The organism is Pseudomonas sp. S2_C11 (genome assembly GCF_054668395.1).
Map to the genome: position 1 here is coordinate 2,106,948 of NZ_CP162765.1, position 56,778 is coordinate 2,163,725.

Genomic DNA, 56,778 nt, shown 5'->3' on the forward strand with positions numbered 1-56,778 from the left:
TGTCCCAAGGATTGGCGCGCAACGTCGCGGCGACTTCCAGCGGGCGGGTGCCGATTGCCGAGAAAGCGTTTTGCAGCGGTTGCACCACGAACGGCAGGGAATAGATCACCGAGCCGATCACCAGCCCGGTGAAACTGAACGTCAGCGTGCCCAGCCCCAGCCATTGAGTGAACTGGCCGAGAAAACCGTGCGGCCCCAGCGCCAGCAACAGATAAAAACCGATTACCGTCGGCGGCAGCACCAGCGGCAGGGCGACGATGGCGCCAATCGGGCCACGCAACCACGACGAGGTGCGCGACAGCCATAACGCGATCGGTGTGCCGATCACCAGCAGGATCACGGTGGTCAGCGACGCCAGTTTCAGCGTCAGCCAGATCGCGGCGAAGTCGGCACTGGTCAGCGACATTTACAGTTCATATCCGAAGGACTTGATCACCGCAGCGGCTTTCGGCCCTTTGAGATAATCGACCAGGGCCTTGGCAGCAGCGCTGTCCTTGCCTTTGTTCAAGATCACCGCGTCCTGTTTGATCGGATCATGCAGGGTGGCCGGAACAATCCATGCCGAGCCGCTGCTGATTTTGCCGTTCTTGAAGATTTGCGACAGGGCCACGAAGCCCAGTTCGGCGTTGCCGGTGGAGACGAACTGGTAGGCCTGAGTAATGTTCTGGCCTTCGACGATTTTGCTTTTCGTGGCTTCGCTCAACTGGAGTTTTTCCAGCACCTGGGTGGCGGCGAGACCGTATGGCGCGGTTTTGGGGTTGGCGATGGACAAGTGCTGGTATTGGTTGGTTTTCAGCACGTCACCCTGTGCATCTACGTAGCCTTCCTTCGCTGACCACAATGCCAGGGTGCCAATGGCGTAGGTGAAGCGCGAGCCTTTGACGGCTTCGCCTTCCTGCTCGAGCTTTGCCGGGGTGCTGTCGTCAGCGGCGAGGAACACTTGGAAGGGCGCGCCGTTTTTGATCTGGGTGTAGAACTGGCCGGTTGCGCCGTAAGCAGCAACCAATTTGTGCCCGGTGTCTTTTTCGAAGTCGGCAGCGATGGCCTGGATTGGCGCGGTGAAATTGGCGGCGACCGCCACTTGCACTTCGTCAGCCTGCGCGGCACTGATGCTGAAAAATGCGAGGAATGAGGCGAGACAGGCAGGGGCGAGGCGTGTGGCAGCAGGTGTCATGTAAAGGCTCCGTGATCGGCATTGAATGCTTTGCTTTGGATAACGCCGATACACGGGCGCAATCGCTGTATACGGAAATATATAGCGATATGCCGCCAAGTGGCGAGGGAATAAATCCGCTCGCCGCGTAGATTCAATGACGGTTGAGTTTCGCCAATGCGCCCTCGGCGAGTTGCCGGGTCAGTTCAGCGCTGCCGATATCCTTGCCCAACGTCAGCGCCTGACCGGCCCACAGATTGGCAAAATCGGCGTCATCCTTGGCCCGCAGCGGCATCAGCGCACCGCCGGCCAACGGGAAGGCTGGCGCTTGCGCTGACATCGGGCCGAGTTCACGCATCGCCCGATTGACAATGCCCCGCGCCGGACGTCCGGTGAAAATGTTGGTGATGGCGGTCTGGCTTTCCTTGGCGGTGCGCAGGGCCTTGTGGTGCGAGGCGCTGACCTTCGCCTCCGGGGTAAACAGAAACGCCGTGCCGACTTGCACCGCCGAGGCTCCGAGCATCAACGCGGCTGCAACGCCTCGGGCATCGCTAATCGCACCCGCCGCAATCACCGGCACTTTCACCGCGTCGACCACCTGCGGCACCAGTGCAAAGGTGCCGACCTGGCTGCTCAGATCATCGCTGAGAAACATCCCGCGATGCCCGCCCGCCTCATAACCCATGGCGATGATCGCATCGCAGCCGTGTTGCTCCAGCCAGATCGCTTCTTCGACCGTGGTGGCAGACGAAAGGATTTTCGCCCCGGTTGCCTTGACCCGATCGAGCAGATTTTTCTCCGGCAGCCCGAAATGAAAACTCACCACTTCGGGGCGGAATTCTTCGAGCACGGCACACGCAGTCTCGTCGAAAGGAGCACGGTTGGACACCGGCGTCGGCGCCTCAAAATCGGCACCGAGTTCGCGGTAGTAAGGTTCGAGCAGATTTTTCCAGTCCCGGGCTCGCTGCTCATCAGGCGCCGGTGGCTGATGGCAGAAGAAATTGACGTTGAACGGCTTGGTGGTGTGCTGGCGAATCGTCTTCAGTTCTTCGCGCAGTTGCTCGATGCTCAGCATCGCTGCCGGCATTGAACCGAGGCCGCCGGCATTGCATACGGCAATCACCATCGAAGAATTGGTCGCACCGGCCATCGGGCCTTGGATGATCGGCAGTTCGATACCGAGAAGATCAAGGATACGGGTGTCTGGCCACTGGCTCATAAAGCAATTCTCCGAACGATGAAACGGGCAGGGACGGCAAGCGGTTTTAGCAGCAAAACCGGCTGCGGGGCCAGTCTGAAATTCTGAACATTACGTGCAGTTTTTCAGCGTCGGTGCGGGTGGCTTAGCGAAAGTCGAGTGTGGCAATGTGTTGCGATGTGTTATTTCAGGGCACGCTTTCTTCCCATTATTTTCGAGGGGCCGTCATGTTCAATGCCATTCTGATCGACAAAGACGACAGCGGTTATCGCGCCAATCTGCAGCAAATCGATGAGCAGCAACTGCCCGAAGGCAACGTCAGCGTGAGCGTCGCGTACAGCACCCTGAATTTCAAAGACGGCCTGGCGATCACCGGCAGCAGCCCGGTGGTACGCAAGTTTCCCATGGTGCCGGGGATCGATCTGACGGGGACTGTAGAGTCGAGTTCGCATGCCGATTTCAAGCCGGGCGATCAGGTGCTGCTCAACGGTTGGGGCGTCGGTGAAAGCCACTGGGGCGGACTGGCGCAAAAGGCCCGGCTCAATGGTGACTGGCTTATTCAGTTGCCCGAAGCTTTCACGCCGGCGCAAGCCATGGCCATCGGCACCGCAGGCTACACGGCAATGCTGTGCATTCTGGCGCTGGAGCGCCATGGCCTGACACCGGATCACGGCGAAGTGCTGGTCACCGGCGCCAATGGCGGGGTCGGCAGCTTTGCCATCGCCTTGCTCAGCAATTTGGGCTATCGGGTGGTGGCGTCCACGGGGCGGGTGTCCGAGCATGAATACCTGCAGCAATTGGGTGCTGCCGAAATCATCGATCGAGCCACCTTGTCCGAACCGGGCAAGCCGTTGGCGAAAGAGCGCTGGGCGGCGGTGGTCGATTCGGTCGGTAGTCATACGCTGGCGAATGCTTGCGCCAGCACACGCTCGGAAGGCGTGGTCGCGGCATGCGGGTTGGCGCAAGGCATGGATTTCCCGGCCTCGGTAGCACCGTTCATTCTGCGCGGCGTAACGCTGGCCGGGATCAACAGCGTGACCCAGCCCAAGGCGCGCCGTATCGAGGCCTGGGGCCGACTGGCCAAGGATCTGGATTTCTCGTTATTGCAATTGATCAGTCGCGAAATCAGCTTGAGCGAAGCCCTTGAGGCCGCGCCCAGACTACTCGCCGGGCAACTGCGGGGCAGGGTGGTGGTCGACGTCAATCGTTGAGTTCGCGCTCAAGCAGTTGGCGTTTGCGCTCGACGCCCCAGCGGTAGCCGGAAAGATTGCCGTCACTGCGCACCACGCGGTGGCAGGGAATCGCCACCGCCAAACGGTTGGCCCCGCAAGCCTGGGCCACCGCACGCATCGAAGTCGGCGCGCCGATGCGTTGCGCGATCTCGGCGTAACTGGCCGTGCTGCCTGGCGGGATCTCGCGCAGCGCCTGCCAGACGCGCTCCTGAAACGCTGTGCCGCGTATATCCAGCGGCAAGTTCAGGCCCGTCGCGGGCGCTTCGACAAAGCCGACGACGCTGGCGATCAACTGTTCAAATTCGCGGTCGGCGCCGATCAGGTTGGCCTTGCGAAACTGATCCTGCAGGTTGCAGACCAGCTGATGCGGATCGTCGCCGAGCAGAATCGCGCAGATCCCACGTTCGCTTTGCGCCACCAGAATCGCCCCCAGCGAGCATTGGCCAACGGCAAAGCGAATGTCGTTGTTCTGCCCGGCAGCGCGATAGTCGGTGGGCTTCATGCCCAGCAGTTGATCGGCTGATTCGTAAAAGCGGCTGTTGGAATTGAAGCCAGCGTCATACAGCGCGTCGGTCACCGAGCCGCCGTCCGCCAGGCGCGCACGCAGTTTGCGTGAGCGATGCGCCGTGGCGTAAGCCTTGGGCGTCAGGCCGGTCGCGGCTTTGAATACTCGATGAAAATGGAAAGGGCTAAGGCCGGCGCTGGCGGCGAGGCTGTCGAGCGCGGGCAATGTCTCGCACGCTTCGATTTGCCGGCATGCCGCTGCGATGATCGCCGCGTGCTGCGCATCATTCTGGTCCTTGCTGGCGCGTTTGCTCGGCCGGTATCCGGCAGCTTCGGCCAGTTCGGCGGTGTCGAAAAACTCGACGTTCTGCGGTTTCGGCAGGCGCGCCAGACTGCTCGGTCTGCAGTAGATGCCAGTGGTTTTGACCGCATAGACAAATTGCCCGTCGGCACGCGGATCGCGCGCCACCACAGCGGCCCAGCGGGGATCGTGTTCAATGCTGATTGTCTTCGAAAGCTTGTCCATGAGAGGGGATCCGTTGACCTGTTTGAGTCAGGTTAACCAGCATCGTAACCCGCAACACTCCGCGCCTTGCGGTCAAACTTTCATTGATCGCCAGCAACGCGGAAGGTGATGTTGATGCGCCGTTCGCCCAAGAGCGGGTGATGGCCAGGTTTGATTGGCAGCACGCCGTGATAGCGCAGGCGGTCCACGCCGCCCCAGACCACCATGTCGCCATGCAACAGCGGAATGCGCTGGGTTTTATCGCTGCGTTCGAAGCCGCCGAACAGAAACATTGCCGGCAAACCTAGCGACAGCGAAACGATGGGCGCGGCATAACCTTTTTCGTCTTTGTCCTGATGCAGCGACATCTTGGCGCCGGGGACGTACTGGTTGATCAGGCAGGAGTCGGCCTGAAAATCCGGGAAACCGGCGCGCTCAGCCGCTTGGTGTGCCAGTTCGGCAAACACCGCCGGCATCGACGGCCACGGCAAGCCGCTGAGTGGATCGACGCTGGAATAACGGTAACCGCTGCGATCGGTGATCCAGCCCAGCTGTCCGCAACTGCTGGTGCCGACCGACATGCTGAAACCGCCGGGCGTGACCATGTTGCGTAGCGGGGCGGCGGCAAGAATGGCGTCGAGCCCGTTCAGCAGTTGCTCGACCTGCGGCAAGGCGAACCCGCGCAGCACCCACGATTGTTCGCCGATCTGCTCGGCGCGGGCTTGCTGTACGGGTTCGTTGTCGGCGAACAGGTCAAACGTGGTCGGTTGCATGGTGTTGGTTACAGCGCTTTGCTGACCTTGATGTCACTGAGCTCTTCGTCAGCGTGCATTTTCTTCAGCGCCGCCTTCGCTTCCTCGTCAGTGCCGGTTTCCAGTTCAGCGAATTCGAAACGCTGTTCACCGTCCAGTTTGTACTTGATCACGTATTTGGTTTTTTGCGCCACGGTCATGTTTCCCTTTCAGAATAGGCTGCGCGTCTCAGCTCAGTTTAGTGCTGGAGCGACGGATGATCTTGATCGAGTGGGTCAGCGTCGGCTTGCGCGTCACGCTGATTGCGCGGCGGTTGACGGTGTCGATGGTGATGTTCCAGAAGCCGGTGCTCGGTGCGGTGATGCGTGCCGGGAACGTGTCGAACGCGCCGCCGTGGTAGGTGTGACGGCCGCCGTTTTTGAAGCTGCGGAAGTTGGCGTCGTTCATCAAACGGATGTTGCACATCTGCGAGCATTGAATGACGACGATGTCGTCTTCGTTGAGGTGCTCGCGCTGGTGAATGAATTTCATGGGCGCCTCCAGAAGGGCTTTTTCTACTAAATCAAAACGATAGCTTGTCGATGGGCGCAGTTTATCAGCCCGCACGGGTTATTATCTGGCCGTCGGGCGTTGCTTTGACAAATTTTGAACAGAACTTCGCCATGGCGGGCGGGTTAAATGCACAAGGCCCCGGAGAAAAGCGGCATTTGTGCTGTCGGACGGTCTTTAACGGAGGATTTATATGAAGTGGGGTGTGGTGTGTGTGCCGTTGATTCTGGCGATGGCCGGTTGTGCAAATGTTTCCGAAATCAATGAAACGCTGCCAACCATGAGCGTGATCTCCGGCAAAAAGCCCCAGGAGTATGCGCAGTGTCTGACCGACAAGCTCGCTGACAGTCGTGGTGCGTTGCAAGTCCAGCCGCAGAAAGACGGTGTACGAGTCATCGTTCCCGGCAAACTTTCGTCAGGCCCGGCAGCCGTGTTTGATATCGAAGATCGCGCCGGCGGCAGCAGCATCAAGCTGCATGAGCGCATGTCCAACGTGCCGGTTCGCCCTCGCGATGTACAGAAAGCTGCGAACGCCTGTATTTCCGGCTGATAGACTATCGAACATCAGCACCCGATGCCGTCACAGTCCTGCTGTGGCGGCATTGTCATTTATGGAGTCGCAATGAAGCGAGAGCACGTGCGGGAGCGCCACGCAGAGGGCCTTATCTCTGCCACTCATGTCATCCAGAACCCGGCGAATCCGGGTGAATGGATCGTGTTTTTCAAGAAGAGTGCAGGGCGCAGCTACTTTTTGGTGGATGACAATGACGAGGTCGAGTCCTTCAATCGGCTCGACGACCTGATCGAGGTCGTCCGTGGCCTCGGGATCAAATTCGCCGAAATCCACATGTAAGGCTTACTTGCAGACGACCACGACGTTGCGCGTCTTGTAGTTGCCAACGTCAACGCCCAGGGTTTTGTCATCTTCCTTGGGCGCCGGTGTGCCATCAGTGCCGACGATGCGATAGCCGGTGCCGGCGCAGGAGGCATCGGCCTTTTCGTAGCACATGGCCCATGAGTTGGCTTCGCCGGAACAGTCGATGCTCAGACCCTGTTCGCCATTGTTCAGATAGGTGGGCTGCGAAGTGGCACAGCCGCTCAGTACCAATACCGCGAAAAGCGGCTGCAGTTTGTTCAGGTTCATGGTTGCGAGGTCTTCAAGTGGGGGACTGGTTGCTCTGACAGCGCCGCGATGAAAAGGTTATAGCGATTGGCCACTTGTTTGCCAACAAAGCACAAAAAAGCCCTGCATGCTGGCAGGGCTTGGCGCAAGTGCTAAAAGGATCAGTCCTGATCTTTGCCTCGGCGCTTGGAAGAAGCAGGCGTATCAGTGAACACCGAGGCCACATCTGTCGCCATCTGCTCGCTGTCGAAAGGCCCGGCGATATGTTCGCCATTGGTAGTGGTCAGCGTCCACTTGCCGTCTTTCTTGTCGATCACATACCCGTTGATGATTTTTACCGCAGCCATCTAGTCTGTCTCATTCGCTGGTTCAAAGGCGCCATGATAGCGGCAAATGCTCGCAATGGGGGCTGATAAGCGTATGGTGATCATGTTTGCCCGGATCTTGAGCTACGCTGACTCCGCCGCTGAAATACCCGGATGGAACTATCCGCGCGAATATTTCTCTATGTTGGCATCGGTTAGCCAGCGCGGGGCATTGTAAGGCGCACGCCGCCTGATTAGACTGCCCCGAAACTCGTACACACAGCCTTTTCAAGGACTTATATGATCAAGAAATGCTTGTTTCCAGCAGCCGGTTACGGCACTCGCTTCCTCCCAGCGACCAAAGCCATGCCTAAAGAAATGCTGCCGGTGGTAAACAAGCCACTGATCCAGTACGGCGTTGAAGAAGCACTGGACGCGGGCCTGACTGAGATTTCCATCGTCACCGGCCGTGGCAAGCGTGCTCTGGAAGACCACTTCGACATCAGTTACGAGCTGGAAAACCAGATCAAGGGCACCGACAAGGAAAAATACCTGGTCGGTATCCGCAAGCTGTTGGACGAGTGCTCGTTCTCCTACACCCGTCAGACCGAAATGAAAGGTCTGGGCCACGCGATCCTGACTGGCCGCCCGCTGATCGGTGACGAACCGTTCGCCGTGGTTCTGGCGGACGACCTGTGCGTGAACATCGATGGCGACGGCGTGCTGACCCAGATGGTCAAGCTGTACAAGCAGTTCCGTTGCTCGATCGTCGCCATTCAGGAAGTCGATCCGCAGGAAACCAACAAGTACGGTGTCATCGCTGGCGAAATGATCCGCGACGACATCTACCGCGTGCACAGCATGGTCGAGAAGCCAAAGCCGGAAGACGCGCCGTCGAACCTGGCGATCATCGGTCGTTACATCCTGACCCCGGACATCTTCGACCTGATCGAACAGACCGAGCCAGGCAAGGGCGGCGAAATCCAGATCACCGACGCCCTGATGAAGCAGGCCCAGAACGGCTGCGTCATGGCCTACAAGTTCAAGGGCAAGCGTTTCGACTGCGGTGGTGCTGAAGGCTACATCGACGCGACCAACTTCTGCTTCGAAAACTTCTACAAGACTGGCAAAGCTTACTAATAGCATCTGCCTCGTCTGCAAAAGAAAGCCACCTTCGGGTGGCTTTTTCATTTTCCGCCCTTATATGGATGGCAGTGCTTGCCCAATGAATGGCTGCGGGTATGCTGATGGCCTGCCGAGGAGATAGAAATGGCCTACGATTTTGACCTTTATGTGATTGGTGCCGGTTCCGGCGGTGTGCGGGCTGCGCGGTTTGCCGCAGGCTTCGGGGCGAAAGTGGCGGTGGCCGAAAGCCGTTACCTGGGCGGCACCTGCGTCAACGTCGGCTGCGTGCCGAAAAAGCTGCTGGTCTACGGCGCGCACTTTGCCGAGGACTTCGAGCAGGCGTCCGGTTTCGGCTGGAACCTGGGCGAAGCCAACTTCGACTGGGCCACGCTGATCGCCAACAAGGATCGCGAGATCAATCGCCTTAACGGCATTTATCGCAATCTGCTGGTCAACAGCGGCGTGACCCTGCACGAGGCGCACGCGAAAATCGTCGGGCCGCACGAGGTCGAGGTTAATGGCGAGCGCTTCACCGCAAAGCACATTCTGATCGCCACCGGCGGCTGGCCGCAGATCCCTGAAATTCCGGGGCATGAGCATGCGATCGGTTCGAATGAAGCGTTCTTCCTCAAAGAGCTGCCCAAGCGTGTGCTGGTGGTCGGCGGCGGTTATATTGCCGTCGAGTTCGCCGGAATTTTCCATGGCCTCGGCGCCAACACCACGCTGCTGTATCGCGGCGATCTGTTCCTGCGCGGCTTCGACGGTGCGGTGCGCAAGCATCTGCAAGAGGAGTTGACCAAGCGTGGCCTCGATCTGCAATTCAATGCCGACATTGCGCGCATCGACAAGCAGGCCGACGGTAGCTTGAAGGCGACGCTCAAGGATGGTCGCGTACTCGAAGCCGATTGCGTGTTCTACGCCACCGGCCGGCGTCCGATGCTGGACAATCTGGGCCTGGAAAACACCGATGTTCAGCTCGACGACAAGGGCTTCATCAAGGTCGACGACGAGTATCAAACCACCGAGCCGTCGATTCTGGCGCTGGGCGACGTCATTGGTCGCGTGCAACTGACCCCGGTCGCTCTGGCCGAAGGTATGGCCGTGGCGCGGCGTCTGTTCAAGCCGGAGCAATACCGTCCGGTGGACTACAAGATGATTCCGACCGCCGTGTTCAGCCTGCCGAACATCGGTACGGTCGGTTTGAGCGAAGAAGAAGCGCGCGAATGCGGCCACGAGGTGGTTATTTTCGAGAGCCGCTTCCGGCCGATGAAGCTGACCCTGACTGACTGTCAGGAGAAAACCCTGATGAAGTTGGTGGTCGACGCCAAAACCGACAGGGTGCTTGGCTGCCACATGGTCGGCCCGGACGCTGGCGAGATCGTGCAAGGTCTGGCGATCGCCTTGAAGGCTGGCGCAACCAAGCGCGACTTCGACGACACCATCGGGGTGCACCCGACGGCCGCCGAAGAGTTCGTCACCATGCGTACGCCGGTCAGCGCTTAAGCGTCTGTCGCTTTGGCCGAGTCTGGCGCTGCCGCAACGGCAGACGCCAGACGCTGGCTGTCTTCAAGGCTTGCCTGAACCTTGAGCAATTCCTTCTCCAGTGACTGATTGAGCTGCGTCTGCTCGTCGACGCTCTGTTTGAGCGCCTGGCTTTCCAGTGCCGCCACGCGCAGACGTTCCTGGAGGAGGGTGCGCTCGCTGTCCATGCGCGTGGCCTGCTCGAGCAACTGATCCTGACGCTGATTGCTGTGCTTGAGCTGATCCTGCACCAGGTTCAGCTCGCGCTGGGTACCACGGTTTTCGGTGAGCAGGCGTTCATTGTCACGGTGCAACTGTGTGATCTCATCCTGCCGCACCAACGCGCTCTGCTGGGCTTGACGCAATTCTGCCTGTATCTGCTGAAGTTGCCCTTCATGGCGGGCCTGCTCCTGCTCGCGCTGTTCCTTGGTTGCGTTTCGGTAATGCTCAAGCGCATCGCGGGCGTGCAGGTGTTTTTCTTCCAGTGAGCGGATCTGTTCGTCCTTGTCCTGCAAGCGCAATTCAAAGTCGGCCAATGCCTGGTTGAGGCCGGCGTTGCGCGTCTGTTCGGTTTGCAGCATCGAGCGGGTGTTGCTCAGCGCCTCGGATTCGCGTTGCAGTGCGGCGCCTTGAATGTCGTGATCGTGCTCGAGTTTTTCCAGCGCCTGGCGAACCTGTTTCAGCTCGGTTTCCAGTGCTTCGCGTTGCTCCTCGAACTGTTCGCGGGCTTGCTCAATGGGCTCCTGCGCCTGTTCTTTCAGACGCTGGGCGAGTCGAGAGACGAGGGCGGTGAGCTCATCATCGATCGGTTCTGCCGACGCCTCATTCGGCTGGGCACCGTCGTCCAGTTCTTTCAGATAGCGATGGATCGTGGTTTTCGAGCCGGTGTTGCCCATTTCAATGCGTACTGCATCGATGCTTGGGTGTTCGCCACGGGCGAGGATCGCTGTGCGTGCGATTTGCACCAATGCTTTGGTAATGCCGCCACGGGCCATGTGAACTCCTACGTTTACGTACTGTGGTACATGCCACTTAAGTACGCAGTGTACCATGCTGAAAATATAGGTAAATCTTTGAGATAAAACAGGCGGGATATACTGGTATTACCCAATGTCAGGGGGCAAAATGCGCACCTGCATGCCTGAACCCGTACGCCAGCGAGAAAACTGCCCATGAGCGACATTGATCGATATCTGCAAGCCGCCACCCGGGACAACACTCGCCGCAGCTATCGCATGGCCATCGAGCACTTCGAGGTGACGTGGGGCGGATTTCTGCCGGCTACTGCCGACAGCGTTGCGCGCTATCTGGTGGCGCACGCTGGCGTGCTGTCGATCAACACGCTGAAGCTGCGTCTGTCGGCGCTGGCGCAGTGGCACAACAGTCAGGGGTTTGCCGATCCCACCAAGGCGCCAGTGGTGCGCAAGGTGTTCAAGGGCATTCGTGCTTTGCACCCGGCGCAGGAAAAACAGGCTGAGCCGCTGCAATTGCAGGATCTGCAGCGCGTGATCGATTGGCTTGAGCAGGAGGTGCAGACGGCCCGGGAAGAACAGGACCGCCCGACTTTGCTCAAGGCGTATCGGGATCGCGCGCTGATTCTGTTGGGCTTCTGGCGCGGCTTTCGCAGCGACGAGTTGTGCCGCTTGCAGATCGAGCATGTGCAGGCGAGTGCTGGCAAAGGAATCACTTTGTATTTGCCGCGCAGCAAGGGCGACCGGGAAAACCTCGGGCAGACTTATCAGGCCCCGGCGCTGCTGAAGCTGTGCCCGGTGCAGGCCTATATCGATTGGATTACAGAGGCTGCGCTGGTGCGCGGCGCGGTGTTCCGCAGCATTGATCGCTGGGGCAATCTGAGCGAGGAGGGCCTGCACGCCAACAGCATCATTCCGCTTCTGCGCCAGGCGTTGCAGCGCGCCGGGATTGCCGCCGCCAACTACACCAGCCATTCACTGCGGCGTGGCTTTGCCACATGGGCGCATCAAAGCGGCTGGGACCTGAAATCGTTGATGAGTTATGTTGGCTGGAAGGACATGAAATCCGCCATGCGCTATGTTGAGGTCAGCCCATTCCAGGGAATGGCTCGGATTATGGATAAGCCGGATCAGCCGTAGAGATCGTTTTCTTCTATTAATACAGTCAGCTAATAGCGAAAACAAATCAGCAGTATCAGGTTTGCCAATGAGTCTTCCGTCGAGTGAGTGGGTAGGATTCACCCATCAACTTCATAACCCCTGACGGAGAGTCATCGATGCCTATCATCAACAGCCAAGTAAAACCGTTCAAAGCTACCGCGTTCAAAAACGGCGACTTCGTTCAAGTCTCGGATGCTGACTTGAAAGGCAAGTGGTCCGTAGTGTTCTTCTACCCAGCCGACTTCACCTTCGTGTGCCCAACCGAGCTGGAAGACCTGGCTGACAACTACGCTGAGTTCAAGAAGCTGGGCGTGGAAATCTACAGCGTTTCGACCGACACCCACTTTGCTCACGCTGCCTGGCACAACACTTCGCCAGCCATCGGCAAAATCGAATACACCATGATCGGCGACCCTACCCACGTCATCTCCCGCAACTTCGACGTGCTGATCGAAGAAGCTGGTCTGGCTGACCGTGGCACCTTCGTGATCAACCCTGAAGGCCAGATCAAAATCGTTGAACTGAACGATGGCGGCGTTGGCCGTGACGCTTCCGAGCTGCTGCGCAAGATCAAGGCTGCTCAGTACGTCGCTGCACACCCAGGCGAAGTTTGCCCGGCCAAGTGGAAAGAAGGCGAGGCCACTCTGGCTCCGTCGCTGGACCTGGTCGGCAAGATCTAAGTCTGTGACATGCAACGCAGGGCGGCACGCCGCACCTTCTTAAGTTAGCTGCACCGCCCAATAAAAATGCCCGGGCGAGATTCGCTCGGGCTTTTTTTCGCCTCAAATAAAGGAAATCGCCCGTATGTTGGACGCCAATCTTAAAGCCCAGTTGAAATCGTACCTGGAACGGGTCACCCAACCGATCGAGATCGTTGCATCCCTCGACGACGGTGCGAAATCCCGTGAAATGCTGGACCTGCTGAAAGACGTTGCCAGTCTTTCGAGCCTAATTACCCTGATCGACAGCGGTGACGATGCCCGCAAGCCATCGTTCTCGATCAATCGCCCTGGAGCCGACATCAGTCTGCGTTTCGCCGGCATTCCAATGGGCCACGAATTCACCTCGCTGGTGTTGGCTCTGCTGCAAGTCGGTGGCCACCCGTCGAAGGCCAGCGTTGAAGTGATCGAGCAGATCCGCTCGCTCAAAGGCGAGTTCAGCTTCGAGACTTACTTCTCGCTGTCTTGCCAGAATTGCCCGGACGTCGTTCAGGCGCTGAACCTGATGGCCGTGCTCAACCCGAACATCCGCCACGTCGCCATTGACGGCGCGCTGTTCCAGGACGAAGTCAACGATCGCAAGATCATGGCTGTGCCGAGCATCTACCTCAATGGCGAAAACTTCGGCCAGGGCCGCATGGGCCTGGAGGAAATCCTTGCCAAACTCGACACCGGCGCGATTGAGCGTCAGGCCGAGAAGATCAGCGCCAAAGAAGCCTTTGACGTGCTGGTCGTCGGCGGTGGCCCGGCGGGTGCTTCGGCCGCTATCTACGCCGCACGTAAAGGCATCCGCACCGGTGTCGCGGCTGAGCGCTTCGGCGGTCAGGTGCTGGATACCATGGCCATCGAGAACTTCATTTCCGTGCAGGAAACCGAAGGGCCGAAACTGGCCACGGCGCTGGAAGAACACGTCAAGCAGTACGACGTCGACATCATGAATCTGCAACGCGCTGACAAGCTGATCCCGGGCAAGAATGGCGAGCTGCATGAAGTCCACTTCGCCAGCGGTGCAACCCTGAAAGCCAGGAGCGTGATTCTCGCGACCGGCGCACGCTGGCGCGAAATGAACGTTCCGGGCGAGCAGGAATACCGCAACAAAGGCGTGGCGTACTGCCCGCACTGCGACGGCCCGCTGTTCAAGGGCAAGCGCGTAGCGGTGATCGGCGGCGGTAACTCCGGCGTTGAAGCGGCGATCGATCTGGCGGGTATCGTGGCGCACGTAACGCTGCTGGAATTCGACGTGCAACTGCGTGCCGACGCCGTGCTGCAACGCAAGCTGCACAGCCTGTCGAACGTTACCGTGATCACCAGTGCGCAAACCACTGAAGTCACCGGCAATGGCGAGAAGGTCAACGGCCTGCGCTACAAGGACCGCACTACCGATGAACTGCGCACGGTTGAGCTGGAAGGCATTTTCGTGCAAATCGGTCTGCTGCCGAACACCGATTGGCTGAAGGGCACCATCGAGCTGTCGCCGCGTGGCGAGATCATTGTCGATAATCGTGGCGAGACTTCCATTGCGGGGATCTTTGCAGCGGGTGACGTGACGACTGTGCCGTACAAGCAGATCGTGATTGCAGTGGGCGAGGGCGCCAAGGCTTCGCTGAGTGCGTTCGATCACCTGATCCGGACTTCGGCCCCGGCGTAACTGCCAGGTCGAAAACGAAAAAACCCATGAGCGATCATGGGTTTTTTATTGCGCGTGGAAAGCCAACCCTCACCCCAGCCCTCTCCCGAGGGAGAGGGCTGGGGTGAGGTGTCTGAAGTCATCCATCGACCTGAGAGAGCCGGTCGATCATGGATTCACCGCCAATCGTTCAAGTCGGCGTAATTCTCCAACATCCCGCAATCAGTCCCCTCTCCTTCTGGGAGAGGGCTAGGGTGAGGGGCTTTCAGCTTTTACAGCGGCGCAGGCTGAATGATCTCGACCCAGTAGCCATCCGGGTCCTTGATGAACGCCAGGCTCTTCATCCGGCCGTCGGTCAGGCGCTTCTGGAAATCGCAACCCAGCTCTTCAAAGCGTGCACACGCTGCGACGATGTCCGGCACCGAAATGCAGATGTGACCAAAGCCACGCGGATCGGTGTTGCCATTGTGATAGGCGAAGTCGGCATCGTTTTCGGTACCGTGGTTGTGGGTCAATTCGAGAATGCCTGGAATCGATTTCATCCATTCGGTACGCGCAGCAGCATCGGCCGGGATCTGCGCTTTATCGACCAGCGCAAGGAAGTACAGGCTGAATTCGGCTTCCGGAAAATCACGCTTCTCGACCAGCGAGAAACCCAGGACGCGGGTGTAGAAATCCAGCGACTTGGTGATGTCCTTCACGCGCAGCATGGTGTGGTTGAACACGAAGTTGCGGGTTGCGCTGTCTGGCGTGGCTGTCACACCGGGGAAAGTGTTCAGTTCGTTGAGGCTCATGGGCCCTCCAATAACAATGGGCGAGTGAATGGGCGCAATGATACGCATGCCGGCCGGCATCGCCAAATGCAAGGCGGGCTTGCCCTGCGCGAGGGCGGGGCTCAGACTTTGCTCTCTACCTTCGAGTGCGTCCGGCAATGATCCGACTGTTCAAATCCGTGTTTGTTTTTTTTGCTTTGTCATTGGCCGTGGTTTTCCCGGCCATGGCCGAACCGAGCATCACCTGGCCGGCGGGCTGGAAGGTTGAAATGTTGCCGGATACCGCGCCGCCAGTCTCGCGGCAAAGGGCGGTGAAGCTCGATGCCGACGGCAATCAGGTGATGGTGATGGAGTTGACCATGACGCAAGTGGAGGCGGGGCATCAGGTCAATTTGCAAGGCGTGTTGCTGGAGATGCGCAAGTCCATCCAGAAGGATTTCTTCCGCAGTGGTTATCAGAGCGTCTGCAACCGAATCCATCCGGCTGCGCTCGGATCATTGACCGGGCTGGAGACGACCTGCACGATCACCGAGAACGGCCGGCACGTATTATCACAAACGCTGGTGGCTGCCGTGGAAACAGACAAGGCTTATGTACTTTCATATGCCGGTCAGGCTGAGGTTTATAAGGCGAGCGCCGACGACATAGAGGCGGCACGTAACAGCCTGAAATTATAAACGTCCGTACTAACTCGCGGTGTTTTGAATGCCGGAAAGGATTAAGCACAAAGTTTGATTCATCGTTTGCAGCAACATCGCGCAGCAAAATGTTTAGCGTGATGACTCAGTAACGTTACACAATTTTCCAACTTGTTCGATGAAAATCATTTCATTTGTTAGATATTGTCAATAAAAAAGCCCTGCATCGCGCAGGGCTTTTTGTTGGCGTCAGATTAACCGCGCAACCATGAATCCACGGTGGCCGCACCGTACTGTTCTTTCCAGGCTTTCAGGCCGCGATGGTTGCCGCCCTTGGTTTCGATCAGCTCGCCAGTGTGCGGGTTCTGGTAAACCTTGACGACGCGGGCGCGGCGGGTCTTCGGCGCTGGGGCGGCCTGCAGACCGGACTTCGCCGGGTTCGGGTCGAGGATGGCGATGATGTCTTTCAGGCCTTTGCCATAGGTTTTCATCAGTCCCTGGAGCTTTTCTTCGAATTCGATTTCTTTCTTGAGCCCGGCGTCATTCTTCAGTGACTCCAGCTGTTTGAGCTGTTCCTGAAGGGCCTTTTCAGCTGCGCGAAATTCAGCGAGTCTGGACAATATCTTTACTCCAATAGTGTGTTTGGCTGATACCAACCGCAAACAAAGCTATAAGCCAAGAGCCTGGAAGCGACTCGGTGATACTTGGCTCACCTGTCAGTCTGGCTCAGGTTGAAAAAATTGTAGTAGTTAATGCGACAAGAGTAAATCCTGATGTTGTCGCCATGTAACAACAATGACTTTTTGTATCAATTTGGTGCGGTTGTTGGACGGGCTATGCTAATGAGTTAACGATCACTTAATGCGCTGATGAAATCTGCTGCCGGCATCGGTTTGGCAAACAAATAACCTTGCATGAAATCCACCTGATGCTCCGTCAGGTAATCGGCTTGGGCCTGTGTCTCGACACCTTCGGCAACAATGGCCAGATCCAGCTTTGTCGACAGTTCAATGATGGAGTCGAGAATATGCCGTGATAGCGCATCGATGCCGATCATGGCGACAAAGCTCTGATCGATCTTGAGAAAGTCGACCTTGAAGGCGCGCAAGTAGCCGAGGCTTGAGTGGCCTGTACCAAAATCGTCGATCGCGATTTTCACTCCAAGTGCGTGCAATTGCTCAAACAGTTGCAGGGTCATGTCGTTCGGTTCGATCAGCTCGCGCTCCGTCAATTCCAGCACCAGCTCGACGCTGCCGGGCGCAAACGCCGCCAGGAGGTCGCGACAGTCTTCGACCAGTTCCAGATCCTTGCAATGGCTGGCAGTGATGTTGATGCCGATATGGAAAGGTTTGGCGACGGCCGCAGAATGCGGTCCCAGCAGGGCGGCAGTCTGTTGCATCAGCGCGCGGGTCATCGGCACGATCAAGCCTGAATGCTCGGCAAATGGAATGAACAGATCCGGGCGTACGAGGCCCTCTTTCGGGTGATTCCAGCGCATCAGCACTTCAGCGCCGGACCACTGCTTGCTGTCACCGTTAACCACCGGCTGGAAATAAGGAATGAATTCCCCGGCCTCGAGTGCGCGAAGCATTTCGTGACTGGGCGAGTTCGAGCGTTTCTGCACGACATGGCCGATGGCGCCCGAGATCACGCCGAAAAATATCAGCAGGCTGAACAACGGCGGATAATTGGCCGCCATGTAACGCCAGGTCTCTCCCTCGGGAAAACCCGCCGACACGTTGAAACCGTATCGTTCGGATTCGAGCATGCTGTGCGCGACCGGCAAAGCGGGCAGGGGCCCTTGATGCACTCTGCCGTCGGCGGACAGCCAGTTATCGCCCACTTGCAACATCAGTAATGTCTGGCGGCCGATCAGGCGCAGGATGTTGCTCAGGTGATAACCATCAAGCGTGGTCAGCGCGCCGCCACGACCGTCGCTGAGGCGGTAGATCAACAATGCCGTGTCGGGAGTGACGGGATTGCCGTTCATCAACCACAGTTTGCCTTGATGATAGTCCCCGGCATTGACCGCTTCCTTGAACTGCCCGAACAGTGAGCTGCAGTAGAGCGTGTTGTCCCAGACCAGATTGGTCGAGCGCACGAAGGGGCGGCGGGTCACTTGTTCGCGCAGGGCCAGTTTCACGTCTTCGCAATTTTTCCCGGCCAGAGGCAGCAGAACCCGGGCGGCTTCTGCCGTGTTGTCGAGCATCAGATCGAACTGTTGCAACGCTTGTTCGGCCGTTTCCCCGGCACTTTGCTCCAGCGTTCGTTTTGCCTGCATATAAAGAATCCCACTGCCCAGCACGATTGGCAGCAGACCGGTGAGCAAAGTCACGGCGATTCGGGTGCTGCGTTTGCGGCGGGATCGGTGGGTCAGTGGCATGGACACATCCTGTGGTTTAAAAATCCGACCCGATAAACAATTGAGCCAGAGAGGAGAATAGATGGCAGATGGCGCTTGCGCCGTAGGTAAAAAAGCGGATTTTATACAGAGGGCAGACAGGCCTGGTTACGCTGTGTAGAATCGGGTTACGCATACAATAATAATCGTCTTCTGGCAGCAGAAGCCTCGCCCGCAAGAGCCTTGGGTCGACAATGAAGATATTCGGGTTTCAACTGATCTACGGAGACTTCCTCGCGCGCAGCGTGCGTGGCATCTCCTGCGCGCCGCCCTCCACATCACTTTCCTGACAAATAACCCTGGTTAATTGATAAGAAATGATGAGGCGTCACCATGGCAGATTTATACGAAAACCCAATGGGCCTGATGGGCTTTGAATTCATCGAGTTCGCAGCGCCGACCCCTGGCACACTGGAGCCGATCTTCGAGATTATGGGCTTCACCAAAGTCGCGACCCACCGTTCCAAGAACGTGCACCTCTACCGTCAGGGCGCGATCAACCTGATCCTCAATAACGAACCCAACAGCGTCGCCTCGTACTTCGCCGCCGAACACGGCCCGTCCGTTTGCGGCATGGCGTTTCGCGTGAAGGATTCGCAGAAGGCCTACTCGCGCGCGCTGGAGCTCGGCGCCCAGCCGATTCACATCGAGACCGGTCCGATGGAGCTGAACCTGCCGGCAATCAAGGGTATTGGCGGTGCGCCGCTGTACCTGATCGACCGTTTCGGTGAAGGCAGCTCGATCTACGACATCGACTTCGTGTTCATCGAAGGTGTTGATCGCAACCCGGTTGGCGCTGGCCTGAAGATCATCGACCACCTGACCCACAACGTCTATCGCGGTCGCATGGCCTATTGGGCGAACTTCTACGAGAAGCTGTTCAACTTCCGTGAAATCCGTTACTTCGACATCAAAGGCGAGTACACCGGCCTGACCTCGAAGGCCATGACCGCACCGGATGGCATGATCCGCATTCCGCTCAACGAAGAGTCGTCCAAGGGCGCCGGGCAGATCGAAGAGTTCCTGATGCAGTTCAACGGCGAGGGCATCCAGCACGTTGCGTTCCTCACCGACGACCTGATCAAGACCTGGGATCAACTGAAGAAAATCGGCATGCGCTTCATGACCGCGCCGCCGGATACCTACTACGAAATGCTCGAAGGTCGCCTGCCGAATCACGGCGAGCCGGTCGATCAGCTGCAATCGCGCGGCATCCTGCTCGATGGCGCATCGGAGCAGGGCGACAAGCGTCTGCTGCTGCAGATTTTCTCGGAAACCCTGATGGGGCCGGTGTTCTTCGAATTCATCCAGCGCAAGGGCGACGATGGCTTCGGCGAGGGCAACTTCAAGGCCCTGTTCGAATCGATCGAGCGTGACCAGGTGCGTCGTGGTGTGTTGACCACCGAGTAATCTGAAATGAAAAAATCCCGGCCTGCAGAAATGCAGGGCCGGGATTTTTTTGCTTCATACAAAACCTGTGGGAGCGAGCCTGCTCGCGAATGCGGACTTTCATTCAACACTCATGTTGACTGGTCTGACGACTTCGCGAGCAGGCTCGCTCCCACATTTGTCTTGTGTTGCATTCAAGAGCGGCGTTGGCGCGTCAAGTGTTTGAAACCCTCGAAAACCAGCACCACAACCGCCAGCCAGATCGGGATGTAAGTCAGCCACTCGCCCGACTTGATGCTCTCTCCCAGCAATAATGCCACCGCGAGCAACAGCACCGGTTCGACATAACTCAACAACCCAAACAGACTGAACGGTAGCAAGCGGCTGGCGATGATATACACCACCAGCGCAGACGCACTGATCAGGCCGAGCAGTGGAATCAGCCACATCAGTCCCGGATATTGATCGAACACGGCCAGGCCCTGTTCGCCGCCCTGCACAAACCAGTAGGCGACCGGCAGCATCAGGGTCATGTCGACCCACAGGCCACCGAGGTTGTCGGTTTTCAGGTATTTGCGCAGCACGAAATACAGCGGATAACCGACCACGACCACCAGCGTCGCCCAGGAAAATCCGCCAACCTGATACAGCTCGTTCAACACGCCAAGACTGGCGAAAAATACCGCGATTTTCTGCAGGTAAGACAGGCTCTCGCCATAGGCAATCCGCCCGGTCAGCACCATCGCCAGTGGCAACAGGAAATAGCCCAGTGATACATCCAGGCTGTAGTCATTGAGCGGTGCCCACATGAACAGCCACAGCTGAACCCCGAGCAGGGCGGAAGAAACCAGCAGCCCGGCGATCAGCTTCGGCCTGGCGGCCATCAATCGGAACAGCTCCAGCACCCGCCGCCATTCCCCGGAAACCAGCATGAACACCGTCATGCACGGCACGGTCAGGAGCATGCGCCAGCCGAAGATTTCCACGCCGCTCAGAGGGGTCAGCAGCGACGTGTAGTAATACATGACGGCAAACAGCACGGAGGCTGAAACCGATAGAGCGATACCTTTAGACAAACTGTCCTCGCGACGTGATGGTTGAACGGGGCGCGCAGGATACGTGGTTTTTGTGCTGAATATTGAGCGGATGCTCATTATTTCCCACATCCAGGAGCCACAAATCCTGTGGAAGCGAGCCTGCTCGCGAAGAGGCCGGCAGATTCAGCATAGATGTTGCGTCGACTGGCGCTATGCATGGTTGCACCGCTTAAACGCAAAAAGATCGCAACCTTCGGCAGCTCCTACAGGGAACGCATTCCAGAGTAGGAGCTGCCGAAGGCTGCGATCTTTTGATCTGCGCGTCTGATTAGGCCCGCAACGTCCGAGTCATCCGCAACGCCAGCAGACTCCCGCCGACGATCACCGCCGCCAGCACGTACAACGCTGCATCCGTCGAACCCGTGCTGTCCTTGACCCAACCCACCAGGTACGGGCTGAGGAACCCGGCCATCTGCCCCATCGAGTTGATCAGCGCCAGCCCACCAGCCGCTGCGCCCGCGCTCAGCATGGCGGTCGGCACCGGCCAGAACATCGGCAGGCCGGTCAGTGCGCCCATGGTCGCGATGGTCAGGCCGAGAATCGCAATCGCCGGATTGGCCGCGAAATTCACTGCGATCACCAGCCCGACAGCGCCCATCAGCATCGGCACCACCAAGTGCCAGCGGCGCTCCTTGCGCAAGTCCGCCGAACGCCCGACGACCAGCATGAACACCGCTGCGAGCAGATACGGAATCGCACTCAGCCAGCCGATCACCAGGTTATCGCTGAAGCCGAGGTTCTTGATGATCGACGGCAGCCAGAAGTTGATCGCATACACGCCGCTCTGGATGCAGAAATAGATCAGGCCGAAGGCCCAGATCGCTGGGTTCTTGAACACCGCAAGCAGCGAGTCGGTGGCGGTTTTCGGTTTGTTGGCGAGGTCTTCGGCGTGGTCGGCTTCGAGCACGGAACGTTCATGGGCGGTCAGCCATTTGGCATTGGCGAAGCTGTCGCTCAACAGGAAATACGCCAGCGCACCGAGGATCACCGTCGGAATGCCTTGCAGGAGGAACATCCACTGCCAGCCGGCCAGGCCACCCTGGCCGGCGGCGAAGTGGTTGAGAATCCAGCCGGAAAACGGGCTGCCGAGCAAACCGGAGACCGGGATTGCCGACATGAACAACGCCATGATCCGGCCACGGCGGAAGGTCGGGAACCACTGCGAGAGATACAGCACGACGCCCGGGAAGAAACCGGCTTCAGCGGCACCGGTGAAAAAGCGCAGGGTGTAGAACTCGGTCGGGGTGGTGACGAACAACAGGCAGGTCGACAGCGTGCCCCAGGTGATCATCATCAAGGCAATCCAGCGCCGAGGACCGAAGCGGGTCAGTGCCAGGTTGCTCGGCACGCCGCACAGCACATAACCGATGAAGAAGATGCCGGCGCCGAGGCCGTACACCGTTTCGCTGAATTTCAGTGCGTCGAGCATCTGCAGTTTGGCGAAGCCGACGTTGACCCGGTCGAGGTAGTTGAACAGATAGCAGATGAAAATGAAGGGAATCAAACGCAGGGTGATGCGTTTGTAGACGGCGTTTTTACCGTCGTCGATGGTCTGGGTAGCTGCGGCGCTCTGCGACATAGCGGCTCTCTCTTTATTATGATTTTTTGCGATGCAAAGGGTAACGTTGATCGCCCTGAGAGTCTCGGCCACCTTTGGCCGGATTGTCTTTGTGCCTGAGCACAGGGTTTGCCGCCAGACCCTGTGCGGCTGAACAACCGTTCGTGCCTGAACTGAAGGATTGCCGCCGCTATGTTCGAACTCGATCACGACCTTGCCCAGGACATCGTCGACCGGGCCATGGCCATTTTGCCGTACAACGTCAACGTCATGGACAGTCAGGGCCTGATCCTCGGCAGCGGCGAACCGGAGCGCATCAACACCCGTCATGAAGGCGCGCAACTGGTGCTGGCCAACGGGCGTGTGGTGGAAATCGACGCGCAGACGGCGGTGCATCTCAAAGGTGTGCAACCGGGGATCAATCTGCCGCTGCTGCTCGATCAGCGCTTGATCGGCGTGCTCGGCATCACCGGCGAGCCGGAGCAATTGCGCACCTACGCCGAGCTGGTGCGCATGACCGCTGAAATGCTGGTCGGCCAGCGCAACCAGCAGGCCGAGCAACAATGGCGACGGCAGCGTTGCGATGATCTGCTGGCGTTGCTGCTGAGCGAAGCGGGGGATTCGCCGCGTCTGATCGATGAGGCGCAGCAGCTTGGGCTCAAGCCGCAATTGACCCGGGTGCCGTATCTGTTTGAACTGGGGCTCGAGCACGGCCCGGGGCAAACCGTCGAGGCACTGAGTGCGTGGCTGACCTCGCGTTATCCGGACAGTTGGTGCGTGAGTTCGGCGAAGTCTTCGTTGTTGTGGTGTCGCCCGGCGAGCCAGAACGTCGAGCATGATCGCCTGCTGGAAAAACTCGATGGCCTCGGCTGGAAGATTTTGCGCATCGCCGTCGGCGGGCAGGCGGATGGTCTGGCAGGGTTGCGTCGCTGTTACCGACGAGTCGGCGATTTGCTTGCTTATGGTCGTGACGTGCTGCCGAATTCGAGGCTGCTGACGCTCAATCGTTATCGCTTGCCGGTCATGCTGTGGCGTCATCGCAACGATGATGCGCTGGACGAACTGCTCAAGCCGCTGCGCCAGGTCATCGCCAAGGACAGCAACGGCCAGTTGCTGGCGACCCTGCGCAGTTGGTGCGAGCACGACGGGCAGAGCCAGGCCTGCGCCGAGGCGTTGGGCATTCATCGCAATAGTCTGCGTTATCGCATGGAGCGGATTGCCGAGTTGAGCGGGGTTGATCCGTTGAAGCTGGACGGGATGCTGGCGTTGTATCTGGGGGTGCAGTTGCTGCCGCAGACTGATCCATTGCCATGAGTTGTCCTTGAGGCCGCCATCGCTGGCAAGCCAGCGATGAGGCCGGTACGACCAACACATATCTTTTGTGGAAATGAACAATAAACGTCGACGCCACTTGTGCACCCGACTGGCGTCAACGCTCACGACCGCTGGCAGCATGAACGCCACTGCAACCGGAGAATTCCCATGAAAATCGTCATCGCCCCCGACTCGTTCAAGGACAGCCTGAGTGCCCAAGGCGTTGCCGAAGCCATTGCCCTCGGACTGGCCCAGGTCTGGCCGCAGGCGACGCTGATCAAATGCCCGATGGCCGATGGCGGCGAAGGTACGGTCGAGTCGATTCTCGCAGCCTGCGAAGGTGAGTTACGCCGCACCCGCGTGCGCGGTCCACTGGGCGCGCCGGTCGAAGCCGCATGGGGCTGGCTGCCGCACAACCACACCGCGATCATCGAAATGGCCGAGGCCAGCGGTCTGCAACTGGTCCCGCCGGGACAGCGCGATGCCTGCATCAGCAGCACGTTTGGCACAGGTGAATTGATTCGTGCAGCGCTGGATGCCGGCGCGCAACGGGTGATTCTGGCGATTGGCGGCAGCGCGACCAATGACGCCGGCGCCGGGGCGATGCAGGCGCTGGGGGTGAAGTTGCTGGATGCGCAGAATCAGTCGCTGGTGCCCGGCGGCCTCGCCTTGGCGCAACTGGCGCGACTGGATCTGAGTGGACTTGATCGACGTCTGGCCGATGTGCGTTTCGACATCGCCGCTGATGTCAACAATCCGCTCTGCGGCCCTCACGGCGCCTCGGCCATTTTCGGCCCGCAGAAAGGCGCATCGCCTGCGCAGGTTGAGCAGCTCGATCAGGCGCTGGGGCACTTCGCCGAGCTTTGCGCGCAAGCATTGGGCAGGGACGTGCGCGATGAACCGGGCAGCGGCGCGGCGGGTGGTCTGGGGTTTGCCGCCAAGGCTTTTCTCGGTGCGCAGTTTCAGGCGGGCGTCGAGGTGGTAGCGGAACTGGTCGGGCTCGCTGACGCGGTCAAGGGTGCGGATCTGGTGATTACCGGAGAAGGCCGCTTCGATGCGCAAACCCTTCGCGGCAAAACGCCGTTCGGTGTTGCGCGAGTTGCCAAACGACACGCTGTGCCGGTGATCGTGATTGCCGGGACCTTGGGCGAGGGCTATCAGGAGCTCTATCAACACGGCATCGACGCCGCTTTCGCCGTGACCAGCGGACCGATGACGCTCGAACAAGCCTGCGCCGAAGCTCCGCGCCTGCTGCGTGAACGCGCCACCGATATTGCTCGGGTCTGGCAACTCGCCGCCCAACGCTGATCGGCTTGCCTATGTAGGAGCTGTCGAGTGCAACGAGGCTGCGATCTTTTGACTTTTAAAAGCAGGATCAAAAGATCGCAGCCTCGTTGCACTCGACAGCTCCTACCAAGGGCAGCGGAGCAGTTTTTGATTGTTGCCACGTCCTGAAAAATATTTACCGCAGACCCGAAACCTTCCTCAAGCCTGGCCGATACAACGGTCAGGCGCACACAAAACCACAATTCAGTGCCGCCGGACTGTCGCCCGCTATGGGCCAGTGCTCACGGCATGGACGCTCGTAGTTTCTTTCTTTCGAGAGTCCGACCATGTCCCTGCGTAACCTGAATATCGCGCCACGTGCTTTCCTCGGTTTTGCCTTTATCGCCTTGTTGGTGATTGTCCTCGGCGTGTTCGCGGTCAGCCGCATGACGGTCATTCGTCAGGCGTCGGTCGACATGGACACCAACCAATTGCCAAGCGTGACCCACCTCAGCGTGGTCACGGAAAACGTCCTGCGCATGCGCATTCTCTCGTTCCGTGTGCTGGTCAATCGCGAACCGGCCAGCCTGCAAGAGGCAGAAACCCGCATCGCGGTGCTCGTCGACAAGGTGCGCAAAGCGCAGGCCAGCTACGCTGCGTTGCCGGCAGGCCCTGAAGAGCGCGCGGTCTTCCAGACGTTTTCGACGACGCTCGATAATTACCTGCAAGCGCAGAATCAGATGATTGAGCTGTCGCGCAAAGGCGATCTGGAAGCGATGCGCGCGTTGATCAACACGCGCATCAAGGAAGGCACCGATCAGATGGGCGAGCAGCTCAACAAGCTGATCGGCATGAATACCGCCGGGGCCAGAGCGGCGGCCATTAAGGCCGGTGAAAACTATGACAGCGCCATCACCGGGATCATCATCGTCGCCGTGATTGCGGCGCTGGCCACCGTGTTGCTCGCCTGGTTGCTGACCCGCAGTATCGTCACGCCGCTCAACCGCGCCGTGCTCGCTGCGCAAACCATTGCTGGCGGTGACCTCAGTAAAGCCATCGAAGTCGACGGCAAGGACGAACCGGCGCGCTTGCTTGAAGCCTTGGCGGCGATGCAGACCAACCTGCGCAAAACCATCGAGCAGATCGCCGGTTCCGCCACGCAACTGGGCGCCGCTGCCGAAGAACTCAGCGCTGTTACAGAAGAGGCTTCGCGCGGCCTGCAACAACAGAACAACGAAATTGAACAGGCCGCCACTGCTGTCAACGAAATGACCGCTGCGGTGGAAGAAGTGGCGCGCAACGCCGTCTCGACCTCCGAAGCCTCGAACCAGTCGACCCACGCCGCCCGTGAAGGTCGCGATCAAGTGGTGAAAACCGTCGACGCGATCCAGACCATGACCCACGACGTGCAGAACACTGCGCAGATGATCGAAGGCCTCGCCGCGCAGGGCCGTGACATCGGCAAGGTGCTGGACGTGATTCGTGCCATCGCCGAGCAGACCAACTTGCTGGCGCTCAACGCTGCGATTGAAGCCGCGCGTGCCGGCGAGGCTGGCCGTGGCTTTGCCGTGGTGGCTGATGAAGTGCGAGCCTTGGCCCATCGCACCGCGCAGTCGACCCAGGAAATCGAGAAAATGGTTGCCGGCATCCAGAACGGCACCGGTGAAGCGGTCTCCTCGATGCAGCAAAGCAACCAGCGTACCCAGTCCACTCTGGAAATGGCCCGCGCGGCTGGCGTGGCACTGGAGCAGATCACGCAATCGATTCACCAGATCAACGAACGCAACCTGGTCATCGCCAGCGCGTCGGAAGAGCAGGCGCAAGTCTCGCGCGAGGTCGATCGCAACCTGGTCAATATTCGCGACCTCGCCACGCAATCGGCCGCCGGGGCCAACCAGACCAGCGCCGCGACCCACGAGCTGTCGCGACTGGCAGTGGATTTGAACGCGATGGTGGCGCGTTTCGTGATTTGAGATACGGTGAAGGCTGGAAACCGCGCTAACAGGAGACGTACATGCGCTATTCAGCCTTGACCCAACGAATCGCCGGGGAGGGTGCCGCTGCCTGGCAGATTCACGACCGAGCGCTGGAACTGCGCGCCGAGGGCGTTGATGTTTTGTTGTTGAGCGTCGGCGATCCGGATTTCGATACGCCGTTGCCGATCGTCCATGGCGCGATCGATAGCCTGTTGGCCGGCGATACCCATTACGCCGACGTGCGTGGGCGGTTCGAGCTGCGCAGGCTGATTGCCGAGCGTCATCGCCAGCGCAGTGGTCAACGGGTTGATCCTGATCAGGTGATTGTCCTGCCCGGCGCACAATGCGCGGTGTACTCGGTGGCGCAGTGTCTGCTCGATCCGGGCGATGAAGTGATCGTCGCTGAGCCGATGTACGTCACTTACGAAGGTGTGTTTGGCGCCTGCGGTGCCAAGGTGATTGCGGTGCCGGTACGCCCCGACAACGGTTTCCGTGTCGACCCGGCCGATGTTGCCGCGCGCATTACCCCGCGAACGCGCGCCATGCTGCTCAACAGTCCGAACAACCCCAGCGGCGCGAGTTTGCCCTTGCTGATCTGGCAGGAGCTGGCAGCGCTGTGCATTCGTCATGATCTGTGGCTGATCAGCGATGAGGTGTACAGCGAGCTGTTATATGAAGGCGAGCACATCAGCCCGGCGAGCCTGCCGGGCATGGCCGAGCGCACCGCAACGATCAACAGTCTGTCGAAATCCCATGCGATGACCGGTTGGCGTATCGGCTGGATGATCGGCCCGAAACCCTTGGCCGAGCATCTGGTGAATCTGTCGCTGAGCATGCTCTTCGGTCTGCCGGATTTTGTACAGAAGGCCGCGCAAGTGGCGCTGCAAAGTGATCTGCCGGAAGTCTCTCAGATGCGCGAGGAATACCGCTTGCGGCGCGATCTGGTGTGCGAGCGTTTGCACGGTTGCCCTGGGTTGCAGCCGATTCGCCCGGATGGCGGCATGTTCGTGATGGTCGATGTGCGCCAGACTGGCCTCGGCGCCCAGGCATTTGCCGAGCGCTTGCTGGAAGGTTACGGGGTGTCAGTGTTGGCCGGTGAAGCGTTCGGGCCGAGCGCGGCGGGGCATATTCGCATCGGGCTGGTGGTGGATCGGGTCAAACTGGCGGATGCCTGCGCGCGGATTGCGTTGTGTGCGGTGCAGCTGTTGCAGGCGCGCAGTGCCTGAGGGTCTTGCATTGCCTGAACCGGCGCCTTGCTGATCGTTCCCACGCTCCGCGTGGGAATGCCTCTAGGGGCGCTCCGCGTTCCAACTTTCGGAAGGGACGCGGAGCGTCCCGGGCTGCATTCCCACGCTGAGCGTGGGAACGATCAGCATCAAGGATTCACCAGATTCGCCGGCGGCTGTCCATTCAACGCCGCCAACAGATTCTCCACCGCACACCGCGCCATTGCCTCACGCGTTTCATGGGTCGCCGAGCCCATGTGCGGCGTCGCCACCACGTTGCTCAACTGCAACAACGGCGAGTCATGATTCAACGGTTCGCGCTCGAACACATCCAGCCCCGCCGCGCGAATCCGCTTGCTGCGCAACGCCTCGATCATCGCCGCCTCATCAACCACCTTGCCCCGCGAGATATTGATGAAAATGCTTTCCGGCCGCATGAACGCAAATTGCTCGGCGCCGATCAAGCGTTCGGTCTGCGCCGTCAGCGGCAAGGTCAGGCAAATGAAATCGGCCTGCTGGAGCAACTCTTCGAGGCTGCGATATTGTGCGTCGAAACGCTCCTCGACCGCCGGTTTGCGCGACTGGCTGTGGTAGATCACCGGCATGCCGAAACCGAAATGCCCGCGCTGGGCCAAGGCTTCGCCGATTCGGCCCATGCCGATGATGCCCAGCGTCTTGCCGTGCACATCGGTGCCGAAATGCGCCGGGCCGATGTTGCGGCTCCACTGCCCGCCACGGACCATGTTCGCCAGTTCGACCACCCGCCGCGCGGCAGCGAGGATCAGGGCGAAACCGGTGTCGGCGGTGGTTTCGGTGAGCACGTCGGGGGTGTTGGTCAGCAGAACCTTGCGCCGATTCAGATACTCGATGTCGTAGTTGTCAACACCCACCGAGACGCTGGCAATCGCCTCCAGCTGCGGCGCCAGATCCAGCAACGCGGCATCTAGTTTCAGGCTGGCCCCGAGCAAACCGTGGGCGCGGGGCAGGGCATCGCGCAGCTGCATGAGGCCGTCGGCGTCGAGGCTTTCGATCAGCGTTACGTCAAATTGCTCTTGCAGGCGCGCCATCAGCGCAGGCGAAAGTTTCTTGTAAAGCACGACCTGTTTTTTCATGGCAAAAGTCCTTTCAGGAATGCGCTGGCACACGCGGCGTGGCGACGGCTTTGGCGACGACGCGATCACTGGCGCCGGGCTTGAGGAAAATGGTCAACACCACCGACAGCAACAGCGCGCCGCTCATCAGCAGATAGGAAGCGCCGGGCGAACCGGTCGAGCTGTTCAGATAGCCGACCAGATACGAGCCGCCAAAAGAACCGAGCGCGCCCATGCTGTTGATCAGCGCCATGGCGCCGCCAGCGACGTTCACCGGCAGGATCTCGGGGACGATGGCGAAGAACGGTCCGTACGGCGCGTACATGCAGGCGCCGGCAATGACCAGCAGCGTGTACGACCACCAGAAGTGTTCGGCGCCCAAGGCATAAGAGCCGTAGAACGCGATGGAGGCGATCAGCAGCGGCGGCCAGACGAAGCGTTTGCGCTTCTGCAATTTGTCCGAACCCCACGACACCGCGAGCATGCCGATCACCGCCGCCAGATACGGCAGCGCCGACAGCCAGCCAGCCTCGATCATGTCCATCTGCGCGCCGGCCTTGAGGATCGACGGCAGCCACAACACGAAACCGTAGACGCCGATGCTCCAGCAGAAAAACTGCAGCGCGAGGATGATAACCTTCGGCGAACGGAACGCCTCGGCGTAGTTCTTCACCGCCTTGATCCCGACCTGCTCAGCAGCGAGGGCGCTTTCCAGATCGTGCTTTTCCTGCTCATTGAGCCACTTGGCCTGGGCCGGGCGGTCGTCGGCCAGACGCCACCAGATAAACGCCCACAGCACCGCCGGCAGACCTTCAATGATGAACATCCAGCGCCAGCTGAAATGCTGCACCAGATAGCCCGACACCACCGACATCCACAGCATCGTCACCGGGTTACCGAGGATCAGAAAGGTGTTGGCCCGCGAACGTTCGGCGCGGGTGAACCAGTGGCACAGATACACCAGCATCGCCGGCATCACCGCCGCTTCGACCACGCCGAGCATGAAGCGAATGACGATCAGCCAATAGGCGTTGGACACCACGCCGGTCAACGTGGCCAGACCACCCCAGAGGATCAGGCTGACGAAAATCAGCTTCTTGACGCTGTGCTTTTGCGCGTAGATCGCGCCGGGAACCTGGAAGAAAAAGTAACCGAGAAAGAACAGCGCACCGAGCAGCGAGGACAGACCCGGTGTAATCATCAGGTCTTCGGCCATGCCCGATGCGGCGGCAAAACCGTAGTTGGCGCGATCGAGATAGGCCAGGCTGTAAGTGATGAACACGATCGGCATGATGTACCACCAGCGGCGGGTGGCGAGGGTAGCGGTTTTCATCGGTGTGACTCCTGAGCTTGTTGTTTTTGTCGCAGCAGGTTCATTGATTTGCGGTGATCAGGCGGGCCTCTTCGCGAGCAGGCTCGCTCCCACATGTGAAATGCGTTCCCCTGTGGGAGCGAGCCTGCTCGCGAATTCAGCGGTCAACTCCAAGCGAGAAGGCAACCCCTCCATGTCGCCACGACTCTGCACCGCGCGACTGCCAATCCAGTTCGCTCGCTGCACGGCCTCGGCAAAACTCTGGTGCTCGAGCAGGGCGCTGATCATGCCGACCGCAAAGCCATCTCCGGCACCCACGGTATCGACCACGTTGCTCACCGGCACGCCGGCAACGAAACCCTGATCCAGCTGCGTGCGGTAATAAGCACCCGCAGGCCCGAGCTTGATCGCCACGGCCTCGGCGCCCTGATCCAGATAGAACGCAGCAATGTCGGCCGGGTCGTCGAAACCGGTGAGCAAGCGACCTTCACTCAACCCCGGCAGCACCCAGTGGGCAAGGGCGGCGAGGCGGTTGATCTGGCGGATCATCTCGCCCTCGCTGGCCCACAGGCTCGGGCGCAGATTCGGGTCGAATGACACGCTGCGCCCGGCGTTGCGCATCCGGGTCATCAGCTCGAAGGACATTTCCCGGCTGGAGCCTGACAGCGCCGGCGGAATACCGGTGGCGTGCAAATGGCGGGCGCTCAGCAGGTTGTCGCTGATGGAGTTCGGCGACAAATGACTGGCCGCCGAACCGCGCCGGAAATATTCGACCTGCGGGTCGCTGCCATCGTCGTTGCGCGATTTGAACTGGAAACCCGTTGGCTGGTTTTTATCGACTTCGACGTGGCTGCAATCCAGACCTTCCTTGATCAGCGTCTCGACCACAAAGCGTCCGAGTGAATCGTTACCGACCCGGCTCAGCCACGCGACGTTGAAACCCAGGCGCGACAAGCCGATCGCGACGTTGCTGTCGGCCCCGGCAATCCGTTTGTGAAACTGCTCGACCTTGGCCAGATCGCCGGTCTGCTCGGCGACCAGCATCGCCATGGTTTCACCGAAAGAAAGAATATCGATCTCAGACATGAGCTGGCTCCAGGCGCGATTGACCGAGGCGGGCGAGGGCGGCGACGTGTTCGCGGGTCAGTTGCACCAGATCATCGCCTTGCAGCGGGTATTCGGCGGCGCGCATAACGCCTTGGTCCATGTGCCGCAGCAGTTGTTCCCACAGATGCAGATCGCTGATGGCGGGTGGTACGGCGATCAGTTTGCCGTCGGCGCGGCGCGCGACGGCTTTGCAATGCACGTAACCGACATGACGACCAAGCGCGCGTGCGGCGCTGGCGGCGGACTGGTCCTGCCAATGCCAGTTGCCAATGTCGAAGGTCATCTTGATCGGCAGGTTGTGCTGCTCGACGGCGGCGAAGAAACGCTGGAACGGCTCGATTCGCCCGCCATGCAAGGTCTGGTCGTTCTCCACCAGCAGTTGCACCGGGCTTTGCTTGAGTCGCTCGGCCAGTGCCTGCAAGTCAGAGTTGTCGGTGAAATAACCGAGGGACACTTTCAGCCATTTCGAGCCAAATGCCTGGGCCTGCTGCAGCGCGGTAATCAGTTCGGGATTTGGCTGCGCTTGCCCTGCGAGCCAGAGTTCGGTGGGTGAGGAATAAATGCTTTGCAGGCCCTGCGCCTGGGTAGCCTGAGCCAGTTGCGCCGGGTCTTCACGGGTCAGCAGCTCTTCACGCCACTCGATGCGATTCGCCCCGGCTGCCGCGAGGATGTCGATAAAACAATCCTGCCCACGCTGGCGCACGAGCTCGGCGCCGTAGCTGGACAGACTGATGGAAACGGCTGGTTTATTCATTGTTATTGACCTCTGAAACCGGTTTCATTTTTGTTCAAAAAAAATCAGGTGATTCTGTAGTGTTTTTGCAGGCCCTTTCGCGAGCAGGCTCGCCCCCACATTTGCAACACGGTCACCTGTGGGAGCGAGCCCGCTCGCGAAAGCGCCAGATCAGACGCCGCCAATCCCTCGGGTCGAACCCCGCTCAATCAGCACCGGCGCAAAATCCACAATTCGCGCCACCTCATCATCCCCGCGCAAGCGCTTGAGCAGACACTCAAACGCCCGCGCGCCTATCTCTTGCGTCGGCTGTGCCAGCGCGGTGATCCCGCTGCCCACCAGCGGATACCAATCCAGATCATCCAGGGCAATCAGCCCGACATCCTCGAACAAGCGCACACCGAGTGCGCGCAACGCGTGAGTCGCCGCCAGCGCCGCCACGCCATTGGCGCAAAACAGTGCTTTCGGACCGTCACCGGAGGTGCTTAGAAAAGTTTGCAGTTGCGCCTTCAGATCATCGCCGGTTTCCAGCACCGCCCCGGTCAGGGCCGAGCGTTGGGCAATCTGCGCTTGAAAACTGCTGACCCGTTCGATCCGCGAGCTGGTGCCGTCAAACGGTTCGGTGACCATCAATAGGTCCCGATATCCGCGCTGCTCAAGGTGTGTGAGTGCCATTTCAACCGCTTGCGGGTTATTCAGTCCGACCATGTCGCTGTCCAGCCCGTCGACCTTGCGGTCCACCAGCACCAGCGGCATCTCGCGGCGCAGCTCGTGCAATTCGTCACGGTGATGGCCCAGCGTGTTCACGATCAGCCCTTCGATGTTGTACGAGCGCAACAGCGCCAGATGCTGGCGTTCCTGCTCGTCATCGCGGTCGGTGTTGCACACCACCAGGCTGTAGCCGTGCGCACGGCAGGCGGTTTCCACCCCGTGCATCACGGCAATCGAATAGGGGTTACGGATATCGGCGACGAGCATGCCGATCAGCCGAGTGCGCCCGCGTTTCAGGCCGCGGGCCATTTGGTTGGGGCGGTAACCGAGTTCATCAATCGCCTGCTCGATGCGCCGGGCAATGGCATCGGAGAGCAGCGCGCGGTCTTCGCCGATGAAGCGCGAGACGCTGGCCTTGGATACACCAGCGCGTTCGGCAACATCAAGCATGGTCACGCGGCTGCGCTGGGCGGCGGAGAAGTCGTTCAATGGGTCAGACCTTATTTTTGAAATGTAGCGTTTTAGCGGCATGGATACCGCTGAAACCGGTTTCAGAAGACACTATCTGACCTTGAGCCGTCAACCTTCAAATGCAGCGGAAGCAGTCACGGCAAAATGGATTTCCGACAAACGGTTGCTTTACCTGTCAGATCTGACAGTAGGCATCTTTCCAATACCAGCGCTTAATTTCTTTCAGGCCTAGATGACCAGCCAGTGAGAAATTCCATGCCGATCGAAACGCCGATTACCTCCAGCGATCCATTGAATCCCGGCGTGCTTCTGAGCCTGCCACGAGTGGAAGGCGTCGATCCGCTTGACCCGGCCGGAACATTGCCGCCGGACGCAAAACAGGTGGGCATCGTTTGTATTATTGACCGCTGGCCGAACTTTCCTGTTTCAGGCGTGAATAAAGATCGTGTTGAAATTTTCATTGTTGGTAACCCTGATTTCGTCGCCTTTGGCGAGTATGGGGCCGCGGACGATGCGCCGGAGTTTCGTATTCCAGTAGCTCCCGAGAAACTTCCGGATGTGGCTTCGTTTGAGCTTTTCTACACAGTACGTTCGATCAACCCTACTACGTCACCTTCACGACGCCTGACTTTTGCGATAGTTAAGCCGCCGCAACTTTTGAAGGAGGTTACTTTTCCCGATGCGGATGCTTGGGGATATATCGGATGTTACAAGAACCATCCCGGCGATCCGGAAGCCTTGTTTATCTGGGAAGGGGTACGTATCGAAATTCCTTTCGATGACTTGTTTCAGCTTGCGGATGTCCTCAGCCTGGATTGGCAGGCATGGGATTCTTTAAACGGGTCGGGAAACCCTTTGACACAGGTGTTTAACTTTACTGAGGTTGTGACAGATGTTGTGACCAAGGAGCCAGTGAAGATTGTAATCAAGCCCTTTGCTTCACATATAGAACCCATGGAGGAAAACGATTCGGCCTTAGTTAATTACCAACTATTGCGCGACGGTGTACCTATCTTTCGCTCGTTTACCGGGCTGGTGAAGGTAGACAGGAAAATTCCGGGAGAAAGCAAGTATTGCTCGGATGCAAGTTGGATGAAGTGATCAGGCCGCAACAGTAGCAGCGATATTACGACTGCAGTTGGCGACATTCGCCATTGTCGAAGATGCATGGATCAAAAAACATTTTCTACGCAATGGAGAAGGCACATGACAAGTATTCAAACTGCGGAGTCAGGCACACCCTTGGGCGTTCTGGTCGCACCTACCCCCGAATTGCCAGACGGGCGCGGCACGAACAAGGACATCATTCCGATAGCTGCGATACCTGTGGGCGCCGCGCTGACACTTATGGTCAAGACCAATGTGTGGTCGAATCCTAACAGCAGAGATCAGATCGCCCTTGACGTTACGCGAACCCAGCCTCCTGCCAATCCGCTGCCGACAGACTTCACGCGGTTAAACAGGGTAAACCTCGGCGACGTGGCCAGCCGTCCTGTAGATTTTCCGATCACAGTGCCTACCGAATTTCTGGGTGAGGATGCAACCCCGGTGGGGCCGACGCCGATCTGGGTGCGTAGCGTGCTGTATGAGCGGGGGCTCAACCCGCTGACCGGTCCTGTGATGAAGTTTTTTATCGACCGTACTGGTGCCTGGCAAGCGAAACCTGCACAAACAGGTACAAATCCAGGACAGGTTCCAGGCGCCAGAACAATTCCGCCAGCCACGTTTCCAAATGCCCCCGGGGATCTGGATGACACATGGGCGGGTCAGCCAGGTAACGAAGGGGGATTGCAGGTACAAATTGATACCGGCTACGCCAACGTTCAGCCGGATGACACGTTGACCCTGTACGTGGCAGGTACACGTACCAACCCTCCGCAGGTGCCCCCTTTTTTCAACGGACCGATGCCCACCGATGGCAAGCTGTCCATCCCGACCGCAGAGCTACGCAAGGTAACGAGCGGCCGGGCCTTCATCTGGTTCATCATTACTGACGCTGCTGGCAACCAGAGCGCATGGGGCGTGTATTTCAAAAACGTGCGTTTTCTGCCACTGCCCAAACTGGGCGTCATTACCGTCCCGGCAAACGAAGATGGTCTGATCGATTTAAAAGATGCGCGTGCAGGTGTGAAGGTAAAAGTCAGCCGGTTGGTAGATACAATCGGCACCGATGTAGTGAGCCTGACATACGGCGCTCAACCAGCCCAGGATCTGCCATTCAACGCACTCACGGAGCTGGAGTTCACCATTCCTTGGTCGAGTCTGAGCAAACAATACTTTGATAACCAGACGGGTACGAATTTTGAATTGGACGTGGTCGTCAAAGCTGACTTGATGCGTGGCGGCTTATCCATCGACGATGGAACAACAACTGTAAAAACAGATTTCTCGACGCATCCGCCTTATACCGTCGACCCGACGACCCCGCCCCCTGAAGTTAATCCCGAATTCCGGAAACTGATCGTCCGCGGACAGCCACCTGTCACGGATAACTTACTGGGCCCTCAGGATGTCGATCAGACAGCCAAGGCTCACATCGATGTCTCGCCTGTCACCGCCGGGACGTCGTTTCCCGATCCCGAACCGGGCGATCTGGTTACCCTGAAGTATCTTGGGGATCAAGGCGAAATTATCGTTAATTCCATTCAAATGACTCAGTCGAATATCAATAATGTCGTTCAGATAGATTTGCCATATACCGTTGTCGGTCCGGGTGGTATCGGGCTTAAAGAGGCTTGGTGGACATATGAAAACCCCGCCCGGAATAATACTCAGGACTCGGCAAAGGAGACGGTAACTGTCAATACTGTAGTCATCGTTCTCGATAAGCCAGAATTCCAACGCCCACCTACAGATGGCACCGAAGACCCATACATTATTTGCGAGAGCTTGACGGGGGATGATCACGTTGCGACGTTCAAGATCAAACCTAATGATCATTTCACCGATGGGATGAATATCACATTCAATTGGCAAGGCTGGCATGACGATAAATACACCATAGACGCACCGCCGGATACGGTTTTTTCCGATACTCGTGCGATCACTTCGCTCGAGTTAACGGAGGGGATGCTTTGGGAAGTGCCATACGCACCTTTTATTCGTAATCTTCCTCGTCCACCTGCTACCACGCCTGATCCGACCGACTTTTACGCAGGTTATGTCAAAATCTGGTATTCGACGCCAATTGTAACCACGTCAGAAGTTCAGGAAATGATTGTCTACCTGCTCAATGCTGACTTCTTGTACTGCGAATCGGAACCGGGCTGGGATCCTGCGCCTGCTCCATAAACGGCATTCGCGATCATTGCATTGCCGGAGAGCCAACCTCTTCAGGCAATGCAATTTAATTGGGGAAGCAAGAAATATCTCGAAATGTCGCGAGTGGGCGATTAAGCCCACCTACTAAGAGGATTAGTCCTACAGAGAAAGTCCAGACTAGCAGGTATTCTCCGGCGTCGCCTACAAAGGTCGTCTGATGGAATATGTACGTCTGAACCGTCCTTCTTCCGTCCCGATAAACCTCAACGAGAAGTGTATATGACGTTTGAAAATAGCTTGGGACCGACAGTTTTGAAACTCACTGGCACGCTCTCTTGTGCAGCATTACTGATCGCAATATCCGAGACGGCCTTTTCCCGAAATCTCAATCCTGGTGAAGTCGAAACCGTATCCGGCGGTGCTACGCCAGAAGCCTGGTTCATCCCTGTCACCGCCACGCTCAACGTCAATGGCGGTGATACGCTGAACATCGTTGTCGGCGGTGGGACGTTAAACGCGATTTCCGCCAGCACTTCACAGATTGAAGCCTCAGCAGACGCCCGAGTGTCTCTGGACGCGGCAACGGTGACGGCTAGCAATTTCGACACTGCGCTGAGCTTGACCGACAGCTCGGCAGTGGTATCCGGCAGTACGCTGTCCAGCGATGGCAGAGCAATGTCGCTTGCGCGCGACCTGAATATACCCGTTGGCTCAACAGCGACCGTCACTGGCAGTACGTTGACAGGCGGTTTTTCGGGTGCAGCGGTGACATCCCTCAGTACGTTGAATCTGGTGGACAGCCGGGTTGAAGGGACCGACGCAGACGGTGTTGGCCTCGAACTTTACGGCGGCAACGCCAACATCAGTGCAGCCAGCGAGGTCATCGGAGAACTGGATGGGATCATCTTTGGCGAGGATACTGTCCTGAACCCGAGCGATGTCACCGCACAGAGTGTACTGAAGATTGATGGGTCAACCGTGCAGGGCCGCACCGGCGCAGCGATCAAAGTCGATTTTGCGACGCCGGACGATCAACCGGTATTGATCGAGATAGCTAACCGTTCGAATCTGATCGGCGGCAACGGTAATATCCTCGAGGTTATGGATGGCGCAGCAGCGCGCTTTCAAATCGACGACAGCCAGTTGACCGGCAATGTAGCGGTTGCTGACGGCGGGACCGCCGCGGTTTTCTTGCAAAACAATGCCAGCCTTGACGGCGATTTGACCAACGTCGATTCTGTTTCGCTTGATACCCGAAGCATACTCACCGGTAACATTCAGGGCTCCGGGGCTGGCGTCGTGATGCTGGATAACGACTCGATCCTGCACGGTTCGGTTACTGGCGTTAGCGCTATGTCCATCGGGCGTGGCGCTGAATGGAACCTGGATGGCAGCAATTCGTTATCGAATCTCGAAATGCAGGGCGGGAACGTCAGATTCGGCACGCCCGCCGAGTTCGTCCGTCTGGATGTTGCCAACCTGTCAGGCAACGGCCGGTTTTTTTTGGATGCTGACGTGTCCACCGGTGAAACGGACTTTCTCAATGTCACGGAATCAGCCAGTGGCCGTCACGAGCTGGTAGTTGGTGCAAGCGCCAGTGAACCTGTCACCGGTGCACCGCTTCAAGTGGCTAACATCGCTGGCGGGGATGCTGAGTTCGATCTGAGAAACGGTCAGGTTGATCGTGGTGCTTTGGCGTACAAACTGGTGCGAGAGGGCGAAGGTATTTTCCTGCGGACTGATGGGACAACGCCGAGTACAGGTTCACAAACAGCATTGGCTATTGCCGGTACCGCTCCTACGGTTATCTATTCGGAAATGACCACTCTCAATACTCGCCTCGGCGACCGTCGCATGGCCGGCACTCAGCCGCGATCGCGATCGATTGCGGCACTGGACTCAGATAATCAAAACGCGACCAGCGGCCTGTGGATACGCACTCATGCCAATCAGTACAACGTCAAGAATGCCTACGGTGATGGTTATAAACAAAATCAGACTGGCGTCTCATTGGGGGTGGACACGCCACTACCGATAGGTGATGGCCAATGGTTGATCGGGGTTTTTGGTGGCTACAGCACCACTCGCCTTAACCTGGCCCGCGGCAGCGCCGGCACGATCAACAGCACCTATGGCGGGATGTATCTGTCCTGGTATGACGAAACGACCGGGTATTACGTGGATACCGTTGGCAAAATCAACCGCTTCAGTAATGACGTCAAAGTCACCTTGAGCGATGACACTCGAACAAAGGGTGACTTCGATAATCTCGGCATCAGTGGAACCGTCGAAGTAGGTAAGCATATAGTCTTTAACCGAGGTTACTTCATCGAGCCCTCTGCTCAGGTTGGTGTTGCGACGGTAAAAGGCAAGGACTACAAGTTGGACAACGGACTGCAGGTAGACAGCAACGAGACCCGCTCATTGCTCGGCAAGGTAGGAATGACCGTTGGCCGCGAGGTGGTGCTGAACAATGGCGGAAAATTGCAACCCAGGCTGCACGCGGCGTTGAGTCATGAATTCGTCAACAATAATCGTGTCAGCGTGAATGACACTGGATTCAACAACGATTTGTCCAGCACCAGCCTCGAGCTTACCGGGGGCCTCAATTGGGTGCCGGCCAATAACAAATGGCAACTGTATGGCGAGATAGGGACCAGCAGGGGCAGCAAAGCTGACCAGGAGCTAGGAGGGAGTGTCGGGCTGAGCTTCAGTTTCTGATTGCATCAGCATTAAAAAAAGGAAGCCTCGCAGCTTCCTTTTTGTCGTAGTCAGTAAGCGTTTTTTCTCTTGCTCAGGTCTGCGTTAGCGACAAACTCCCCAGTGATCGGAAACTCTTCGTTGCCGCTCTCTCCTCCATGGTCATATGTGCCGGACCAAGTGCCACTCAGGGTTTTTTTAATGTCGTCATATTTCAATGTCAGGCTCCCGCTCACAGAGACGTGCAGATCACCCGTCGCAGGATTGGAATAGTAGGTACTTCTGACATCATCGCTATCTTTGGAGAGGTCATAGGTCGACGATTGGGGTTTAAAAGGGAACACAAACTCAAGCGTACGCGTCACACCATCCTTAGTGTGTCCAGCTGTCAGGACGTAACGCAGGCCTTCCGGGTAGGGCTTCGGCCCGAAGGAAGGTACAGAGGTAGATCGAAACTCCATGAATTGAGGGATTTTGACAAACCTGTAGTTTGGGTTGGCATCGCCGTTGATAGTGGCTGACAAATAGGTCGGCGCTAAAACCGGAGAGATCGTCGTGTAGGCTCGGGCTGCATAGCTCATGAGTTTTATCTCCATACAATATGGTTGGGGACATCCAAAGACTGACCCGTCCTACTTCTGGATGTTGTATGGAAGCGTGAATACAGTACGCCTGTAAACTGTCAGTGTTGACAGTTTACAGGCGTACGTTTTTGTGAGCTTTGAACTGCCAGAACAAGCCGTGTTTTTCAGCCGAACAATCCTGCTGCAATGTTGATCGAGAACCCGAGGATCGCCGTATTGAACACAAAACCGATCAGCGACTGCGCGAGCACAATTTTTCGAATATCCCGCGTTGCAACACCCACATCCGAAGTCTGCACAGCCACGCCGATGGTGAACGAGAAGTACAGAAAATCCCAGTAATTGGGGGTGGTCAGTCCTTCAGCAAAACGCAGCGCCGGCTCTTTGCCGTCCCAGGTGTAAAACAATCTGGCGTAGTGCACACAGAAGATCACACCTATCAGCAGCCATGAGCCGGTCACTGTCAGCGCTGTGAACCCGTAGTGCATGAGTTTGCGTGAGGTTTCCAGGTCTTTGCTGCCGGCCAGTTCAAGGGTGATGGTGGCGAGACTGGCCAACGCGGCAATGCACACCACAAACAGCACCAGCCCGGCGTTCTCGTCTTCGACTTCGGCGATGCGTCGCACGTCCGGGGCCTTGGCGCGTATGGTCAGCCAGAACATCAGGATCAGGTATGTCCAGACACCGACGTTCCAGCCAATGAGAATTTTGCTGACGATGGAACCGGCCGGGACCAACAGGCCGCTGGCGAGGCCGAGCAGAGCGGCGGCGGAGAGGCGAGGGTGGGTGCGGGCGAGGAAGCGCATGGTGACTCACGTTGGTGAACTGTCAGCGCACCATAGCGCAGGCGATCCGGCTTTTGTAGGAGCTGCCGAAGGCTCGGGCCGCGATCGGACGATCTTTCGACTTTAGCTTTTCAAGATCAAAAGATCGCAGCCTCGTTGCACTCGACAGCTCCTACATTTGGATCAGTGGGATTTGGTGAACCGTTGTACGAGTTTCATCACTACGACGAAGAAGACTGGGACGAAGATCACCGCCAGCGTCGCCGTAATCATCCCACCGATCACGCCAGTGCCGATCGCCTGTTGGCTGGCCGAACTGGCGCCGGTGGCGATGGCCAACGGCACCACACCGAGAATGAACGCCAGCGATGTCATCACGATCGGCCGCAGACGCAAACGCGCGGCCTGCAACGTCGCATCGATCAGATCGTGACCTTCGTCATACAAGCTCTTGGCGAACTCGATGATCAGGATCGCGTTCTTCGCCGACAGACCAATGATGGTGATCAGTCCGACCTTGAAGAACACGTCGTTGGGCATGCCGCGCAGTGTCACGGCGAGTACCGCGCCGAGCACACCAAGCGGGACAACGAGCAATACAGAGGTCGGAATCGACCAGCTCTCGTACAGCGCCGCCAGACACAGGAATACCACCAGTAGCGACAGGCCCAGCAGAATCGGCGCCTGATTGCCGGACAGGCGTTCCTGCAACGACAAACCGGTCCACTCTTGACCCAGACCTTTCGGCCCCAGCGCAACCAGTCGTTCGATTTCCGCCATGGCCTCGCCGGTACTGTGCCCAGGTGACGGTTCACCAGATATCGCGATCGCTGGATAGCCGTTGTAACGAGTCAACTGCGCCGGGCCTTGAATCCAGTTGGCCTGAACGAAGGCCGACAGCGGCACCATGTTCCCGGCGTTGTTGCGCACATGCATTTTCAGCAAATCATCCACCTGACTGCGCTGATCACCTTCGGCTTGCACGACCACCCGCTGCATGCGGCCCTGATTGGGGAAGTCATTGATGTAGCTCGAACCCACGGCAGTGGACAGCACGTTGCCAATGTCGGCGAACGATACGCCCAAGGCATTCGCCTGCTTGCGGTCGACGATCAGCTGCACCTGCGGTGTTTCGGCCAGTGCGCTTTCACGGACGTTCATCAATACCGGACTTTTCTCGGCGGCGGCGAGCAGTTCCGTACGCGCCTGCATCAACGTCGCATGGCCCAGACCACCGCGATCCTGCAAGCGGAACTCGAAACCGCTGGACGTGCCAAGGCCATCCACCGGCGGCGGCAGCACCGAGAAGGCCATGGCGTCCTTGATCTGGCTCAGCGCCGCGTTGGCGCGATCGGCGATCGAGCTGGCAGCATCGTCACTGCCACGTTCCGACCAATCCTTGAGCGTCGAAAACGCCAGCGCTGCGTTCTGCCCGCTACCGGAGAAACTGAAACCCAGGATCACCACACTGTCACTGATTCCCGGCTCACCGGCGTTGTGCGCTTCGAGCTGCTCGGCTACTTGTACAGTACGGTTCTTCGTTGCGCCGGGTGGCAATTGAATATCGGTAATGGTGTAGCCCTGATCCTCGGTCGGCAGAAACGAGGAGGGCAGGCGCGCAAAACAGATTCCGAGTCCAATCAGCAGGACCACGTAGATCATCAGGTAGCGACCCGTACGCTTGAGCGCATAGCCGACCCAACCCTGATAACGGTCGGTCAATTGCTCAAATCGGCGATTGAACCAGCCGAAAAATCCGGACTTCTCGTGGTGCTCGCCTTTGCCGACAGGCTTGAGCAATGTCGCGCACAGCGCCGGCGTCAAGGTCAGGGCGAGGAACGCGGAGAATAAAATCGAGGTGGCCATGGACAGCGAGAACTGTTGGTAGATCACCCCGACCGAACCCTGCATAAATGCCATCGGAATAAACACCGCGACCAACACCAGCGTTATGCCGATGATCGCCCCGGTAATCTGCGTCATCGCCTTGCGCGTGGCTTCCTTGGGCGACAGGCCCTCGCTGGCCATGATGCGCTCGACGTTCTCCACCACGACGATGGCGTCATCCACCAGAATGCCGATGGCCAGCACCATGCCGAACATGGTCAGCACGTTGATCGAGAACCCCAGCGCCAGCATGGTCGCGAAAGTGCCCATCAACGCCACCGGCACCACCAGTGTCGGGATCAGCGTGTAGCGCACGTTTTGCAGGAACAGGAACATCACCGCAAACACCAGCAGCATCGCTTCACCGAGGGTGTAGATCACTTTGGTAATCGAGACTTTGACGAACGGCGAAGTGTCGTAAGGAATCTTGTATTCCACGCCAGCCGGGAAGTAGCGCGCCAGTTCGTCCATTTTCGCCCGCACCAGTGTCGCGGTGTTCAGCGCGTTGGCGCCTGGAGAAAGCTGCACGCCAACGGCGGTGGACGGCTTGCCGTTCAGGCGTGTACCGAACTGATATTCCTGACTGCCGATCTCCACTCGCGCGACATCACCGATGCGCACCGTGGAGCCATCGCGATTGGCCTTGAGCACGATGTCGGCGAATTCCTGCGGCGTCGACAATTGGCCTTTGACCAGAATTGTCGCGGTAATTTCCTGCGTCGAAGGTGACGGCAGATCACCGATGCTACCTGCTGAAACCTGGGCGTTCTGCGCAACAATGGCTTCGTTGACATCGGCCGGTGTCAGATTGAACGCGATCAGTTTCTGCGGATCGATCCAGATGCGCATGGCTCGCTCGGCACCATACAACTGCGCCTTGCCGACACCGTCCAGACGCTTTATCTCGTTCATTACGTTGCGCGCCAGATAATCGCTGAGCGCCACGTCATCGAGCTTGCCGTCGCTAGAGGTCAAAGTGATCAGCAAGAGGAAACCGGAAGAGACCTTCTCCACCTGCAATCCCTGCTGATTGACCGCTTGCGGCAGGCGCGACTCGACCACCTTGAGGCGGTTTTGCACATCGACCTGCGCCAGCTCGGGATTGGTGCCCGGCTGAAAGGTTGCCTTGATCGTCGCGCTGCCCAGGCTGCTTTGCGATTCGAAATAGAGCAAGTGATCGGCGCCGTTGAGCTCTTCCTCGATCAGGCTGACCACGCTTTCATCGACGGTTTGCGCCGAGGCGCCAGGGTAGACGGCGTAAATCTCGATTTGCGGCGGGGCGACGTCGGGGTATTGCGCCACCGGCAACTGCGGAATGGCCAGCGCACCGGCCAACAGAATGAACAGGGCGACCACCCAGGCAAACACTGGGCGGTCGATAAAGAACTGCGGCATATAGAAGCGTCCTGCTTACTGACCAGTGGTCTGGGCAAGTGGAAGTGGGGTTTCGTCGATCTGCACCTTTTCCCCGGGACGGGCGTGTTGCAGGCCTTCGATGACAACACGGTCGCCGGGCTTCAGGCCGCCGGTGACGATCCAGCGATTGTTCTGCACCGCACCCAGTTGCACCGGTTGCTGCGCCACGCGCATCTGTTCATCGACAGTCAGCACCTGGGCAATGCCGGCACTGTCACGCTGCACCGCGCGTTGCGGTACGGTGATGCCGTTCTGGATGGTTGCCTGCTCAAGGCGTACGCGGATGAAGCTGCCCGGCAGCAAGTCGAGATCCGGATTGGGAAACTCGCTGCGCACAATGATCTGCCCGGTGCCGGGATCGACAGTGATGTCGCTGAACAGCAGCTTGCCGGGCAACGGATACACGCTACCGTCATCCTGAATCAGCGTGGCCTTCGCCTGATCCTGACCGACTTCCTGCAACTGCCCGGAGCGCAATGCCCGGCGCAGTTCATTGAGCTCGCGGGTCGACTGGGTGAGGTCGGCATGGATCGGGTTGAGCTGCTGAATCAACGCAAGCGGCGTGGTTTCGTTCTGCCCGACCAGCGCACCTTCGGTGACCAGCGCGCGGCCAATGCGGCCGGAAATCGGCGCGGTCACGGTGGCATAACCGAGGTTCAGTTTCGCCCGTTCAAGCGCCGCTTTGCTGGCCGCGACATCAGCTGCCGTCTGCCGTGCAGCGGCGCGGGCGTTGTCGTAGTCCTGACCGCTGATGGCCTGGTCCTCGATCAACTGCGCATAGCGTTGTTCTTGCAATCTGGCCTGAAAGGCGTTGGCCTGAGCTTTGCGCAGCGCGGCTTCGGCACTGTCCAGATCGGCCTTGAACGGCGCCGGGTCGATGCGAAACAGCACATCGCCTTTTTTCACGTCACTGCCTTCGCGGTAGGTGCGCTGCAACACCACGCCGGCCACTCGTGCGCGCACTTCGGCAATCCGTGGCGCGGCGATGCGGCCGCTCAGTTCGCTGCTGATCGACAATGGCTGGGTTTTGATGATCTCGATGCGCACCGTGGCCGGCGGCGTCTGCTCTTCGGCGTTCGAGGATGAATCACAAGCGCTCAGCGTCAGCGCCAATGCGATCAGGCCGAGCCCGGCCAGCAGTTTTCCAGACATGTACAACCCCCAATATTGAAGGCCGCATCCTACGGCCAGACGGGGAGGTTAGCGGTGAAGCTTTGTAGCTGCTGTGTGAAATTGTGTAAGGGTTTTGCTCAGTAGCGGGTGAGGGCGTATATCCTGCAGGCCTTGAAATTTATTGCGACAGTTCGATCGCTTTCGCGAGCAGGCTCGCTCCCACAGGAGATCGCATTTCAATGTGCGAGCGAATGAGCCCTGACTGTAGCCACAGCATTCTCTGGAACACCCCATGCCCAACATCCTCCTGGTCGAAGACGACACCGCCCTCGCCGAACTGATTTCCAGCTACCTGGAACGCAACGGTTATTCCGTCAGCGTCATCGGCCGTGGCGACCATGTGCGCGAGCGGGCGCGGATCAGTCCGCCGGATCTGGTGATCCTCGACCTCATGCTGCCGGGCCTCGACGGCTTGCAGGTGTGCCGTTTGCTGCGTGCCGATTCGGCGACACTGCCGATCCTCATGCTCACGGCTCGCGATGACAGCCATGATCAGGTGTTGGGCCTGGAAATGGGCGCTGACGACTACGTCACCAAACCCTGCGAGCCACGAGTGCTGCTGGCGCGGGTGCGCACGTTGTTGCGGCGCAGCAGCCTCGGCGAACCGCTGGCGGTCAACGATCGGATCGTCATGGGCAATCTGTGCATTGATCTGTCCGAGCGCACCGTGACCTGGCGTGATCAAGCGGTTGAACTGTCCAGCGGCGAATACAATTTGCTGGTGGTGCTGGCCCGACATGCCGGCGAAGTGCTGAGTCGCGATCAGATTCTTCAGCGGCTGCGCGGTATTGAATTCAATGGCACTGACCGCTCGGTGGACGTGGCGATTTCCAAGCTGCGGCGCAAATTCGATGATCACGCCGGCGAGGCGCGCAAGATCAAGACTGTGTGGGGCAAGGGCTATCTGTTCAGCCGCTCCGAATGGGAATGCTGAGCTGATGTTTCGCATTCTGTTTCGCCTGTATCTGGTGACGATCGTCTCCTATAGTGCGGCGATCTATTTGGTGCCGGATCTGGTGGTCATGGCCTTTCGGGATCGCTTCGTCACCTACAATCTGGAATTCTCCCGAGGTCTGCAATCGCTGATCACCAAGCAGTTTCATGCTGCGCCGCAAGAGCAATGGCCGGCGATTGCGGCGGCGATGGACAAGGAATTCCAGCCGCTGCACATCGTCCTGACGCCAATCGACGACCCGGTGTTCACGCCCATCGAGCAGGAACGTTTGCACCGTGGTGAGAACGTGGTGCGCATCGGCGATTGGGGCTGGCGAACTTTGGCAGTCACTCCGCTGAATGCGGACATGGCCGTGCGTATGGTCGTACCGCCGGATCCGGTCGACGTCGATCTGTTGTACTGGAGCATTAATGTGCTCATCGGCGCCATGTTGCTCGGCTGCCTGCTGCTCTGGTTGCGCCCGCACTGGCGCGATCTCGAGCGCCTGAAAGGCACCGCCGAACGCTTCGGCAAAGGCCACTTGAGCGAGCGAACCAGAATCGCCCCGAGTTCGAACATCGGCAGCCTCGCCAACGTGTTCGACACCATGGCCGGCGATATCGAAAACCTTCTCAACCAGCAACGTGATCTGCTTAACGCCGTTTCCCATGAGCTGCGCACGCCGTTGACGCGTCTGGATTTCGGCCTGGCGCTAGCGTTGTCAGAAGACTTGCCGGCTGCCAGCCGCGAGCGCCTGCAGAGTTTGGTCGCGCATATTCGTGAGCTGGATGAATTGGTGCTGGAGTTGCTTTCCTACAGCCGTTTGCAGAATCCGGCGCAGTCGCCTGAGCGCATCGAGGTGTCGCTGGACGAATTCATCGACAGCATTCTCGGAAGCGTCGATGAGGAGCTGGAGTCGCCAGACATCGTGATTGACGTTCTGCTGCACGGTCAGCTCGAACGCTTCGCGCTGGATCCGCGCCTGACCGCCCGGGCCATCCAGAACCTGTTGCGCAATGCCATGCGCTATTGCGAAAAGCGCATTCAGATTGGCGTGCAGGTCATTGCTGGCGGGTGTGAGATCTGGGTTGACGACGATGGCATCGGCATTCCCGACGATGAGCGCGAGCGGATTTTCGAACCGTTCTACAGGCTCGACCGCAGCCGTGATCGCGCGACGGGTGGGTTCGGCCTCGGTTTGGCGATAAGCCGCCGAGCGCTCGTAGCGCAGGGCGGCACTTTGACGGTTGAGAGTTCGCCGCTGGGTGGGGCGCGATTCAGGCTGTGGTTGCCGGCCATGGCCTGAATATTCTAACGGACATCTGATGATTGAATCAGGCTGACGCCGGCCTCTTGCATCCGCGCTATGGCGGCTGCCAGCGAACCGTCCAGATCAATCGCGCGACAGCCATCCAGCACCACACAGACATTAAAACCCGCCGCGCGCGCATCCAGCGCCGAAAACATCACACAGAAATCCAGCGCCAGGCCAACCATGTAAACGGTGTCGATGCTGCGCTCTTTCAAATAGCCGGCGAGCCCGGTGGTGGTGCTTCGATCCGCTTCGAGAAAAGCCGAGTAGCTGTCAATATCGGGATTGCAGCCCTTGCGGATGATCAATTGCGCGTGCGGTAGATCCAGTTCCGGATGAAATTCGGCGCCGACACTGGCTTGCACACAGTGATCGGGCCACAACGTTTGTGCGCCGTACGGTAACTCAATGACATCGTAGGGCTGGCGCCCAAGATGGCTGGACGCAAACGAGATATGCCCGCTCGGGTGCCAGTCCTGCGCAATCACGACTTGCCTGAACTGCCGCGCGAGGCGGTTGATCAGCGGCACAATCCGGTCACCTTCAGGCACCGGCAATTGGCCGCCGGGAATGAAGTCGTTTTGAACATCGATGACCAGCAATGCAGCGCGGGACGAAATGGGCACGGAGAAATCTTCCTGGGAATAAAACCTCGGCCAGTTTAGCAGGGCTTTTGTCAGCCGCTGGTCTGCAGCACGCATTGCTGGGTTTTACTGTCCCACACCTGGCCTTTCGGACATTCGGGCTTTTTCACGGCGTCGCTTTCATCGACAGCGAATACAGCAGGGCTGGACAGGGCGGCGACCAGCAGCGGGACGGCGAATAGCGCTTGGCGGATATTCATGGTCAATCTCCACTTTCATCGGCTTGGAGCGGAAGTTGTTGTGCTCTTTTGCAGTGACTGTTCAGTCATTAGGAAGATTCAAAGTTCTGCAGCGGGCCATTGACTTGTCATCCGCTGGCAGGCTAATTTCCAGCCCATGACTTTCACCGTATCGCGCTGCCAGCCAAGCATTATTACCGCCATTCCTCATTTGGCGGGCTAGCTCACGGCTGCAGCACCCAACCCGCCCTAGAGGCGGGTTTTTACTTTCTGTCTCCGGGGTTCTGAAAAATGTCAGGAGACGACCATGCCGCACACCCCCGACCAGCAAGCCCTGCTTGAGCATTACGTGAAAAAGATCCTGGCCGCACCGGTGTACGACATTGCGGTGCGTACGCCGTTGCAGCCTGCGCCGGCGTTGTCGGAAACATTGGGCAATCGGGTCCTGCTCAAGCGCGAAGATCTGCAACCGACGTTCTCTTTCAAGATCCGTGGTGCTTACAACAAACTCGTGCAACTGAGCGATGAGCAGCGAGCGCGGGGAGTGATCACTGCATCGGCGGGTAATCACGCGCAGGGGGTAGCGCTGGCGGCACGGGAATTGGGCATCGCCGCGACGATCGTCATGCCGTCTACCACCCCTGAGCTCAAGGTGCTCGGCGTGCGCAGTCACGGTGCCGACGCATTGCTGCATGGCGAGAGTTTTCCCTTTGCTCTGGCCCACGCGTTGCATTTGGCCGAGCAGAGCGGATGCACGTTCGTTTCACCCTTCGATGATCCTGACGTAATCGCCGGACAAGGCACCGTGGCTATGGAAATCCTGCGCCAGCATCAAGGCACGCTGAACGCGATCTTCATCCCGGTCGGCGGCGGAGGTTTGATCGCAGGTATCGCGGCCTACGTCAAATACCTGCGCCCGGAAGTGCGGATCATCGGCGTCGAATCCGAACATTCGGCGTGCCTGCAAGTGGCTTTAAGTGCGGACGAGCGGGTGGTCCTGCCCAGTGTCGGCACCTTCGCCGATGGCGTAGCGGTAGCGCAGATTGGCGCGTATGGCTTTGAGGTTTGCCGCTTCTGTGTAGATGAAGTGATCACGGTCAGCAATGACGAACTCTGCGCCGCGATCAAGAATATCTACGACGATACCCGTTCGATCACTGAACCTTCGGGTGCGCTGGCTGTTGCGGGGATCAAGCAGTACGTGGCGCGCAGTGGGGTTCGCGATCAGACATTCGTCGCCATCGACTCCGGGGCCAACATCAACTTCGACAGCCTGCGCCATGTCGCCGAACGCGCCGCTGCTTGCGGCGTGCCGGCGTGATGTCGATCAGGGCAGCAGCGGGCGCAGAAACGTGCGCTCGTAACTGACGATGAATTTCTTCTCGACCAGATTGGCAACCAGTGCGGTGCTTTCCGGGTCTGTCATTGCAATATGTCGATAGCTTTCGTAATCGGCCAGCGACGGGAAACTGAACAGGCAATAAGCAATGTTGCTCGCGCCCTCCGAGGGGAGGAAGTAGCCGTGGTGGGTGCCGCCCAAGCGCTCAACGATGTCGAGCCACGCTTTGGCATAGGCTTCGAAAGCGGGTAACTGGTAAGGATCGATCACATATCTGACGTGGCAAGTAATCAAGGGCTGGGCTCCGGTTATTCCTGCAGGGCGGTGCCGACTTTGTCCGACGCCGACCAGATGCGATAGCGCACTTCGACGTCCGACGGCGCGTACACCACGACTGGCAACTTGCTGTTGTAGCGCAACATGAAGCCGTCACCGACGACCGGAACGAAAGCGCGCTTTTTCTGGCTGCCGGGCGGGCAGGCCATCATCGTGCTCATCGGACCGATGACCTTTTCCAGGCGATAGTACGGATAGCCCCAGCCTTGCAGGTTCTTTTCATCGAGCACACCGCCCAGACGTTGACGGTTGCAATCCACCTCCAGAGTTTTGCCGGCGAGAATTTCAACCTGGAAATTCTCCTCCTGCTCTTGTTTGGGCAGATGGATGACCTGACGGGTAAACCCGGCTTCGGCTTTGGGATACGGCGCGACGTCTTCGAGCTTGGCGGCGTGGGCTAGAGTGGAAAGGTTGGCGATCAACAGGCCGGTGATCGCGCAAACGCTTAAAGAATTCATGAAGGCCTCCGTGCGGGTTGAATTGCAATGGGAGACATTCTTGCCGTCATAGTCTGCGAAAGCAAATTTGCCCGGAGATTGCAGATTGCAGTGGACGGGTGGTCGATTCATGCAATTTGCAAATAGCAGGATACTGGCCACATTTCCAAGTGCTTGATTTTGAAGGGAGCAAAACGAACCGATCAAAGGCACGTTTTATGCGTTCTTTTGGTGAGGCGCACAGGATTTGGGCGCCTACACTCCAATGGGCATTTCGCAGTACCACCACTTGCCGCACCAGGGAAACAGCGGGGGCACACCCGTGAAGGCGCAGCAGAGGGTCAGCGTGAATACTTGATTGGCAATCGCACAGAAAGGAGAGGGTTCGCCATGTTTTTATCTGCCTTGGAATTACGCAACATCATTGAAAGCAGCTTCCTGCCGAAACGCTGCCAGTGCACGTTGACACCAGACTTGTCGATGTCCGTCAAAGTATTTGGCGACCATCGAACCGACCAAGCCGATCTCTACGTCAGTGGAATCGACGCCAGCCGCCTGAACAGCTGCCGTGAAATCAACAACCTGGTCGCTGGCCTGCGTTCCGACCTCGCGCAACAGACCACGACACATCAAACCAGCGCTCGTTCTCGAGCCGTTTAACCCACCGTCTCACCCAGTTCGTCCGTCACGCGCCGGGCCTGCACAAAACCAAGGCCCAGCGCGAACTCGACCAGCACCGCGAGCAAGATCCCGGGGCCGGCATGACCATTGAGCCATTCGCCAAAACCCAACGCCGCCAAACCGAAACAGCCGACGATAAAACCATTGCTCAGTGCACTGCGTGCCACTGACGGCGGAGCATTGCGCAGCAAATAAAACATGACCCCCAACGCCGCAAACAGCACCGCGCTGCGCCGAGCGACTACGCCAGTGCCTTCCGAATAGCCAATACTCCAGATCGCCAGCAACGCCTCCGGAAAAAATCCCCAGACCAGCGCCAGCAGAAAACACAGGATTGAAGTGAAGCTCGACAACGTGCGGAACGACAACTGCATGGCCAATCCTTGCGGCAGTAGGGAAGGCCCCGAGCATAACCGCCGAAGCCACCCCAAGCCTATGGCCAACCGGAAAATCAGAAGCGTCTGTCAGTTCTGTTGACTGCAAGCGTCAGATAATTTCCTGTAACTGATTTGTGCGGGCTTGCCGGTGTTGTCGATGTATTTCATGTCGGCGGTGATGACTTTGCATTCCGAGGTCGGCGGCTCGGTTAGCGAAAGCACCTTTGCCACGTGGAGGGGCATGCCGTATTGGTAGGGTGTTTGATTCGATGTGGCGGAGGTGACGTTGGCTTGGGCCAGTGCGGCGTATGAGCTGCAGGCGAGGGTGGCAGTGAGCAGGAAGGGACGAATGTTCATGAGAGGACTCCAGCGTTGCGGGTAGGCGCCCGGCACGAAGCCGGGCGAGCCTGCCGCACTGGGCGTCAGCGGGGGAGAGCTGAGGGTGTGCGGTGATATGGAGTCTCTGACTGTGGCGTTAAGGCTGAGTTAACCGATGTGAACATGAGCTGAGTTATTTACGGTTGCTTTTCCCTTGTCTCGGGCATTTGTCGTTTGCGATATGAATCATTAGGGTACGGGCTTTGACGTGCTCGAAAAAAATTAATGATAAGGCTGTGCTGCTAAATTTCAGTACCCTAACTTATCTGGAAAAAACGAGAGCGGTGGGTGAGTGGCCTTCCACGTTTTTGCGAGTTCTTTTGCTTTTTCTAATTGCTCTTTTGACAGGTTTTTTTCTATGTCAGGTAATGTGTCATTGACATCTCGTGTTACGTTACCTCCGCCATTAAGCTCCAGCAGATTTGAAAGTAGAGCATAGGACTTAATTGGGTCGAATGCGAAACCGTACTTGGAGTTTTCTTCACCTATGTAGGATGCATATCCAAATACACCTTCTACATAGCTTGAGTCGGCGGCTTTCTCGTTCCAGAATCTGAACGAGGCTAGATCATTTTTTTCTATCATGATTGCGGCTAACCCCATCATTGCGAGTGGATAACCATTTTCAGCGGACGCCTTCATCCATCGTTCGATAGCTTGTTTGCGCCTTGAGGGTAGTAAAAATGAGCCATTCCCTTCTTGGTACTTCGTCGCCAGACGGAACTGAGCAAATGCGAATCCGTTCTCTGCGGATTTCTCCAACCATTCATCGTTGCCCGTCATTTCATATAACAAGTACATCGATTCGCTATCTCCCTGCTTTGCTCGTTCAACGGCAAGGCTTTTAGCTTTAATCACCCAGCTGCTGGCAGAATCTTCACCTGGAGGACAGTTTTTCATGGTCGTACACAAATCTTCTCCAATCCTTCCAAGGCGAAACATGGCGTAGATGTTCCCCTTTTTTGCGGAGCTTTCGTATGCTTTTTTAGCCTCCGGAGTCATGTGACGGTTGTTTTTTCTTAGCGCTTCACCGAGATAATAAAGTGCTTCATCGTCACCGCCGTCGGCTGCTATTTGTAATGGTTCAATTGCGGAGATGGCTTTGTATTGATTGTATAGTTCAATGCCCTTGATCTTTGCCTGAGATTGTTCGTTTGTAAGCGCGTTTGACTGGGCTGATACTAGGCTTAAAAATGTTAACGCAGTTGCCAGCAGTTTCATTGAAATCTTTGCCTAATCATGTGGAGTCGTTCATCAAGGGCAAGGGCGATAATTCATCGGGATGAAATCTCGGGTGCGGATCACCTAAAAATATACTCAATTACTCAGCTTGTCGGGGAAGAAAGACAGCGGTGGGTGAGTGGTTTTCCATTGTTCAGCGACGATTTTTGATTCTTCAATTTGTTCTGGTGTCATCTTTTCAGAAATTTGTTCGATTTTACGGTCAACATAATCTTGCACGCCACCGGCGTCACCGAGTTCTTTTAACAAAGAGAAAATAGCGTAGCCTTTGACTAAATCCAAAGAGTAACCTACTTTATCTGGCGTATGTGAAATGTACGCACCATAGTTACTCATTGCAGCTTGTTCGCCTGTTGCGGCAGCCTTCTCGAGCCAATGTCGAATGCTCGCCATGTCTCCTTGCTTATAAAGCGTCTCTAGATATTGCATCATAGCTTTAGGGTTGCCACCTTCCGCAGAGAGTAGCAGCCATTTTTTGACCGACGCTTCACGTCCTCCAGGAGTAAAGAAGTAACCCTCTCCCTGCCTTTCGCTGATCGCCATCCAATATTGCGCGAGCGGATAGCCTGCATTAGCAGATTTATCTAACCAATGGTGATCCAGCGTGATTTCGTACATCAAGTATAAAGATTCAGGATCGCCATCATTTGCCTTAGGTAACGTTATTTTTTTTGCCTCTACGAACCATTCTGCTTGAGTTTTTTTTGACGACGGGCAATTTCCCATCGTTGCGCAAAGATCTTTTTTTGCTCGACCCAACTGAATCATTGCGTATATGTTTTTTTTCTCTGCTGCCGATTCATACCAAAATTGGGCTTCGGGAGTCATGTATCCATTTTTCTTTCGAAGAGCTTCGGCAAGATAATACTGTGATTCTATTGCGCCGTCTTTTGCCTCTCGCTCTAGCTGTGGAATGGCCGCATCTATTTTCATCTGGTTGTAAAGAATGATTCCGCTTGGTCCACTTTGCTGAGGGACTGAGGATGCATTGGTAAAATTGGCGCTATACGGCGATACTGAAATCAAACCCAAGCTGAACATTAGAATGATTTGATTTAATTTGATTTTTATTAGTCTGTTCATTGGTAGCCTTTTAAATAGGGTGTCGCCCCACTAAGCGAGTAGGTTGGTGATGGGACATAATTTTGTTGACAATAATCGGCCAGATTTGCGCCAAGTAATTTTGCGTGCGATTTATAGTTTTTACGTACTTCAACAATTGTATCGTCAAAGAGGCTTTGAACGCTTTCCGCCATGAAAGTATCTAGTGACATACGATTTTTGCAATACTCTTGTTCTCCAGCTTGCTCTTTTATGCCAAACTCATTCATTGACATGCATGCGAGTTCAAATTGTCTTTGTGCTTTGTCAATAGTGTTGGTTTTTTTTGCATTGTTGACTATCCAGCGCAAAATTCTTTCTATGGCTTTTTGCTGGAGAACATGGCCTTCGGATTGACTATATGTGCGACCCTTGTCAGATATGCTATTGTTTTCAGGACTGGCTGTAGTAATTTTAAACTCTTCGGGCTGGCTTATAAGCGTTCTTAACAGTGGGCCCAGCGCGTTAGGAATTGCATTAATAATCCACTCTTCGAGCTCGCTTTGGTTCTTATAATTCATGATCGCGTCCGCAATCGGTCCGCCCTTGCCACGTCGCGTCAGAGACTCATAAAGACCCATCACAACATCCCAACGCATCATGTATGCCATTGCCACATTCAATCCGGCAACGCCCAAAGCGTTAAGTGCGGAGGCATACTCACTCGCTTCAGGATCCATCCACTCAACTTTACGGCCTTTGGTCTTATGCAGCTCTTTGCGATATATGTTAATGAGGTCGACCACCGCCTCATAACCCACTTCAAATTTGAAACTACCGTTAGCGCCCGGTCCAAGCACTACTGTTGCCTTCAAATTAAGAATGAACCGTCCTTTATCAAGAGAAACCTGAGCGTTCCCTTGAAATCCTGCGCCTAACGCGATTCCTACGGACCCGCCCAATTTTGCAAGCGTCAGCCATGGATTGGCTGTCCTTGCGTCTTTAGGACCGCTTATACCCAACGATGGCGCGGTACTTCGGGCGACGAGCTCTTTTGGCGGCGCCCAGTTTAGTGCACCAGTGAGCTCAATAGCGGCTTGCAAACCGCCGAATACGTTGAAGCTTGCCTTCGCGCCATTTTCGATTTGACCATTGGCGAGGCGACCAGTCGACATCTGACCTGTGCTCAGGGTGCCCGCAGCGGTGGGGGCTTTTGATTGATGGACGAGATCTGGAGTAGGACTATCGTCGCCACTGTCGGCTTTTGCTTGCTTGGCGGCTGCGTGATCGGCGCGCTCCTGTTTGGCTGAGGCATCTTCACGCTGTGCGCGTTTGACCGGGCTCAGTGAGGCACCGTATTTGACGTTACCGAAGATAGGGCTCAATTCGACGCTGCCGGCAAGTAGCAGCGAAGCACCAGCATATCCCCACGCCTTCACGCCGAAGTGGAAGGAGAAACGCCCAAAATTCATTTTTTGTGGGCTACCGTCCAATAGGTAGTCGAGCGTGATTTCCTGTGCGCTCGCTTGGGCGGGCATATCGACTTTCATCAATTCCACTTCGCCGCGTGCCAAGTCGAGGCTCATCCCCGCGCTGGCCGACGCTTGAAAACCTTCTGCAGCGCTGATGGGGGGGCTTTCCAGCTTCACTTCAGCGTGAATGCTTGGTTGTGGAGGTGTCAGGCAGCGAACGAACTGCGCCTGAGGACTGGCATCGAAGAGTCTCACTTTACCGCGTACACTTTTCTGAAACACCAGCTGCTGAAGATGCTTACCCCAATTGGTAAGAGCTGCCTCGTCCTCTAGTTCAGTGACCTCATAGCCTTCCTTTTTTAAGTGAGCGTAAAAGTCTTTGGCTTTGAACCAACCTTTTTCATCGAAACAGTCGCCGACCTGATCGCTGAACTTTACAGCGCCCTGAGCCAACAGCCATTGGCGGAACGAACTGAGCTCACTGTTTTTATCAGAACCTTCAGTGGCATCTGTCGGGGGACTTTTAAAGGCCTTGGATACAGAGCCAGGGACTTTTTTGAAGTCCTCTTTCATTATTTTTTTTGCGTCTTTCAGGTTCGACATACTGAACCAGCCCAACGGAGTGCCCTTGGCGTCCGAAAGGCTGACTTCGCGCAAAGGAAAACCAGGTTTAACCATGCGATCTACTGGCTTGGGCTGGAACGCTTCCGGCTCCCAGATCAGATAACGTCGGGGTTTCGTCGCGTTGACATTATTCTGAGCGGCTGTATAGAGGTCTTCTTTGATTTTCTGCAGTTGGTCCCACTTTGCACGCTCTGCTTCCACCAAACCTGCAGGGGCCTGGGCATTTTGGCCTGTTGCTTCGATCCAGCGTTTGTACTTGTCCTGAAGTTGCGCAGTTGCTTCCGATTGCTTTTTCTCTGTATCCAAATACAGCTTGAATTGTTCGATGCCAGAGGCAAGGCCGTCGTTTATCAGCGCAAACTCTGGAAGCGCGATTCCATAATCGGAAGCCTTCATGATGGATTCGGTGTAAGCGTGGTAATCAAGCGCATCGGCGTTTTTGTGTAGTGTGTAAACATAGCCGACCAG

Annotated in this window: 53 protein-coding genes and 1 pseudogene (2 of these 54 running past the window's edge); 21 read left to right on the forward strand and 33 right to left on the reverse strand. The window is 57.6% G+C overall.

The window, feature by feature from the left end:
• From modB to AB4N48_RS09670, 3 genes are all read right to left on the reverse strand, one after another.
• Positions 1-406, reverse strand: partial view of a molybdate ABC transporter permease subunit gene (gene modB / locus AB4N48_RS09660; RefSeq protein WP_065616245.1) — the 5' portion only. The gene continues 275 nt to the left of window position 1, outside the view; 406 of the gene's 681 nt are visible here — the first part of the coding sequence; it begins with the start codon at positions 404-406; its stop codon lies beyond the left edge, outside the window.
• On the reverse strand, positions 407-1,174 hold the full coding sequence (gene modA / locus AB4N48_RS09665) for a molybdate ABC transporter substrate-binding protein (RefSeq protein WP_460095268.1): 768 nt from the start codon (positions 1,172-1,174) through the stop codon (positions 407-409).
• A 133-nt stretch (positions 1,175-1,307) separates the two neighbouring features.
• Complete coding sequence (locus tag AB4N48_RS09670; RefSeq protein ID WP_256810028.1) at positions 1,308-2,372, reverse strand: NAD(P)H-dependent flavin oxidoreductase; 1,065 nt, start codon at positions 2,370-2,372, stop codon at positions 1,308-1,310.
• A gap of 206 nt (positions 2,373-2,578) precedes the next feature.
• Here AB4N48_RS09670 and acuI point away from each other — a divergent pair, with 206 nt between their 5' ends.
• Entirely contained in the window at positions 2,579-3,562 is a 984-nt protein-coding gene (gene acuI / locus AB4N48_RS09675; RefSeq protein ID WP_460095270.1) for an acrylyl-CoA reductase (NADPH), read from the forward strand.
• Here acuI and ada read toward each other — a convergent pair.
• From ada to AB4N48_RS09695, 4 genes are all read right to left on the reverse strand, one after another.
• On the reverse strand, positions 3,552-4,613 hold the full coding sequence (gene ada / locus AB4N48_RS09680; protein WP_236169085.1) for a bifunctional DNA-binding transcriptional regulator/O6-methylguanine-DNA methyltransferase Ada: 1,062 nt from the start codon (positions 4,611-4,613) through the stop codon (positions 3,552-3,554). The two genes, acuI and ada, sit on opposite strands and share 11 nt — an antisense overlap.
• A gap of 80 nt (positions 4,614-4,693) precedes the next feature.
• Entirely contained in the window at positions 4,694-5,365 is a 672-nt protein-coding gene (gene alkB / locus AB4N48_RS09685; protein WP_460095272.1) for a DNA oxidative demethylase AlkB, read from the reverse strand.
• A gap of 8 nt (positions 5,366-5,373) precedes the next feature.
• Positions 5,374-5,544, reverse strand: coding sequence for a hypothetical protein (locus tag AB4N48_RS09690; RefSeq protein WP_016774926.1), 171 nt, complete (start codon positions 5,542-5,544; stop codon positions 5,374-5,376).
• A gap of 28 nt (positions 5,545-5,572) precedes the next feature.
• Positions 5,573-5,875, reverse strand: coding sequence for a DUF1883 domain-containing protein (locus tag AB4N48_RS09695; protein WP_007912251.1), 303 nt, complete (start codon positions 5,873-5,875; stop codon positions 5,573-5,575).
• Between the two features lie 211 nt (positions 5,876-6,086).
• Between AB4N48_RS09695 and AB4N48_RS09700 the strand changes: the two genes are divergently transcribed.
• Both AB4N48_RS09700 and AB4N48_RS09705 read left to right on the forward strand, forming a co-directional pair.
• Positions 6,087-6,443, forward strand: a complete 357-nt coding sequence (locus AB4N48_RS09700; protein ID WP_016774925.1) for a hypothetical protein — start codon at positions 6,087-6,089, stop codon at positions 6,441-6,443.
• Positions 6,444-6,515: 72 nt separating this feature from the next.
• Positions 6,516-6,746 carry a hypothetical protein gene (locus AB4N48_RS09705; protein WP_016774924.1) on the forward strand — a complete coding sequence of 77 codons (231 nt, stop codon included), beginning with the start codon at positions 6,516-6,518 and terminating at the stop codon, positions 6,744-6,746.
• 3 nt (positions 6,747-6,749) lie between these two features.
• Here AB4N48_RS09705 and AB4N48_RS09710 read toward each other — a convergent pair whose 3' ends face one another.
• Together AB4N48_RS09710 and AB4N48_RS09715 are read right to left on the reverse strand one after the other, a co-directional pair.
• Positions 6,750-7,037: a hypothetical protein gene (locus tag AB4N48_RS09710; RefSeq protein ID WP_016774923.1), complete on the reverse strand. Its 288-nt coding sequence runs from the start codon at positions 7,035-7,037 to the stop codon at positions 6,750-6,752.
• 140 nt (positions 7,038-7,177) lie between these two features.
• A complete protein-coding gene (locus AB4N48_RS09715; protein WP_016774922.1) occupies positions 7,178-7,363 on the reverse strand; it encodes a hypothetical protein in 186 nt (61 codons plus the stop codon).
• 258 nt (positions 7,364-7,621) lie between these two features.
• On the opposite strand from AB4N48_RS09715, the gene galU reads away from it, so the two are divergent.
• Entirely contained in the window at positions 7,622-8,461 is an 840-nt protein-coding gene (gene galU / locus AB4N48_RS09720) for a UTP--glucose-1-phosphate uridylyltransferase GalU (protein ID WP_024013124.1), read from the forward strand.
• A gap of 129 nt (positions 8,462-8,590) precedes the next feature.
• Complete coding sequence (gene gorA, locus AB4N48_RS09725) at positions 8,591-9,949, forward strand: glutathione-disulfide reductase (protein ID WP_056789635.1); 1,359 nt, start codon at positions 8,591-8,593, stop codon at positions 9,947-9,949.
• Here gorA and AB4N48_RS09730 read toward each other — a convergent pair.
• The gene (locus AB4N48_RS09730) at positions 9,946-10,962 is read right to left on the reverse strand and encodes a DNA-binding protein (protein WP_460095274.1); all 1,017 of its coding nucleotides are present in this window, start codon (positions 10,960-10,962) and stop codon (positions 9,946-9,948) included. The genes gorA and AB4N48_RS09730 overlap by 4 nt on opposite strands.
• Positions 10,963-11,139: 177 nt before the next feature.
• Between AB4N48_RS09730 and AB4N48_RS09735 the strand changes: the two genes are divergently transcribed.
• The 3 genes from AB4N48_RS09735 to ahpF all read left to right on the forward strand — a co-directional run bounded on the left by AB4N48_RS09735 (position 11,140) and on the right by ahpF (position 14,466).
• On the forward strand, positions 11,140-12,078 hold the full coding sequence (locus AB4N48_RS09735) for a site-specific integrase (RefSeq protein ID WP_056789641.1): 939 nt from the start codon (positions 11,140-11,142) through the stop codon (positions 12,076-12,078).
• A gap of 137 nt (positions 12,079-12,215) precedes the next feature.
• Positions 12,216-12,779 (forward strand): alkyl hydroperoxide reductase subunit C, encoded by a 564-nt coding sequence (gene ahpC, locus AB4N48_RS09740; protein WP_016774916.1) that lies wholly within the window; start codon positions 12,216-12,218, stop codon positions 12,777-12,779.
• A gap of 124 nt (positions 12,780-12,903) precedes the next feature.
• A complete protein-coding gene (gene ahpF, locus AB4N48_RS09745) occupies positions 12,904-14,466 on the forward strand; it encodes an alkyl hydroperoxide reductase subunit F (protein ID WP_252886301.1) in 1,563 nt (520 codons plus the stop codon).
• Positions 14,467-14,717: 251 nt separating this feature from the next.
• Here the strand turns inward: ahpF and gloA are convergent, their stop codons facing one another.
• Positions 14,718-15,239 (reverse strand): lactoylglutathione lyase, encoded by a 522-nt coding sequence (gene gloA / locus AB4N48_RS09750; RefSeq protein WP_039762746.1) that lies wholly within the window; start codon positions 15,237-15,239, stop codon positions 14,718-14,720.
• A gap of 137 nt (positions 15,240-15,376) precedes the next feature.
• Here gloA and AB4N48_RS09755 point away from each other — a divergent pair, with 137 nt between their 5' ends.
• Positions 15,377-15,895 carry a DUF4946 domain-containing protein gene (locus AB4N48_RS09755; RefSeq protein WP_236169079.1) on the forward strand — a complete coding sequence of 173 codons (519 nt, stop codon included), beginning with the start codon at positions 15,377-15,379 and terminating at the stop codon, positions 15,893-15,895.
• Between the two features lie 215 nt (positions 15,896-16,110).
• Here AB4N48_RS09755 and AB4N48_RS09760 read toward each other — a convergent pair whose 3' ends face one another.
• Entirely contained in the window at positions 16,111-16,476 is a 366-nt protein-coding gene (locus AB4N48_RS09760; protein ID WP_041480175.1) for a histone-like nucleoid-structuring protein, MvaT/MvaU family, read from the reverse strand.
• Positions 16,477-16,703: 227 nt separating this feature from the next.
• Positions 16,704-18,239 carry an EAL domain-containing protein gene (locus AB4N48_RS09765; RefSeq protein WP_460095276.1) on the reverse strand — a complete coding sequence of 512 codons (1,536 nt, stop codon included), beginning with the start codon at positions 18,237-18,239 and terminating at the stop codon, positions 16,704-16,706.
• 351 nt (positions 18,240-18,590) lie between these two features.
• Here AB4N48_RS09765 and hppD point away from each other — a divergent pair, with 351 nt between their 5' ends.
• Positions 18,591-19,667 carry a 4-hydroxyphenylpyruvate dioxygenase gene (hppD, locus tag AB4N48_RS09770; RefSeq protein ID WP_016774910.1) on the forward strand — a complete coding sequence of 359 codons (1,077 nt, stop codon included), beginning with the start codon at positions 18,591-18,593 and terminating at the stop codon, positions 19,665-19,667.
• Between the two features lie 173 nt (positions 19,668-19,840).
• Here the strand turns inward: hppD and rarD are convergent, their stop codons facing one another.
• Together rarD and AB4N48_RS09780 are read right to left on the reverse strand one after the other, a co-directional pair.
• Positions 19,841-20,722 (reverse strand): EamA family transporter RarD, encoded by an 882-nt coding sequence (rarD, locus tag AB4N48_RS09775; protein WP_071172591.1) that lies wholly within the window; start codon positions 20,720-20,722, stop codon positions 19,841-19,843.
• Positions 20,723-21,011: 289 nt separating this feature from the next.
• Positions 21,012-22,322 (reverse strand): MFS transporter, encoded by a 1,311-nt coding sequence (locus AB4N48_RS09780; protein ID WP_039762752.1) that lies wholly within the window; start codon positions 22,320-22,322, stop codon positions 21,012-21,014.
• 171 nt (positions 22,323-22,493) lie between these two features.
• On the opposite strand from AB4N48_RS09780, the gene AB4N48_RS09785 reads away from it, so the two are divergent.
• The 4 genes from AB4N48_RS09785 (at position 22,494) to AB4N48_RS09800 (ending at position 28,083) form a co-directional block, all read left to right on the forward strand.
• Positions 22,494-23,615: a sugar diacid recognition domain-containing protein gene (locus AB4N48_RS09785; protein WP_150635138.1), complete on the forward strand. Its 1,122-nt coding sequence runs from the start codon at positions 22,494-22,496 to the stop codon at positions 23,613-23,615.
• Positions 23,616-23,783: 168 nt separating this feature from the next.
• On the forward strand, positions 23,784-24,923 hold the full coding sequence (locus AB4N48_RS09790; protein ID WP_236169077.1) for a glycerate kinase: 1,140 nt from the start codon (positions 23,784-23,786) through the stop codon (positions 24,921-24,923).
• Positions 24,924-25,228: 305 nt separating this feature from the next.
• Entirely contained in the window at positions 25,229-26,854 is a 1,626-nt protein-coding gene (locus AB4N48_RS09795) for a methyl-accepting chemotaxis protein (protein WP_150740940.1), read from the forward strand.
• 41 nt (positions 26,855-26,895) lie between these two features.
• Positions 26,896-28,083, forward strand: a complete 1,188-nt coding sequence (locus AB4N48_RS09800; RefSeq protein ID WP_041480186.1) for a pyridoxal phosphate-dependent aminotransferase — start codon at positions 26,896-26,898, stop codon at positions 28,081-28,083.
• A gap of 149 nt (positions 28,084-28,232) precedes the next feature.
• Here the strand turns inward: AB4N48_RS09800 and AB4N48_RS09805 are convergent, their stop codons facing one another.
• The 5 genes from AB4N48_RS09805 to AB4N48_RS09825 all read right to left on the reverse strand — a co-directional run bounded on the left by AB4N48_RS09805 (position 28,233) and on the right by AB4N48_RS09825 (position 33,526).
• Positions 28,233-29,195 (reverse strand): 2-hydroxyacid dehydrogenase, encoded by a 963-nt coding sequence (locus AB4N48_RS09805; RefSeq protein WP_460095278.1) that lies wholly within the window; start codon positions 29,193-29,195, stop codon positions 28,233-28,235.
• Between the two features lie 13 nt (positions 29,196-29,208).
• Positions 29,209-30,507, reverse strand: a complete 1,299-nt coding sequence (locus AB4N48_RS09810; protein ID WP_406226687.1) for an MFS transporter — start codon at positions 30,505-30,507, stop codon at positions 29,209-29,211.
• Between the two features lie 57 nt (positions 30,508-30,564).
• Positions 30,565-31,572 carry a sugar kinase gene (locus tag AB4N48_RS09815; protein ID WP_252884303.1) on the reverse strand — a complete coding sequence of 336 codons (1,008 nt, stop codon included), beginning with the start codon at positions 31,570-31,572 and terminating at the stop codon, positions 30,565-30,567.
• A complete protein-coding gene (locus AB4N48_RS09820; protein WP_076562681.1) occupies positions 31,565-32,347 on the reverse strand; it encodes a sugar phosphate isomerase/epimerase family protein in 783 nt (260 codons plus the stop codon). Before AB4N48_RS09820 ends, AB4N48_RS09815 begins: the two co-directional genes overlap by 8 nt.
• Before the next feature lie 150 nt (positions 32,348-32,497).
• Positions 32,498-33,526 (reverse strand): LacI family DNA-binding transcriptional regulator, encoded by a 1,029-nt coding sequence (locus AB4N48_RS09825; protein ID WP_460095280.1) that lies wholly within the window; start codon positions 33,524-33,526, stop codon positions 32,498-32,500.
• A gap of 237 nt (positions 33,527-33,763) precedes the next feature.
• Here AB4N48_RS09825 and AB4N48_RS09830 point away from each other — a divergent pair, with 237 nt between their 5' ends.
• From AB4N48_RS09830 to AB4N48_RS09840, 3 genes are all read left to right on the forward strand, one after another.
• A complete protein-coding gene (locus tag AB4N48_RS09830) occupies positions 33,764-34,609 on the forward strand; it encodes a hypothetical protein (protein ID WP_460095282.1) in 846 nt (281 codons plus the stop codon).
• Positions 34,610-34,714: 105 nt separating this feature from the next.
• Entirely contained in the window at positions 34,715-36,799 is a 2,085-nt protein-coding gene (locus AB4N48_RS09835; RefSeq protein WP_252867691.1) for a hypothetical protein, read from the forward strand.
• Between the two features lie 249 nt (positions 36,800-37,048).
• The gene (locus tag AB4N48_RS09840; RefSeq protein ID WP_460095283.1) at positions 37,049-39,490 is read left to right on the forward strand and encodes an autotransporter outer membrane beta-barrel domain-containing protein; all 2,442 of its coding nucleotides are present in this window, start codon (positions 37,049-37,051) and stop codon (positions 39,488-39,490) included.
• 50 nt (positions 39,491-39,540) lie between these two features.
• Here the strand turns inward: AB4N48_RS09840 and AB4N48_RS09845 are convergent, their stop codons facing one another.
• The 4 genes from AB4N48_RS09845 to AB4N48_RS09860 form a co-directional block, all read right to left on the reverse strand.
• Positions 39,541-40,050 carry a hypothetical protein gene (locus AB4N48_RS09845; protein ID WP_056789698.1) on the reverse strand — a complete coding sequence of 170 codons (510 nt, stop codon included), beginning with the start codon at positions 40,048-40,050 and terminating at the stop codon, positions 39,541-39,543.
• Between the two features lie 167 nt (positions 40,051-40,217).
• Positions 40,218-40,859 carry a DUF1345 domain-containing protein gene (locus tag AB4N48_RS09850; RefSeq protein WP_252876391.1) on the reverse strand — a complete coding sequence of 214 codons (642 nt, stop codon included), beginning with the start codon at positions 40,857-40,859 and terminating at the stop codon, positions 40,218-40,220.
• A 162-nt stretch (positions 40,860-41,021) separates the two neighbouring features.
• Positions 41,022-44,120: a multidrug efflux RND transporter permease subunit gene (locus tag AB4N48_RS09855; RefSeq protein WP_460095285.1), complete on the reverse strand. Its 3,099-nt coding sequence runs from the start codon at positions 44,118-44,120 to the stop codon at positions 41,022-41,024.
• Positions 44,121-44,135: 15 nt separating this feature from the next.
• Positions 44,136-45,293, reverse strand: a complete 1,158-nt coding sequence (locus tag AB4N48_RS09860; RefSeq protein ID WP_460095286.1) for an efflux RND transporter periplasmic adaptor subunit — start codon at positions 45,291-45,293, stop codon at positions 44,136-44,138.
• Positions 45,294-45,546: 253 nt separating this feature from the next.
• On the opposite strand from AB4N48_RS09860, the gene AB4N48_RS09865 reads away from it, so the two are divergent.
• A complete protein-coding gene (locus AB4N48_RS09865; RefSeq protein ID WP_016774890.1) occupies positions 45,547-46,248 on the forward strand; it encodes a response regulator in 702 nt (233 codons plus the stop codon).
• Between the two features lie 4 nt (positions 46,249-46,252).
• The gene (locus AB4N48_RS09870) at positions 46,253-47,554 is read left to right on the forward strand and encodes an ATP-binding protein (protein ID WP_252878281.1); all 1,302 of its coding nucleotides are present in this window, start codon (positions 46,253-46,255) and stop codon (positions 47,552-47,554) included.
• 5 nt (positions 47,555-47,559) lie between these two features.
• Here AB4N48_RS09870 and pncA read toward each other — a convergent pair whose 3' ends face one another.
• Both pncA and AB4N48_RS09880 read right to left on the reverse strand, forming a co-directional pair.
• Complete coding sequence (gene pncA / locus AB4N48_RS09875; protein WP_256810048.1) at positions 47,560-48,186, reverse strand: bifunctional nicotinamidase/pyrazinamidase; 627 nt, start codon at positions 48,184-48,186, stop codon at positions 47,560-47,562.
• A gap of 50 nt (positions 48,187-48,236) precedes the next feature.
• Positions 48,237-48,404 carry a hypothetical protein gene (locus AB4N48_RS09880; RefSeq protein WP_252878280.1) on the reverse strand — a complete coding sequence of 56 codons (168 nt, stop codon included), beginning with the start codon at positions 48,402-48,404 and terminating at the stop codon, positions 48,237-48,239.
• A 286-nt stretch (positions 48,405-48,690) separates the two neighbouring features.
• Between AB4N48_RS09880 and ilvA the strand changes: the two are divergent.
• Positions 48,691-49,680: pseudogene (gene ilvA, locus AB4N48_RS09885) on the forward strand (threonine ammonia-lyase, biosynthetic); the annotation flags it as partial.
• Between the two features lie 30 nt (positions 49,681-49,710).
• Here the strand turns inward: ilvA and AB4N48_RS09890 are convergent.
• Both AB4N48_RS09890 and eco read right to left on the reverse strand, forming a co-directional pair.
• Positions 49,711-50,016, reverse strand: a complete 306-nt coding sequence (locus AB4N48_RS09890) for an NIPSNAP family protein (protein ID WP_258706767.1) — start codon at positions 50,014-50,016, stop codon at positions 49,711-49,713.
• A gap of 14 nt (positions 50,017-50,030) precedes the next feature.
• Positions 50,031-50,516 (reverse strand): serine protease inhibitor ecotin, encoded by a 486-nt coding sequence (gene eco / locus AB4N48_RS09895; protein WP_258706766.1) that lies wholly within the window; start codon positions 50,514-50,516, stop codon positions 50,031-50,033.
• Between the two features lie 369 nt (positions 50,517-50,885).
• Here eco and AB4N48_RS09900 point away from each other — a divergent pair, with 369 nt between their 5' ends.
• The gene (locus AB4N48_RS09900; protein ID WP_041480220.1) at positions 50,886-51,155 is read left to right on the forward strand and encodes a DUF1652 domain-containing protein; all 270 of its coding nucleotides are present in this window, start codon (positions 50,886-50,888) and stop codon (positions 51,153-51,155) included.
• Here AB4N48_RS09900 and AB4N48_RS09905 read toward each other — a convergent pair.
• The 5 genes from AB4N48_RS09905 to AB4N48_RS09925 form a co-directional block, all read right to left on the reverse strand.
• Entirely contained in the window at positions 51,152-51,550 is a 399-nt protein-coding gene (locus tag AB4N48_RS09905; protein ID WP_095180121.1) for a hypothetical protein, read from the reverse strand. The two genes, AB4N48_RS09900 and AB4N48_RS09905, sit on opposite strands and share 4 nt — an antisense overlap.
• A 90-nt stretch (positions 51,551-51,640) precedes the next feature.
• Positions 51,641-51,910: a DUF2790 domain-containing protein gene (locus AB4N48_RS09910; protein WP_095180120.1), complete on the reverse strand. Its 270-nt coding sequence runs from the start codon at positions 51,908-51,910 to the stop codon at positions 51,641-51,643.
• A 270-nt stretch (positions 51,911-52,180) separates the two neighbouring features.
• Positions 52,181-53,152: a tetratricopeptide repeat protein gene (locus tag AB4N48_RS09915; RefSeq protein WP_460095288.1), complete on the reverse strand. Its 972-nt coding sequence runs from the start codon at positions 53,150-53,152 to the stop codon at positions 52,181-52,183.
• A gap of 96 nt (positions 53,153-53,248) precedes the next feature.
• Entirely contained in the window at positions 53,249-54,256 is a 1,008-nt protein-coding gene (locus AB4N48_RS09920; protein ID WP_460143635.1) for a tetratricopeptide repeat protein, read from the reverse strand.
• Positions 54,253-56,778 carry the 3' portion of a LysM peptidoglycan-binding domain-containing protein gene (locus AB4N48_RS09925; protein WP_460143636.1) on the reverse strand. The gene runs 1,029 nt beyond the window's last position, so the window shows 2,526 of its 3,555 coding nt (coding positions 1,030-3,555); its start codon lies off the right edge, out of view; it ends in the stop codon at positions 54,253-54,255. The genes AB4N48_RS09920 and AB4N48_RS09925 overlap by 4 nt, the downstream gene beginning before the upstream one ends.

What these genes read in the sequence shown, in the direction of transcription:
- modA (WP_460095268.1), bottom strand. Translation starts at nt 1,174, where the DNA reads ATGACACCTGCTGCCACACGCCTCGCCCCTGCCTGTCTCGCCTCATTC.
- AB4N48_RS09670 (WP_256810028.1), bottom strand. Translation starts at nt 2,372, where the DNA reads ATGAGCCAGTGGCCAGACACCCGTATCCTTGATCTTCTCGGTATCGAA.
- acuI (WP_460095270.1), top strand. Translation starts at nt 2,579, where the DNA reads ATGTTCAATGCCATTCTGATCGACAAAGACGACAGCGGTTATCGCGCC.
- ada (WP_236169085.1), bottom strand. Translation starts at nt 4,613, where the DNA reads ATGGACAAGCTTTCGAAGACAATCAGCATTGAACACGATCCCCGCTGG.
- alkB (WP_460095272.1), bottom strand. Translation starts at nt 5,365, where the DNA reads ATGCAACCGACCACGTTTGACCTGTTCGCCGACAACGAACCCGTACAG.
- AB4N48_RS09690 (WP_016774926.1), bottom strand. Translation starts at nt 5,544, where the DNA reads ATGACCGTGGCGCAAAAAACCAAATACGTGATCAAGTACAAACTGGAC.
- AB4N48_RS09695 (WP_007912251.1), bottom strand. Translation starts at nt 5,875, where the DNA reads ATGAAATTCATTCACCAGCGCGAGCACCTCAACGAAGACGACATCGTC.
- AB4N48_RS09700 (WP_016774925.1), top strand. Translation starts at nt 6,087, where the DNA reads ATGAAGTGGGGTGTGGTGTGTGTGCCGTTGATTCTGGCGATGGCCGGT.
- AB4N48_RS09705 (WP_016774924.1), top strand. Translation starts at nt 6,516, where the DNA reads ATGAAGCGAGAGCACGTGCGGGAGCGCCACGCAGAGGGCCTTATCTCT.
- AB4N48_RS09710 (WP_016774923.1), bottom strand. Translation starts at nt 7,037, where the DNA reads ATGAACCTGAACAAACTGCAGCCGCTTTTCGCGGTATTGGTACTGAGC.
- AB4N48_RS09715 (WP_016774922.1), bottom strand. Translation starts at nt 7,363, where the DNA reads ATGGCTGCGGTAAAAATCATCAACGGGTATGTGATCGACAAGAAAGAC.
- galU (WP_024013124.1), top strand. Translation starts at nt 7,622, where the DNA reads ATGATCAAGAAATGCTTGTTTCCAGCAGCCGGTTACGGCACTCGCTTC.
- gorA (WP_056789635.1), top strand. Translation starts at nt 8,591, where the DNA reads ATGGCCTACGATTTTGACCTTTATGTGATTGGTGCCGGTTCCGGCGGT.
- AB4N48_RS09730 (WP_460095274.1), bottom strand. Translation starts at nt 10,962, where the DNA reads ATGGCCCGTGGCGGCATTACCAAAGCATTGGTGCAAATCGCACGCACA.
- AB4N48_RS09735 (WP_056789641.1), top strand. Translation starts at nt 11,140, where the DNA reads ATGAGCGACATTGATCGATATCTGCAAGCCGCCACCCGGGACAACACT.
- ahpC (WP_016774916.1), top strand. Translation starts at nt 12,216, where the DNA reads ATGCCTATCATCAACAGCCAAGTAAAACCGTTCAAAGCTACCGCGTTC.
- ahpF (WP_252886301.1), top strand. Translation starts at nt 12,904, where the DNA reads ATGTTGGACGCCAATCTTAAAGCCCAGTTGAAATCGTACCTGGAACGG.
- gloA (WP_039762746.1), bottom strand. Translation starts at nt 15,239, where the DNA reads ATGAGCCTCAACGAACTGAACACTTTCCCCGGTGTGACAGCCACGCCA.
- AB4N48_RS09755 (WP_236169079.1), top strand. Translation starts at nt 15,377, where the DNA reads ATGATCCGACTGTTCAAATCCGTGTTTGTTTTTTTTGCTTTGTCATTG.
- AB4N48_RS09765 (WP_460095276.1), bottom strand. Translation starts at nt 18,239, where the DNA reads ATGCCACTGACCCACCGATCCCGCCGCAAACGCAGCACCCGAATCGCC.
- hppD (WP_016774910.1), top strand. Translation starts at nt 18,591, where the DNA reads ATGGCAGATTTATACGAAAACCCAATGGGCCTGATGGGCTTTGAATTC.
- AB4N48_RS09780 (WP_039762752.1), bottom strand. Translation starts at nt 22,322, where the DNA reads ATGTCGCAGAGCGCCGCAGCTACCCAGACCATCGACGACGGTAAAAAC.
- AB4N48_RS09785 (WP_150635138.1), top strand. Translation starts at nt 22,494, where the DNA reads ATGTTCGAACTCGATCACGACCTTGCCCAGGACATCGTCGACCGGGCC.
- AB4N48_RS09790 (WP_236169077.1), top strand. Translation starts at nt 23,784, where the DNA reads ATGAAAATCGTCATCGCCCCCGACTCGTTCAAGGACAGCCTGAGTGCC.
- AB4N48_RS09795 (WP_150740940.1), top strand. Translation starts at nt 25,229, where the DNA reads ATGTCCCTGCGTAACCTGAATATCGCGCCACGTGCTTTCCTCGGTTTT.
- AB4N48_RS09800 (WP_041480186.1), top strand. Translation starts at nt 26,896, where the DNA reads ATGCGCTATTCAGCCTTGACCCAACGAATCGCCGGGGAGGGTGCCGCT.
- AB4N48_RS09805 (WP_460095278.1), bottom strand. Translation starts at nt 29,195, where the DNA reads ATGAAAAAACAGGTCGTGCTTTACAAGAAACTTTCGCCTGCGCTGATG.
- AB4N48_RS09810 (WP_406226687.1), bottom strand. Translation starts at nt 30,507, where the DNA reads ATGAAAACCGCTACCCTCGCCACCCGCCGCTGGTGGTACATCATGCCG.
- AB4N48_RS09815 (WP_252884303.1), bottom strand. Translation starts at nt 31,572, where the DNA reads ATGTCTGAGATCGATATTCTTTCTTTCGGTGAAACCATGGCGATGCTG.
- AB4N48_RS09820 (WP_076562681.1), bottom strand. Translation starts at nt 32,347, where the DNA reads ATGAATAAACCAGCCGTTTCCATCAGTCTGTCCAGCTACGGCGCCGAG.
- AB4N48_RS09830 (WP_460095282.1), top strand. Translation starts at nt 33,764, where the DNA reads ATGCCGATCGAAACGCCGATTACCTCCAGCGATCCATTGAATCCCGGC.
- AB4N48_RS09835 (WP_252867691.1), top strand. Translation starts at nt 34,715, where the DNA reads ATGACAAGTATTCAAACTGCGGAGTCAGGCACACCCTTGGGCGTTCTG.
- AB4N48_RS09840 (WP_460095283.1), top strand. Translation starts at nt 37,049, where the DNA reads ATGACGTTTGAAAATAGCTTGGGACCGACAGTTTTGAAACTCACTGGC.
- AB4N48_RS09845 (WP_056789698.1), bottom strand. Translation starts at nt 40,050, where the DNA reads ATGAGCTATGCAGCCCGAGCCTACACGACGATCTCTCCGGTTTTAGCG.
- AB4N48_RS09850 (WP_252876391.1), bottom strand. Translation starts at nt 40,859, where the DNA reads ATGCGCTTCCTCGCCCGCACCCACCCTCGCCTCTCCGCCGCCGCTCTG.
- AB4N48_RS09855 (WP_460095285.1), bottom strand. Translation starts at nt 44,120, where the DNA reads ATGCCGCAGTTCTTTATCGACCGCCCAGTGTTTGCCTGGGTGGTCGCC.
- AB4N48_RS09860 (WP_460095286.1), bottom strand. Translation starts at nt 45,293, where the DNA reads ATGTCTGGAAAACTGCTGGCCGGGCTCGGCCTGATCGCATTGGCGCTG.
- AB4N48_RS09865 (WP_016774890.1), top strand. Translation starts at nt 45,547, where the DNA reads ATGCCCAACATCCTCCTGGTCGAAGACGACACCGCCCTCGCCGAACTG.
- AB4N48_RS09870 (WP_252878281.1), top strand. Translation starts at nt 46,253, where the DNA reads ATGTTTCGCATTCTGTTTCGCCTGTATCTGGTGACGATCGTCTCCTAT.
- AB4N48_RS09880 (WP_252878280.1), bottom strand. Translation starts at nt 48,404, where the DNA reads ATGAATATCCGCCAAGCGCTATTCGCCGTCCCGCTGCTGGTCGCCGCC.
- eco (WP_258706766.1), bottom strand. Translation starts at nt 50,516, where the DNA reads ATGAATTCTTTAAGCGTTTGCGCGATCACCGGCCTGTTGATCGCCAAC.
- AB4N48_RS09900 (WP_041480220.1), top strand. Translation starts at nt 50,886, where the DNA reads ATGTTTTTATCTGCCTTGGAATTACGCAACATCATTGAAAGCAGCTTC.
- AB4N48_RS09905 (WP_095180121.1), bottom strand. Translation starts at nt 51,550, where the DNA reads ATGCAGTTGTCGTTCCGCACGTTGTCGAGCTTCACTTCAATCCTGTGT.
- AB4N48_RS09910 (WP_095180120.1), bottom strand. Translation starts at nt 51,910, where the DNA reads ATGAACATTCGTCCCTTCCTGCTCACTGCCACCCTCGCCTGCAGCTCA.
- AB4N48_RS09915 (WP_460095288.1), bottom strand. Translation starts at nt 53,152, where the DNA reads ATGAAACTGCTGGCAACTGCGTTAACATTTTTAAGCCTAGTATCAGCC.
- AB4N48_RS09920 (WP_460143635.1), bottom strand. Translation starts at nt 54,256, where the DNA reads ATGAACAGACTAATAAAAATCAAATTAAATCAAATCATTCTAATGTTC.